Origin of the sequence: Chitinophaga pinensis (assembly GCF_007896845.1) — a bacterium.
In the GTDB taxonomy this organism is placed as follows: Bacteria; Bacteroidota; Bacteroidia; order Chitinophagales; family Chitinophagaceae; genus Chitinophaga; species Chitinophaga pinensis_C.
On sequence record NZ_VOHS01000035.1, the window covers coordinates 1 to 56,737 of the forward strand.

Sequence of the window (56,737 nt, forward strand, 5' to 3'; positions counted from 1 at the left end):
TGAATCCATAATCTCGCCTTACTTCTCCATACTGACCAGGTCTTACGCGAAGGCTTCGGGTACTGGTGATCGCTTTAACGATATCAAAATGTCAGCAATTTCACGTAATTGATTCCGGCTATTAACTGCAACTTCAATTAACAGGCGCATATTGATCATAATTGAAACGTAACTGAAGATTTTGTAAAAAGCGAAATTTCTTTTTGAATAATGTAAATAGGATTCGAAGAGGATATTAACGTCAGCAAACTACCACTTAAGGAAGCTGAAACCCAGCGTGCCCGGCTATCTACAAATTCAAAGCTAAGTATAAGTGCGATAAGATTAAAAGGACGATTGGTGTAACTGGTGCCTTCAGGGCTATTTACTATCGTTTGAATATGCTCTAAAAAGTTTTGAAATGCCACAGTAGAAATGATTTCAAAAGTAACCGTCTTGTTAAATTGACAAAATTCCACGGCACTTAACCCATACCTGTCGAAGAACTTCCTTTTCAAATCACCATTGAAGGTTACATAAAAAGATATCTTTACAAGATCAATATTGGCATCAAAATGAATTGTTCTGCTTTCATTTCTGCTTCGCCGTTTAGTAAAAAATTCAGCACTGTTTCTTCGTAAACGGTCCTTTTGAAATTCCTGTATCGTTTTCGGCTCCGTCGTTTCAACTTCTCGTTCATTACCGGGTGTATAACCGCGTTGACGATTGAAAGACGGGTTATTTTGCCATTGGTTAGTAAGAAATACAAATCTATTATCAGGCATTGGGAACTGATATTAATTTACAAGTTGAGGTAACAATAAATTCTAAAAGACTTGTAAAGTAAATATTTCCCATCGAATAAAGACACAAAAGTTTGTAGAAAAATATATTCTAAAACGCCCGTATTCATTGATCTAATTACGTTATCCTACTGATAATAAAAGTCACATCATAATCAACCATCAATCTCCTTCTCTCCACTCATCCACTCTCCACTCTCCCCCCAATACACATGCATATACGACGCCACTACATTCCCCTTCCTATACACCGCCATATCCACCTCCTTCCCCCTCGCATTAAACACCTTCCCTATCCGCTCCAATCCCTCCGTCTCCTCATTAACAGAATAATGAAACTCATGTCCTCTAAACTGCTTCTCTCCCATCTCTACTACTCTATACCCTAACGACAATTTCGCACCTTTCATCGTTGTCTTCAGCCCTAAAAACCTACCATCGGATACTCCACACCATCCTTATCCGCAATACTCTCCCCGAGGTACATCATGCCACCACATTCAGCAATCACTTTCCCTCCCTTTTCACAAAACGCACGTACAGACGCGCGCATCCCCTCATTAGCCGACAACTGCTGCAAATACAATTCCGGATATCCACCAGCAAGGTAAAGTATCTCAGCGGCAGGCATCACCGGATCATGTAAGGGACTAAAGAAGCTAAGCTCTCCCGCATTACGCAGTACCTCCAGATTCTCCAGATAAGTAAAGTTAAACGCTTCATCACGCGCTACTGCTATCGGCAATCCTCCTTTAAGGACAGGAATAAAAGGCGTATAAACAGGTGACGGTCTCTGCGTCATTTCCAGTATCAGGTCCACGTCAACGGTGCGACTGATATGTGCTGCGGCGGCCTCTATGATACCTTCATAATCATTCTCCGAAGATATCGCCAGTCCCAGATGCCGGGATGGTATTTTGATATGCTCATTCGCCGGTACATACCCCAGTGGTGCAACGCCTAAGTCGGCACAGGCATCTTTCAGGAATTGATAATGACTTTCTGTATTCACAAAGTTGAAAATGACGCCTGCGATCTTCACCCCGGGATGAAAATGCATAAAACCATAAATCAGCGGTGCCACTGAATAAGCCATTGCTTTGGCATTGACCACCAATATCACTGGCAGGTCCAGCAACATAGCAATTTCCGCACTACTGCCTTTCATGCGGTCAGCACCGTCAAAAAGTCCCATCACACCTTCTGTGATGACGACATCTGCTGACGCGGCATATTTCCCATACACCTGCTTCAGATGCATTTCGCTCATCATGAATGTATCGAGATTTACACTGGTATTATGGGCTGCGAGAGAATGATGTTTAGTATCAATGTAATCGGGACCGCACTTGAACGGCTGCACGCTCAGTCCCCGTTTGTGTAAGAGACGTAATAGGCCCAGCGTAATGGTTGTTTTCCCTGAATTACTGCTGGGGGCTGCAATTAAAAACTGAGGCTTCATTCGGCCAAAGATAGTACATTCGTGCTCTTATGCAGCGACTAAAGTCCATCATGTTTGCCGGCACTGCATCTGATGTCGGTAAAAGTTTAATCAATACGGGTTTCTGCCGCATCTTCAGACAGGATGGCTATCATCCTGCGCCATTCAAGGCACAGAACATGTCCCTCAACAGCTATGCCACACCGGACGGTTTTGAGATCGGTCGTGCGCAGGCCGTACAGGCAGAAGCCTGTGGTATTCCCTGTAGTACAGACATGAATCCTGTGCTGCTGAAGCCTACAAGTGATAAGGCTTCACAGGTAGTACTGCTGGGTAAACCGGTGGGCAGTCAGTCGGCCTATGATTATTTTATGGGCAATAATAAACAGGAGCTGTTCACTGCATCCAAAGCGGCTTACGACAGGCTCCGGGGACAGCATAATCCCGTTGTGATGGAAGGCGCAGGCAGTATCAGCGAACTCAATCTCAAACACCGGGATATCACCAATATGCGCATGGCCCTGCATGCCAACGCAGACGTTTATCTGGTGGCAGACATCGACCGGGGTGGCGTATTCGCCAGTGTATATGGTACGATTGCCTTGCTCACACCGGAGGAAAAACAACTGATCAAAGGTATTATTATCAATAAATTCAGAGGAGACGCCCGTCTCTTCGAGAGCGGCAGAACGATGATAGAAGAGCTCTGCGGCGTGCCCGTCGTAGGAGTAGTGCCCTATCGGAAGGATATTTATATTGAGGAAGAAGACTCCGTCGGACTGGAACATAAACACAACAAACTGGCCAGCGGCAAGGTGAATGTAGCCGTGGTGCTGCTGAACCGTATTTCCAACTTTACCGACTTTAATGTGCTGGAAAGAGATGAACGTGTACACCTCTTCTATAGTAATAATCCTGCGGACATAGAAAAAGCCGACATTATTATCATTCCCGGCAGTAAAAATACCATTGCTGACCTGATCGATATCAAAAACAACGGCGTTGCCAAAGCCATCGTACAGGCTCATAAGCATAATAAAACCGTCATTGGGATCTGCGGCGGCTACCAGATGATGGGAACAGTCGTAGAAGATCCACACCACGTGGAAGGGCTGATTGAATCAATGCCCGGATTAGGCATTCTGCCGGTAACAACCATACTGACCGAACACAAGATCACCGAACAATGCCGGTTTTACTATAAAGAACAACCAACGGCCTGTGAGGGTTATGAGATTCATATGGGGCTTACTACTTCCAATGGAGATGCACGCCCGTTGAATAATACCCTCGCAGGACACACCGATGGATATCGGCTGACCGACAATTGCTGGGGCACCTACATACACGGTATTCTGGACAATGCCACTGTGGTGGATGACCTGCTGAAAGATCATACCACGCAGTCATCAGCTGCCCCTTTTGATTACCTCGCCTTTAAAGAAGAACAATACGATAAACTGGCGCAGCACCTGCGCGAACACATCGACATAGCATATATTTACGGACAATTAAAGACGCAGTCATGATCAACGGGCACGGAGACGACAGATACCTGTTCAATTACCCTGTTAAAGCCGATTTTAGTTCAAATGTCTATTACGAAGGTTTTGCCGGCGGATTGCGGCAACACCTGACCGATTGTCTCTATAAACTGAACAACTATCCGGAAGCCAATGCACAACGCCTGCAACAGGCATTGGCTGACTGGCACCAACTAACTGCAGAACAGGTACTTGTTACCAACGGTGCAACCGAAGCGTTTTATCTGGTAGCCCATGCATTCCGTAGAAAATCAGTTACTATCGCTATCCCGGCCTTTGCAGAATATGAAGACGCATCTCAGGCGAATGATCTCAGCATCAGCTATATCCATTACGACGAACTGCATGCCGATACCCGCTTTATAGCAGATCTCGTTTTCTTTGGCAATCCGAATAATCCTACCGGCGCCGTATTACAACCCGCAACCATTCGGACATTACTGACGGCACATCCACAGACGATATTCATGATTGATGAAGCCTATGTGGATTTCACGGAAGAAGTGATCTCCATGGTCGGTGATATCAATCAGTTATCCAATCTTATTATTATAAAATCACTGACCAAGACGTATTCCATCCCGGGCCTGCGACTGGGTTATATCCTCAGTAATGCGGATATCATTCACCAGATACTGGCGTCAAAAATGCCTTGGTCAGTAAATGCACTGGCTATCGAAGCCGGACTCTATATCGCACAACACAGAGAGACACTGGCCTTGCCAATCGCCCGGCTGCGGAAAGACACACTGGAACTGATGACCACCGTAAGAAATATAGAAGGAATACAGATCAGGGATACCCATACCAATTTCTTTCTTTCCCGGACTAAGACTGGTACTGCGGCTGACTTAAAACGATACTTACTACAAAACGAAGGACTGCTGATCAGGGATGCGGCTAATTTTAAAAGCCTTACCCCGCAACACTTCAGAGTGGCCACACAAAGACCTGAAGAAAATCAGTTACTTATAAAAGGTATACAGGCATGGATCAACAGTATCTCCTGATCATTGTCCCATTACTGGCCGGCTACCTGCTGGACCTGCTACTGGGAGATCCACGCTGGCTGCCACACCCGATAAGATTATTCGGTAACCTGATCAGCTTTGGTACCAAAATGCTGAATCAGGGGAATGGCCATTTCCTTAAGGGAATGATTATGAGCATATTATTGTGCGCCATTTGCTGGTTGTGCTTTGCAGGTACACAGTATTGGTTACTGCGAATACAGACGCCTGTCTTTTACTATCTGTTCAGCTCCATTTTCGTCTTCTTCGCATTAGCCAATAAAAGCCTTTTACAGGAAGGCAGAGAAGTTTTCGACACACTGGCTACTCAGGGGCTGGATGCCGGCAGAAAACGCCTTTCCTGGATCGTAGGGCGTGAAACGAAAAGCCTCAGCGAGAACCAGATCAGAACAGCCGTCTTTGAAACCCTCTCTGAAAATCTGAGTGACGGCGTCATCGCTCCCCTGTTCTATTATGCTATCGGTGGTTTACCCGCTATGATGACCTATAAGATGATCAATACCCTTGATTCCATGATCGGGTATAAAAAGGAGGAATATTTCTGGTTCGGGAAATTTGCCGCCAGACTGGACGATGTAGCCAATTTCATTCCGGCCCGCATAACAGCCCTCCTCATGGTACTGATTGCCTTTAGTAAACGGGGATTGACCTATATCTTCAGATATGGCCGCCAACATGCCAGTCCGAACTCCGGTTACCCGGAAGCAGCCCTTGCAGGCATCATGTATTGCCGCTTTGGAGGGCCCAATACCTACCACGGACAATTAGTCGTGAAACCCTACATCGGCGAACATGCCCGGGATATCCGGCATGAAGAACTGCGCAAAGTGATGTATATCAACCACGCCGTGACATTCCTGACGGTATTGCTCATTGCCGGAGCTTACATTATATATGCCGTAACTACCTGATTGACTGCACGCTGTTCTACTCTACTGCTAAAAAGAGCAAATAATTACCTACATTTGGGCCAGTTTTTGGTTTTCGTCCGGCCCAAAGCCGGCTGAAATTAAAAGGGAATTTGGTGAAAACCCAAAACAGTTCCCGCTGCTGTAAGTTCTGTAACAGCTTTTAACCAGTGCCACTGTCATAGTCCCCTATCGGATGGGAAGGCGTTAAGAGTAGAACGAGTCAGAAGACCTGCCAACAAACTATGTTTATCCAACACTTCGGGAAAAAAGTCATGGGAGAACGTAATACACGTATGCCGTCCGGTATACATGATTCCTGTTTTCTTTCTTTTACTGAGGTCTTGTTTAATCATTAACGGGTAATTAATGTATTAATCAAAAGTAACCAGTCGTATGGCAATTAAAGATCTGACTAAAGTTCAGAAGATCCTTTTTATCTGTAATGGAGGCACCTGTAATAAAAATAATGCTGCTGACGAAAACACTGTGCAGTTAAGAACACACCTCACGGAGCATGACCTCAATGACGAAATTCACACCGTTCGTACCAAATGCCTCGGGCAGTGTACCTGGGGGCCGATGATCTTTATGCATCCGGAAGGCCTCTGGTATAAAAACGTTAATCTGGATACTACCCGCGAAATCGTGACGCAACACCTCATGAAAAATGAACTGGTGCTGGAAAATGTGCATTTTCCGGAAGCGGAGCTGGTAGATTCAAAACCGCTGACGCTTAAAAGCCATCAGCCAAACGAATAAAACCCCAGCAGATGAACATCTTACAACAAGATCTGACCGGATTTATCGTCCTGGCCGTACTTGGTTTACGTCATGGGCTGGACCCCGATCATATTACAGTGATCGACGGATATACCTACCGCCTGCATCTCCATAAAAGTATCTGGACCAGATGGGTAGGTACCCTCTTTACTTTCGGACATGGTATCATGGTCACCGCTATTGCCCTCTTTCTCTGTATCCTGAAGAATAACTTTCAGATGCCGGCAATGCTGGACATCGTGGTAGAATGGTTATCTTCTGTGATGCTGCTGTTCATGGGTATTTCCAACCTCATCAATCTGAGCCGCAAAGACGGTACACAGGTAAGCGGATTCCGGAAACGCCTCGTTCCCAAAGCTTTTAGTAACAGCCTGAATCCATTCACAGTGATCATCACCGGTATCATATTCGGGTTCATCTTCGATACCTCTTCCCAGATCGCCGCATTCGGATACGCCGTATCCGTCTCCAATCAATGGATCTATGCCATCATGGGCGGTGTCGTATTCTCACTCGGACTGATCATCACCGGTACCTGCGATTCCCTGTTGCTGAGCAAGTTACTCAAGACCTTCGATCGGAAAAAGATCCAGAGTCATCGTTTTAAACTGAATGTGCTGATCACGATCATGTGTTTTGCCATTCCTTTGTATAAAATTGCAAGCGCATGGAACGAGTCGCTGGAACTAAATGATTTCCAGAATAATATTGTCGGACTCGTTTTTATTAGTATCATTATATCTTTATACGTGGAGCTGTACCTGCGGCACCGATACGCCAGACAGGAAATAGCCAATGAGGCGGATCCACGTTAAGGATCAAATATTATATGAGTAAAGCACCGACAAATACCATCAGCATATTAGGCTGTGGCTGGCTGGGTCTTCCGCTGGCAATCCATCTTGTAAAAGAAGGGTGTGCCGTGAAAGGGTCCGTCACCTCGGAAGATAAAATGGACGAACTGGCACAACAACAGATCCAACCTTATCAGGTCATGATCACTGAAGCCGGTATTGAAAGTAATGACATCGCGGGATTCCTGGAAAGTGAAATACTGATCATTAATTTTCCTCCTTCCCGCCGGGAAGACGTCGTGCTCTATCATCAGGCACAGATGGCACACCTCGTGAAAGCGATAGAGACAAGTCCGGTACAGAAAGTGTTGTTCATCAGTTCTACTTCCGTTTACCCTGATGTAAACGGAGAAGTCTTTGAACATGAAACCGCCACACCTTCCAAAGGCAGCGGTAAAGCCTTACTGGCTGTTGAAAAAATGCTGCGTACCAATCTCCGTTTTATGACAACAGTGGTACGTTTTGCAGGACTGATCGGCTACGATCGTATGCCCGGCCGCTTTCTGGCCGGTAAGAAGAATGTAGAGAATGGTGATGCGCCGATCAACGTTATCCACCAGGACGATTGTATCGGTATCATCACAGGTATTATCCGTCTGCAGGCATGGGGTGATGTATTCAACGCCTGTGCAGATGAACATCCGACACGCAGGGAATATTATACAAAGGCCGCCGCTATCGCCGGACTGGAACTACCTACATTCGCTGCTACTGCCGATCCTCATTTCAAAATAATCAACGCAGACAAGATCAAACAAAGACTGGATTATTCATTCAAGTACCCTGATCCTGTTCAATTATTACAAACCGGCATATGAAAGGGATATTAATCTGTGGTCATGGCAGCCGCGATCCGGAAGGAGTCGAAGGCTTTAAAGCACTGGTGGCATTATTGCGCAAACGCTATCCTGACAGGATGGTGGATTATGGTTTCCTTGAATTCTCCCACCCCGTATATGCGGCAGCAGTCGAGCGGATGTATGTGGCGGGCATACGGGAGATCATTGCCATTCCGGCTATTCTCTTTGCCGGTGGTCATGCCAAAAATGATATTCCTTTTGAAATGAATACCCTGCAGTCCCAATATCCGGACCTGCGTATCAAACTGGGTAGACATATCGGTATTACACCTTCCATCCTTCAACTGGCAGGAAAACTTGTAGCACAGGCAGAAGCGGCACATCCGCCGCTGGACAGACAGGACGCTTGTCTGCTGCTCGTAGGAAGAGGGACCTCAGATCCTGATGCCAACTCAGACGTGGCCAAAATGACCCGTATGCTGGGAGAAGGACTGGGCTTCGGGTTCTCCACCACTGCTTTTATCGGAGTGACACAACCACTGCTGAAAGATCATTTACCGATTATAAATCATCTGCCATATAAGAGAATTGTCGCATTACCTGTGTTCTTATTCACCGGCGTATTGCTCAAAAAGATCTATGCTCAGCTGGAAGAATTCGCCGCAACAACAGATAAACAAATCATCGCCACCAGATCATTTGAGTGCGACGAACTGCTGTTGCAAACCATAGATGAACGCATCCGCGAAGTACAGGAAGGTAGTCCGGATATGAACTGTCAGTTGTGCAAATACCGCACACAGATCATCGGTTTCGAAGAAGAAGTCGGCAAAGAACAAGTCGGCCACCATCTGGCTGTAAAAGGCATCTTATTCGAAGAAGAAGAAAAACCCGGTGAAAAGAAAACCGTTCTGACAACCGTTAAAAAGATACTCGGCATCTGATACATGAATAGTAAAGGAAAGATATATGGCGTATCATTAGGTCCCGGCGATCCGTTATTGATCACCGTTAAAGGCCTGCAGACACTACAACAGGCAGACAAGATCTACTATCCGGGTTCTCTCCTCGCGGATGGCAGTACCAGCAGTTATTCGTTGCAGATATTGCAGCATTATCAGCTGGACGCAGATAAACTACAGGGCATGTTCCTGAAAATGTCAGACGACCGCGAAGCAGCTGAACAGACATATGCAGCCACTTTTCAGCAAATGCTGGCTGATTACGAAGCAGGTTTACAGGTCGCATTTGTCAGTGAAGGAGATATTTCCTTCTACAGTACTTTCGCCTATCTGCTGAAACATATTCAGCAACACCAGCTGGAACTGGAGATTATTGCCGGCGTACCCTCCTTTATATTAGGCGCCGCACAACACCAGTCATCACTGGCGATCCTCAATGAGAAAATTGCTATCCTGCCAAGAATGAAAGACAGAGATACGCTCTCCCGTTATCTGGAAGAGTTTGAGACCGTTGTGCTCATTAAAGTCAGAAGCGTCCTGCAGGATATCCGTAACCTGATCCAACAAATGGGTATCCAGATCGTCTACTGCGAAAGATTGGGCACCACACAGCAATACATCACTACAAACATAAACGACCTGGAAAACAGGGAGATCCCCTATTTTTCATTACTCATTTTAAAAAGAATATGAAGTTAAGCGTAGTTGGCATAGGCCCCGGCGGTAAAGACTATATCCTGCCTGTTGCACAACAGGTACTGGCCACGGCTGATATCGCCATCGGGTACAGTTACTATTTTCAGTTTGTAGCGCACCTGCTGCCCGCACACTGCGAATGTATCGGGAAAGACCTGACAGAAGAGGAAGCCCGCGCCGAACTGGCCGTGAACCGTTGTGAACCAGGTAAACATGTGGTGGTGATCAGTTCCGGAGATGCAGGTATTTATGCCATGGCCTCACTGGTCTATCAATATGCCAGCACCCGCACCGACAAACCCATCGATTTACAGACCATCCCAGGTATAAGTGCGTTTATCGCTTCAGCCGGCAGACTGGGAGCCCCGCTGGGACACGATTTCTGTTGCATTTCCCTGTCTGATCTGATGACGCCATGGCCCGTAATAGAGAAAAGGATACAGGCAGCTGCTATTGGCGACTTCGTAACTTCCTTATATAATCCAAGAAGTAAAAAACGTTTCTGGCAACTGGCCCGCTTCAGGGAATTGTTCCTTTTACATAGAGATCCGGCAACACCTGTGGCGATCATCCGTCAGGTGACCAGACCGGATGAGACCATTACCATCACTACATTGAGTGATATGGATGTGGAATCTGTAGATATGTTTTCATTGGTGATGATCGGCAACTCGCAGACTTACCAGTTCAACAATCACCTCGTAACACCGAGAGGTTATATGGCCAGAAAGCCAGCCTCCGGACAGGAAATACAGGATGAAAGCTTCCGCCAGATCGCTGCACAGCTGAAACGCGAAGATGTCAGCGAAGCAGACAGATGGGCGATCATGCGTTGTATCCATACGACGGCTGACTTCGAATACGAAGAGCTATATTTATCTAATAACGACGCCATCGCACAATGGCATGATTATCTGCGCACAGGCGGTACTATCGTGACAGACGTGACCATGGTACAATCAGGTATCACCAAAGAATTCATCAAAAAATATAATGCCAATGTTTACTGTTATCTCAATGATGAAGCGGTATTACCATTGGCAGAAAAAGAAGGACTGACCCGTAGTCAGGCAGGTATGCGTATCGCGATTGAAAAACATCCGGATGCGCTCTTTGTCGTGGGTAATGCACCTACTGCCCTGTTTGAACTCTGCGATCAGTTACAGGAACGTAAGTTCTCCCCTGCCGGTATCATCGGTGCCCCGGTAGGCTTTGTCAATGTGATAGAATCAAAACTGAAGCTGCAGGCAATGAAAACGGTGCCCTACGTGATCATCCGCGGAAGAAAAGGCGGTAGCAATGTAGCTGCCAGCATCGTCAATGCAGCATTCACCGTAAAAGACAGGTAGTGGAATATATCGTTATCGGCATATCAAACAATCCTGACTATCTCCTGCCGCAAGCAGCAATGGAGATAGTACCGCATTACCGCGTGTTCTCCGGTGGTAAACGACATTATGAACTGATACAAAAACACCTGCCCGCGGATCACCAATGGATAGACATCCGTAGTGATATGCCGGCACTGTTTGAACAGTATAAAACATATGAAGAGGATATTGTGATCTTCGCCTCAGGAGATCCTTTATTCTACGGATTTGCCGCTACCATACAAAAGTATCATCCGGAGGCTGACCTGCAGGTATCGCCTTATTTCAACAGCATACAACTGCTTTGTCACCGGTTGAACTTTGCCTATTCCCATGTGGTGAATACGTCCGTACACGGCCGTTCCTGGGAAGAACTGGATCAGGCCCTGATCAGACAACATCAAAGCATTGGCATACTCACCGATCAGGTGAAAACACCCGCCGCCATAGCCGCAAGGATGGTGGAATACGGGTACGATAACTATGTGATGTATATCGGGGAAAACCTCGAAGGCACCGGACAAAAGATCGTATTCGGCGAGCATATGAAAGACATGAGGGATTATGAGGCACATACGCTAAACTGCGTGCTGCTGAATAAAAAACACCACCGGTCTTTATCTGCCGGCATACCCGATCACAGTTTTGAAGGACTGGAAGGCCGGCCGAATATGATCACCAAAATGCCTATCAGAATGGTGAGTCTGGCACAGCTGGACCTCTCTTCCCGGCATACCTGCTGGGATATCGGCTTTTGTACAGGATCGGTATCCATAGAAGCCCGCAGACAGTACCCACACCTGCAGATTGTTGCCTTTGAAAAGCGGCCCGAATGTGATGCCCTGTTTGAGGCCAATACACGGAAGCATGGTACACCCGGCATAAGGAAGGTCATGGGCGACATCTTTGAACAGGACCTTGCTGCTTTGCCGAAGCCTGATGCCGTTTTTATCGGTGGACATGGCAACCGGCTGGAAGCATTGATCACAGAACTGGACAACTATCTGCCATCAAAAGCGAAGCTCGTTATCAATGCAGTGAAAGAAGACAGCAAAACGCAGTTTATCGCAGCAGCCAGACAACTAAACTATACATTATCTGAACCGATGGTGATTACCGTGGATGCCCACAATCCGATCACTATCCTGACAGCAGAAAAGCAATAAAATGAGTAAGACAGTCATCATCGCCAGTACCGACAGAGGTGTTGCATTGGGCAACAGGATCCGGACAGAGTTTCCGAAATCCCTGCTGGTGAGCACCCGCCCACATGAGCAAGCCACACAGATAGAAAGTATCGCGGCCTTTCTGGAAAATAACTTCAGCGCCTTTGATACGTTGATCTTTGTTGGTGCACTGGGCATCTGTGTACGAAGCATTGCCCCTTATTTACAGGACAAAAACAGCGATCCTGCCGTCATCAATATGGATGACAACGGGCGTTTTGTACAGGCAGTAGTATCCGGACATGTCGGCGGTGCAAATGACATTACCCGCAAAGTAGCAGCCGCTATCGGTGCACAAGCTGTCATAACGACCAGCAGTGATCTGCAGGAGCTCTGGGCACTGGATACACTGGCGAAGGAATTTGGCTGGAAAGCTACGGCTACGCCGGATATGAACAGCGTCATTTCATTGTTTGTCAACAATAAAAGAACCGCTTTACTACTTGACATAAAAGATAAAGGCACTGCTTATCTGGAGAAAAGTCTGCCGATATTTACAGATGTATATTATGATTTTCAACAGATAGATCTGAGTCAATATGAGCTGCTGATTGCGGTGACTTACAAAGTGTACACGATCAACATACCGGTGTTACATTTCCATGCACCTGTTTTACATGTTGGCATGGGCTGTTCCCGCGATATTGAAACGGAGCAACTGGAAGCATCTGTGTATGCGCAACTGACACAACAACAACTGGCACCGGCGGCCATAAAAAGCATTGGTTCCATCGATGTAAAACACGATGAAACGGCCTTTATTGCTTTAGCGGAGAAATTGCAGGTACCCTTTGTTACCTATACAGCAGCAGCACTGAATACACAGCAGGTGGCGAATCCATCTGAGGTGGTGATGTCTAAACTGGGCGTGCACAGCGTATCAGAAGCATCTGCCATGCTATTGTCCGGTAATCAGGAATTACTGCTGGAAAAACAAAAGATCACCGTGCCTTCCGGCAAGAAACATACTATTGCCGTTGCTCTGGATAGTCAGGTTATCCGTAAAGCGGTGGTAGCTATTGTGGGTGCAGGTCCGGGCGATGCGGAACTGATCAGTCTTAAAGGAAAACAGCTGGTAGAAACCGCTGATCTGATATTATATGCCGGTAGCCTTATACCGGAAGAGATCACGCATTATGCGAAGAAAGAGGCCATTGTCAGAAATTCCGCCAGCATGACGCTGGAAGAACAGATAGGACTGATGGAAGAGCATTATACAAAAGGCCACCTGATCGTGCGTTTACAGTCAGGTGATCCGAGTATTTATGGTGCGATACAGGAACAGATGACCATCTTCGATGAGAAGGGTATGGACTATTATATTGTACCGGGTATTTCTTCCTTTCAGGCGGCGGCTGCCAGTCTGAAGTCAGAATTTACCATCCCTGAAGTTGTACAGAGTATCATCCTGACCAGAGGTGCGGGCAAAACACCTTTGCCGGAGCATGAGAAGCTGAACGAGATGGCGAAACACAAAGCCACTATGTGCATCTTCCTGAGTGCGACTATTGCGAAATCAGTACAGGAACAGTTGCTGGAACACTACGAACCGGAAACATCCGTGGCAGTATTGTATCGGGTAAGCTGGAAAGACGAAGAGATCTACACCGGGCAACTGAAAGACCTTGCACAGATTGTACGGGAGAATAAACTGACGCTTACCACACTGGTGATTGTAGGTGTGGCTATTGGCGCCAGAAAGAACCGTTCTCATTTATACAGCCCTGAATGGAAGCATACGTTCAGGACCGGAAAAGCATTAAAAGCAAAGTAATGATATTGGTTTTTGGTGGAACAACAGAAGGCAAAAAAGTAGCGGGCATACTCGAACAGCATGCGCGACACTATTACTATTCCACCAAAACGGCGATAGATTTCAAGGGAGGTACATATGGGCAATACCGGCATGGTGCAATGACAACGGAAGATCTGCAGGCCTTCTGCGTTACACAGGGCGTTAAAGCCATTGTACATGCCAGTCACCCGTTTGCCACCGTACTTCATGAAACGATCCATACAGGTGCACAGGCACTCTCGCTACCTGTATTTCGTTTTGAACGCAGTTATCCTGAAAAGCAGGAACATCCGCTGATCATATATGTAGATGCTTATCAGGCGGCAACGGACTGGCTGGAACAGCATCCCGTAAAACGGTTGCTGGCACTCACCGGCGTACAGACCATTACTGCTTTAGAAAATTACTGGCGGCAGCATGCTACTATCTTCCGGATATTACCCCGGGAAAGTTCGCTGGCATTAGCCAAAGCTGCGGGATTTCCGGAGCAGGATCTTATCATGGAAATGCCGGGGGATGATCTGCAACAGGAATCTGCTCTGATACAACAATACCAGATCGGGGCGATCCTGACAAAAGAAAGCGGGAATCCGGGTTTCTTTCTACCAAGATCAGGGCCGCCCTTGAAAATGATATACCCATACTGATCGTCCGGCGGCCTGCTTTGCCGGCATCGTTTATTCCGGTAACGGACGAAGCATCACTGATCGGACACTTAAATCGTTTAGGGGTATGAGTCTGCAGGAGATACCAGCCGGCCCGTTAAGACAGGGTTACACCACCGGGGCATGTGCAACCGCATGTACCCGTGCGGCACTGTTAGCACTGATCAGGCAGGAGCCGGTATCCGAAGTGGAAATCACTCTGCCCCTTGGAGAGAAGGTAACATTTACTATCAGTTCCTGCACTTTTACCAGTGAACAGGCCACCTGTACAACGGTGAAAGACGCGGGGATGATCCTGATGTGACGAATGGTGCCACCATCGGTGTAACAGTCTCCTTCAACGATACGATGGAAGTGAAGTTCTTCCGGGGAGAAGGTGTAGGTATTGTTACTCTGCCCGGACTGGCGATCGGGGTCGGCGAACCGGCGATTAATCCGGTACCCCGGAAGATGATGACAGATGTTGCCTTATTCCTGACACATCGCTATAAGCTCACTAAAGGGGTCAATATCGAGGTTTTTGTCGTGGATGGGGTGAATATAGCCCAAAAGACCCTGAACAGCCGTATTGGCATCTTAGACGGCATTTCCATACTGGGTACTACGGTATTGTCAGACCCTTCAGTGCGTCTGCCTATATTGCCAGTATTACACAGGGAATTGATGTGGCATTGGCCAATAACTGTCTGGAGATCGTAATCAATTCCGGGGGCCGCTCGGAGAACATCCTGCGGAAACGTTTTGGGCACCTGCCGGAATTCGCCTTTATACAATACGGCAACTGGATAGGTGAAACGCTGGAGAAGATCCGCAGTGTACCGCTGGAAAAGGTGACCATGGGTATTATGCTGGGAAAGGCAGCCAAGCTGGCACAAGGGGAGCTTGATACACACAGCGGGAAGTCCACCTGGGATAAACAGTTTATTCATGGACTGGCAAAGGAATGCGGGTACAGCGATGAGCAATGCGCTCCTATCCTCGAACTGAATATGGCCCGGCGCCTGACGGAGATATTTCCGTTCACAGAACAGGAACCCTTCTTCCGGACATTGGCAGCACGTTGCTACGCCGTGTGCAAACCACTGGTGCCCAAGGTTGATTTACAAATATTACTGATTGACGCAAACGATACTATTCTAAGGTTTTAATATGATTGGATATCTTTTTACAGACTCTTTATTATTAGGCATACAGCATTCTTTTGAACCCGACCATATGGCGGCGGTCTCCGTGCTGGCATCTGAAAAAGCCAATAATAAGATCAGTCTTTCAAAGCTGATATGGCGCTCTTCACAATGGGCTTTAGGACATTCCGTTACGCTGATACTGTTCAGCTGCTTTGCTCTGTTATTGAAATCTGCCTTACCGCTGGACCTTTCCGGCTATGCGGAAATGATAGTTGGTCCGGTGATGATATGGCTGGGTATTTCTGCCATCCGTAGAAACCACCAACTCAAACAGATGATGGCCACGCACAAAACCTTCTCAGAACACGAACACATCAACAATGCGCTGCATATTCACGGTAAACAGGGACAGGAGATTGCCATGAACCCATTAAGCCGTTCTTTCTGGGTAGGGATGCTGCATGGACTTGCGGGTACAGGCGGCGCCTGCGCAGTAGCGCTGATCATGGCTTCCCGTGATACCACTACAGCCATCGGCATCATAGTACTGCAAAGTATCGGGATCGTAGCCGCTATGACCACCTATAGTTGTGTACTGGCATTCTCGGTATCCAGATTTATCGAGAGGAACCAGCTGGCATTTAAATCACTCAACGCAGTTGTAGGGCTGTTTTCTATTGGTGTCGGCTGCCTATGGATCTATAACAGTTTTGCATAAATAGCTACCACATGCAATCATTTCCTTTTACAGCGATATACGCACAGGACGATTTTAAACTGGCCCTCATACTCTGTATGATAGAACCGGGTCTGGGTGGAGTACTGGCACTTGGCGACAAAGGCACCGGTAAGACGACGACCGTCAGAGGACTCAGTCACCTGATGCAACGCAGTCTGCCCGACTTCCCTTTCGTGAATCTGCCGATAGGCGCTACAGAAGACAGGGTGCTCGGAACTGTCCAGCTGGATACCCTGATCAATGAAAAGAAGATCGCTATTCAGGCAGGTCTGCTGGCTATGGCCAACCACGGTATCCTGTATATTGATGAAGTCAATCTTTTGAATGACTACCTGATGGACATCCTGCTGGATGCTGCTGCCAGTGGCAGCTATCATCTGGAAAGAGATGCTGTGTCCCGTTGGTTTGAAAGTAAGTTTTGTCTGGTGGGTACAATGAACCCGGAAGAAGGCGAACTGCGTCCTCAACTACTGGACCGCTTCGGATTGAGTGTTACCGTACACACGCCCATGAACAGGACCGACCGGATGCAGATTGTCAATCGCAGGCTGCAATTCGATACCGACATACCAGCTTTTCTTGCCCAATATGAAACACAGGAGCAGGCGCTGGCAGAAAGGATTGTCGCCGCAAAGGAACAGGTAAAACAAGTAACATACGACGAAACCATACAGGTCACGATCGCAGACACCTGTATCGAACATAAGGTGGAAGGCCTGCGGGCTGACATCCTCTTGCTGAAAGCAGCAAGGGCATACGCCGCCTTCCATCAACGGAAGTCCGTCACTACAGAAGACGTACATAAAGTGATGCCCTTTGTACTCTCTCATCGTTCAAAAAACTATTCCTCATCGCAAAATCCTCAGCAGCAAAGAGAACAGCAGTCTCCCAGGGATGAAAAGGAGGGCGACTCGATAAGGATAAAAATGAACTGAGTAAACCGGATAGTCCGCTACAGGAATATCTGCTACAGGCAGCCGCAACGAACAACTATGTACAGCTGAAGGCGCCGCCTGTGAGTACCCGTAAAGGCACTACTGTACAAAAGGACAACAGTAAAACAAGCTTTTCAAAAAAGCCTTCTTTTGTTCATCCTGCAGAGAAATCGCAACACTGGCGACCCTCCGGCATTATCTGCTACACGACAAGGTAGAGATACAGTATAAGCGGGAACAGGCAAAAAGGGAACTATACGTTTGTTTTCTGCTGGATTCCAGTGGTTCAATGATGAAAGACAAACAAATTGCTTTTATCAAAGGACTCGTAGCAGCAACAATCGACCGGTATAAAACCCGGCGTATAAAATATGCAGCAGTAGCTCTGCACAATGGAACAGCCCAATTATTATCAGCTCCTACCCTGCACGCAGATGAATTGCTACAGGCTATCGGGACGCTAAAAACAGGCGGTAAGACCAATATGCAATCCGGCTTTGCCCTGCTACATCAACTGATGAAAACGAATACGCAGCAGAAAGCCAGTCTGTACATCTTTACTGATGGTAAGATCAATGCAGGAAATACAGACAGCCCATTTGAAGAAGCTGTCAGGTATTACAAACAGTTCCTGTCATCCTTCAAAGAGACGACCGTCGTGGATAATGAGCGGGGTTTTGTGAAATTGGGTAAGGCGGGGGTACTGGCAGAAGCGATAAATGCGAAGCTGGTAAAAGTGGAGACTAATTTTTAATTGTTAATTCTTAATTGCATTCGTGATACACTACATCTCCGGCGGACAACGTTCCGGCAAAAGCGCCTACGCTACTCAACAGGCACTGGATATGTCGGACAATCCGGTATATCTCGCGACTTCACGTATCTGGGATCAGGACCATCAGGCCCGTATCCAATTGCATAAGAACAGCCGTGACACCCGCTGGGACAATATTGAAGAAGAAAAGTATGTCAGCAGGTTACAGTTGGAAGGCAGGACAGTTGTGTTTGATTGTGTAACCTTATGGCTGACCAACTTCTTCGTGGATAACCATTACGAAATAGATGCGGCGTTGGAAGAAGCAAAACAGGAATTTGAGCTGTTCATACAACAGGATTTCAACCTGATCATCATTTCCAATGAGATAGGCATGGGCGTACATGCCAGTACCGACGCCAGCAGAAAGTTTGCCGATCTGCAGGGTTGGATGAACCAATATATTGCCCAGAAGGCAGATAAGGCGACCCTGATGGTATCCGGATTACCACTGACACTCAAATAACACAAGTAACCAGTTTAACAGATATGACTACATTCCATATTGCCCCCCTCAACGACGATATTACGGCGGCACTGCAACACAAGATCGATAACAAGACAAAACCGATCGGTTCATTAGGACAGCTGGAAAAACTGGCTTTACAGATAGGCCGGATACAGCATACACAAACGCCTTCTTTGAATAAACCCACCATCGTTGTTTTTGCCGGCGATCACGGAGTGGCACACGAGGGCGTGAGTCCTTTTCCACAAGAAGTAACCTATCAGATGGTTTTCAATTTCCTGCAGGGAGGAGCAGCCATCAATGTGTTTACAAAACAGAATGGTATTGCGATTAAGGTGGTGGATGCAGGTGTCAATTTTGACTTCAGTCAGCATCCCGGACTGGTACATGCCAAAGTAGCGATGGGTACGAAAAGCTTTCTCCATGAAGCAGCGATGACGCCTGCGCAATGTGAAACAGCGATTGAAAGAGGTGCTGCCATTGTGAAAGAGCTACACGAACAGGGCTGTAATGTGATCGGATTCGGGGAGATGGGTATAGCAAATACCTCGGCAGCCGCAGTCATTATGAGTCTGTTGTGTAATATTCCTCTGGAGCAATGTATCGGCCGAGGTACCGGACTGGATGACGAAGGACTGATCCGGAAAAAAGTGATCCTCGCAGAATCCATGATCCGTCATAACAAGATTGAAAAAACACCCCTTAGCGTACTCAGTACATTCGGTGGGTTTGAAATAGCAATGATGTGTGGCGCCATGTTACAGGCGGCGGCATCAGGTATGCTGATACTGGTGGATGGTTTTATTACCACATCGGCGTTACTGGTTGCTTCCAGAATAAATGAGCGTGTACTGGACTACAGTCTGTTCACGCATCAGTCAGATGAGCAGGGGCACAGCCTGATGCTGGCGCATCTGAAAGCCGTACCTTTACTGAGTCTGAGTATGCGACTGGGAGAAGGTACAGGTGCCGCCGTTGCCTACCCTGTTATACAGGCGGCTGTGAGCTTCCTGAACGAAATGGCCAGCTTTGAATCGGCCGGTGTGTCCAACAAAGCATAACTATGAAAAAAGAGGTCCGCATATTCCTGACTGCATTAATGTTCTTCACCCGTATACCGGTGCCTGCTCATATAGACCATAACACAGCTGATCTGAATAAGTCAAGCCGTTACTTTCCTATGGTAGGCATACTGGTAGGACTGATCGGGGCAGTTGTCTTTGCCGGCGCCAATGCGCTGTTCAAAGATATCTTTACCGCCGTTATACTTTCAGTAATAGCAACGCTGTTGACGACAGGCGCTTTTCATGAAGACGGACTGGCAGATGTAGCAGATGGCTTTGGTGGCGGCTGGACCAAACAGAGGATTCTGGAGATCATGAAAGATTCCCGTGTAGGGGCCTTTGGGGTAATCGCTATCATCATGATCTTGTTATTGAAGATCTGTCTGCTGGCTAAACTGGCATTGGTGATGATCAACACACAGCTTTTACCATTTTGTCTGTTGTATATAGCCGCACATACATTCAGTCGTACGATGCCGGTATACCTCCTACGCTTTATGGCTTATTCGCGCGAAGATGACAGCAGCTCCAAAAGCAAGCCGCTAGCAACGAAGATCAGCTGGCCGGGGTTCATACTGGCTAATATCACCGGACTTGTTCCTCTACTGCTACTGATCATCTGCTTCCATCATTCATGGTTGCTCCTGCTGGTCATTGTACCTTGCGCACTGCTGACGGCCTACCTGTCCCGTTATTTCAACAAGTGGATCAACGGATATACAGGCGATTGTCTCGGCGCCACCCAACAACTCAATGAAGTCATTTTTACATGGGCATATTGGCAATATGGAATTATATCTGATCAGACATATCAAACCCGATTATCCTGAAGGACAGACCTACGGACAGACCGACGTTCCGCTACCGGCGGACTATGCCCTCACGCATGCCGGCATCATTCAACAATTGCCAGATTATGATGTGTTGTATAGTAGTCCGCTGACCAGATGTAAACTGCTGGCTACCGCCATCCATCCCGATCATCTGACAGATGCACGGCTGATGGAATTGAACTTCGGCAACTGGGAAGGTAGGAAATGGGATGAGATAGATCGTAAGGAATTGGATCCATGGATGGAGAACTGTAATTATATCACTACAGCTCCACCTGAGGGAGAATCACTCATGACATTAGTGAATCGCTTTGCTGATTTTATCAATGAACTGAAGCAGACGCCTTACAAGCGTGCATTATTGATCACACATGCAGGTGTTATTCGCGCAGCGATGTATCTGTTTAATGATGTACCATTGAATCAGGTGATGATGCAGAAAGTCGAATATGGTGGAACGTATAGCTTCACCGTGTGAAGTAATTAAGAATTGTTAAGAAATCGCGTTTCTATCAGACAATCTGTCGTTATCATTAGTGCCAGTAATTGATCAGAATAAGTCTTAAAGAATTGCATTATACCCTCAACATACAATAATCATATGGAATTCCTGATTATTAACTTCTAATTCCTAATTGAATGAAGATATATACCAAGAAAGGCGACCGTGGCACCACTGCCCTATTCGGCGGCAGCCGCGTAGATAAAGACGATGTCCGCGTCAACTGTTACGGCACCTTAGACGAAGTGAATTCCACTATCGGATTGTTACGAGCCAAACTGGGGCCAGAGCATGAATGGCAACCGAAGCTGCATAAGATCCAGAAAGACATGATGGATATGATGTCACATCTGGCCAGACCGTCTGATTGTAAAAAGGAAAACCCGAATCCTAAACCGGAAGACGGTGCTGAGTTCTGCGAACAGTGGATTGACGAACTGGAAGCAGCCATGACGAGTAAATCAGACTATTTCCTCCTGCCCGGTGGTAATGAGATATCTGCATTGTGTCATGTGGTGCGAACACAGATGCGCAGAGGAGAAAGATTGCTGGTCACCCTGATGAAAGCGGATCATGTAGATGAATATATCTCTGCTTATATCAACAGGCTCTCAGACCTGTTCTTTATACTCGCACGTGCAGAAATGGATAAAGCGGGCGTGGCAGAAGAAAAATGGCAGCTGTTTCTTTACAAAAGAAAGAAACAGCCGGAATAAGTTATTCATGATCGACAAATAGTTGCTGCAGGCGTTCCAGCGTTTCTTGTCCGGGTTCTTTCCACATACCCCGCTGGATCGCTTCCAGCATACGCTCTGTCATATCTCTCAATGCCCACGGATTGACCTGCTCTATAAACTGGCGATTCTCTTCATTGAACAGGTATTCTTTTGTGATGCCCTCGTACATAAAGTCATCCACCAGATCAGTGGTTGCATCGTAGGCAAACAGGTAGTCCATTGTAGCTGCCATTTCAAAGGCGCCTTTATAGCCATGACGTTTTACACCCTCGATCCATTTCGGATTGATGACACGGGAACGGTATACTTTCAGCAGTTCCTCTTTGAGTGATTTTACCTTTGGATTCTCCGGACGCGCATGATCGCCAAAATAGATGGATGGCTGCTCCCCTTTCACGGATTGTACCGCATTGGCCATGCCTCCCTGAAACTGGTAATAGTCATCGGAATCAAGGATATCGTGCTCCCGGTTATCCTGATTGTGCATCACAATCTGGATATCTGACAGCCGCTTCTCAAATACTTCATGTGCGGACTCTCCGATACGATCAGCCCCATAGGCATAGCCACTCCAGTTGATATATACTTTCGCAAGATCTTCTTTTGATTGCCAGTTCTTTTCATCAATCACGGCCTGCAAACCTGCGCCATAAGCACCGGGTTTAGAGCCAAAGACCCTGAACAGCGCACGTTTATGCGCCTTCTCTTCATGCAGTCCTTTGGATTGCCATTCCTGTTTTTCTTTCAGGAAGCGTTTACGGATAGGATTCTGCTCAGCTGGTTCATCGAGCAATGCCATTTTCTCTACCGCAGCATTAAACAGGGAGATCACATCCGGAAATGCGTCACGGAAAAAACCGGAGATACGCAGCATTACATCCACACGTGGGCGTCTCAGCAGAATTAAAGGAATGATCTCAAAATCACTCACTCTTCTATTAGCAGTCTGCCATACTGGTTTGACCCCCATCAGTGCGAGTGCCTGCGCAATATCATCTCCTCCTGTACGCATGGTGGAAGTCCCCCATACGGATAGGCCGATACTTTCAGGATAGTCTCCATGCTCCTGCATATAACGGTCAATGATCAGGTTTGCGCTTTTTACACCGAGGTTATAAGCGGTCTGTGTAGGAATAGCACGTACATCGACGGAGTAGAAGTTTCTGCCGGTAGGCAGTACATCCAGTCTGCCACGCGTAGGCGCACCGGAGCTGCCGGATGGTACATACAATCCGTTCATACCCTGAAGAAGATTGAAAATCTCTTCCGTGGTGCTGCGCACTTTTGGAAAAGTATCTTCAGCGACGAATGTACAGAGCTCTTTTGTATGAGTGAAGGAGTTATCGATATCAATATTATTTTGAAGAGCTGTTATGATCTTTTTGGCCTGTACTTCCAGTACCTCGATCACGTCGCCATTGATCCGGCAGGAAGCAAACAGGTCATGTTGACCGGCTGTCACAAAAGCAGATTGATAGTCGCAATTCAGCGGATCGAATGACAAACTGAGATCTTTTGCGATCGCCTGTGTAATACCCAGTCTACCGGATACCGGTACCCGATGCAGTGCAACAAGCAGGTCCGTCAGCTGATCCCCTTCAGGCACTTTACCCAGAATATGCAGACCGTCTCTTATCTGTGCTTCTTTTAATTCACAGAGATAACCATCCAGTTTGACCAGCAGTTCGTCGATATCTTTCACAGAACCTTGTAAATCTGCTTCCAGATTCGCTTCCTTCACCAGCTGCTTTATCTGTGTTTTGATAACCGCGGTCCTTTTCGGGTCTACACTATATGCATCGTAGTATTCATCTATCAGGTGTTCCAGTTTGGTCAGTACGCCATAGCTTTCCGCTCTTGTCATCGGCGGAATCAGATGATCAATAATGATAGCGTGGTTCCTTCTTTTCGCTTGTGTGCCCTCACCGGGGTCATTGATGATAAAGGATAAAAATGTGGGATGGGATTTAACAGTACGGCAGGAAAACAGGTTTCTCTGCTTAAGGCGACACTCTTACCCGGCAGCCATTCGAGGTTACCATGTTTCCCCACGTGCACAACAGCATCGGCGGCGAAAACATGATTGACCCAGAAGTAATACGCGAGGTAGCCATATGTTGGCGGCAGATCCGGAGAGTGATAGATCGCTTTGATATCCTGATTATAACCACGGGCGGGTTGTATACTGACGAAGGTATTACCTAAAAGGAAGCCGGGGATGATGAACTCCTGCTGGTTGAAGTGCGGAGAATCTTCCGGACGGCCCCATTGATCATTGATCTTGTTTCTTAAAGCAGGCGCCAGTGCGTTATAATGCTGATAGAACTGTTCAAGAGAGAGACTTACCTGATAAGGCCTGTGCAGTGTGGTGTCTGTATCATTGGTAATATAGTGGGTGATCAGTGTGATCAGCTCACTACTATCGGCAGGAACAAAAGTACCTAATGTATAGTCCTGTGTCTTCATAGCCTGCAGGATCTCAATGATACTGGCAGGCGTATCCAGTCCCACTCCATTTGCCAGCCGGCTATCCTTATTGGGATAGTTCGGCATAATGAGTGCAATGCGTTTGTTCCTGTTTTCTTTGTAGCGGATATTTACCCAGCTATGGGCAAAGTCCACGACAAAAGCACAGCCTTCTTCATGGGTGGTGTACTTCAGAATATCAGAATCGGTCAGTTCATCGCGGCCAAGAGAAGACTTAAAAGAAACGGCAGTGGTGATGATACGTCCGTCTATTTCCGGCAGGGCAATATTCATTGCTACGTCTGTAGGCGTGAGGCCGAAAAGGTTTTCTTCCCAGACTTCTTTTGTACAGGAAGCGAAGATTGCCTGAATAACAGGCACGTTCATTTTACGGAAAATAAACTGTTCGTCGCTGGTATCCAGCAGGGACTTGATAGAAAAGCTGGTGGTATTGATGACTACATCGATGGTACAGTTCGTCTGATGTTGCAGCAGGTCAAACAGTTCATCACAGATGGACTGATCCCGCAGGTTGCTGACAAACGCTATGACAGGATTGATCTGCTTTTCTTTCAGACGATTTGCCAGATGGTATACCGGTTCGAGATTATCTGCCAGATAGTGCGTCTGATAAACGAGGATCACCGCATTACCTTTTTCCTGTGTAGATATGGTATGCGCTTGCCCTTCGGGAATAATGCCCTTTGCCATATCAAAAAGAAAGAGCTCAGGCAGGCGTTTAGGAGCGTCGAAGGCATATTCCCTGTTGAAGAAGGTATGGAAGATATAGCGGAGGCAGTGTATATGGTTCTGCTTACCTCCGGCACAAAGATATTTCCAGATGGTATCGGCAATATGTACATCGACGGTGGAACTGTTGAGCAGTTCCACGTCAGGTACATCATATCCCGGGAGGAAGAGAACGGGGATCTTTTTCAGTTCACAGGCAATGCTGACTGCTTCGAACAGGTACGGGTAATAGTTCCTGCCCCCCAGCAGCCGGCAAATCACCAGCTTTGCATTACTGATGACCTCCTCTACATATTTGTCAATAGTCAGTTCCTGTTTCAGGTATACCAGATTGGCAATACGCAGGGAAGGTAAAGGCTGTTCCTGACCTGCCGTCAGGTACAGTTTCCTGTAAGCATTGTTCAGCGAGTGTATTTCTGTGTCAGCGGCTGACAGGAAAACGATATCACCCGGTTGCTGTTGTATATGGAAGACCCCTTCGCCGTTAGGGTTCCATCCTCCCGGAATAGTTGGAATAAGATGCATGCAGGAATTAGCTGACTACAGTCAGTTTTTCATTGATAATAGTCGCGAGGTCTTTATCGTGTAATTCATCACCGATGATTACCAGACTGGTTTTACGGGTTTCACTGTCTTTCCATTTACGGTCGAAATAATGATCGAAACGGTTAGATACGCCCTGCAATACCATACGCATAGGTTTGCCCGGTACATCGATAAAACCTTTGATACGGTAGATCTCATATTCTTCGATCAGTTCCTTCAGGGCTTCAACCAGTGCTTCCGGTGTGTGTGGTGCAGTAATATCTACTACTACGGAGTCGATATCATCATCATGGTGATGGTCCAGACCGTTAGCGTGGTCTTCTTCATGGTGAGAGTGACGGCTGTCGAGGTCATTTTCTGCGGCAGCGTTTACGCCCAGCAGGATATCTGCAGAGAGTACACCGTTAGCGGCAGCAACCATCTTTACATCCGGACGCACTTTACCGGCGATGATGGCTTTTACTTCTTCATACTGTGCGTCTTCTACCAGATCCTTTTTGGTCATTACCACGAGGTCAGCACAAGAGAGCTGATCTTCAAAGAGCTCTTCGATAGGCGTCTCATGATCCAAAGAATCATCAGCGAGGCGCTGTGCCTGTACACGTTCTCTGTCACAGATCTCACCGGTTGCCTGTCCGACAACATCTACCACTGTTACCACCGCATCTACTGTGATCTGTGGTTTCAGCTCCGGCCAGTTAAATGCATGCAGTAAAGGCTTCGGTAATGCCAGACCTGATGTTTCAATGATAATATGATCGATAGTATCTTTACGTTCCATCAATTGCAACATAACAGGCAGGAATTCTTCCTGTACGGTACAGCAAAGACAGCCATTATTCAGCTCCAGTACATCATCTTCGTTGGAGCAGCAGGACTTCAGGATTTCTCCGTCAATACCCATTTCGCCGAATTCGTTGACAATAACCGCCAGTCTGCGGCCATTTGCATTTTGTATGAGGTTACGTATGAGGGTTGTCTTACCAGAACCGAGGAAACCAGTAATGATAGTAACCGGAATTTTTGAAGCCATAATTAGTATCGTTTAAAGAGCGTGCAAAATACATATTATTTAGCAGACATACTACGATCACACTCATTTACAGAAGACTTAAAATTGCACAGGTCCCGGCGTATCCGTAACAGTTATGACTTATAAGCACACATCACGCAAATGCATACATACAAGTCATTCAACATATGCTTCATTTTCTAACTGCGTTATCCGTATGCTAACAGCTTGTTCTGAATTTTGATTTTGGCAGCTAAGAAAAAAGTCTTTACCTTTCAAATGACCTCGAAAGGACCAAATTAATATAGGGAAGCAAACAAAATAACTATTACAAAATTTACAGAACAACGAATGTGATACCTCAATACCGCAGGTGAAAACTTCTATTTACTTATTCCACACCAACACACAATTACTTCAAAACACCACTGCTCATGCAACGTAATTTTGAACGTTACCTCGGCCCTGTGTTCGAAAGGGCTCAACTCAACAAAATCAGAACGGAAGCACTGAAATCGGTTAATTTCGACGGCATTCAGTCGATGGACTATTCTCAATTTGAAACCAGTGAAGTTCCTATTAAGATCCCGCCGGAATTCAACGGCAAAGATTATGTTACCTTTCTGCTTTGTATCGATGCAGAAATTGAACATGGTCTGATGCTGCAATACCTGTATGCGGCTTACAGTCTTGGTGGTCCGCAGATACCGGAAAAATACCGGCAGCAGATCAAAGAGGCACAGGAAGTGATCCTCGGCATCGCCAAAGAAGAAATGGGGCACTTCGTTTCCGTACAGAATGTGCTTAAACTGATCGGTGCGCCGCTACATTTTGAAAGACAGGATTATCCATGGGATACCCCCTTCTACCCTTTCCCTTTTAAACTGGAACCACTGACCCTTGGCTCACTGGCAAAGTACGTCTACGCAGAAGCGCCACAAAGCTGGCTGGATAAAAATGACGAGCTGGCACAGGAGATCAAGCAATGGGTATTTGCGGAAGTACCACATCCTAATACGGTGGGCGCTTTATTCGAAGTATTACTTAAACTGATCAACGATCCACAAGTCATCTCTGATGAAGCTTTCCAGGCGGAAACCTTTCCATTCCAGGCTAAATTCGATGAATGGGGTCGTGGTTATAAGAAAGGCGAGCGTGGTAATGCGGATGGCAGCGGTCCTGCGGGTTCTCCTGATGTGCTGGTGATGCCACTGGCCAGCAGAGATGATGCGTTTAAAGCACTCAGCGAAATTGCAGAACAGGGCGAGGCTACCATCGATGAAAATCCGGCTCCTTCACACTTTGAGCGCTTTCTGGATGTGTATGTTAAGTTGCGTCAGATCATGAATGACAACGCCTCTACCTTTACACTTTCAAGGAATGTGGCGATCAATCCGGAAATCCCTGCCGACAGCGGCGATTATCCAAGTGATGATCCTAACAGCTCTCCTTCAGAAGGTCAGATCTATCAACCCGATCCCCAGTATAACGAACTGGATCTTATCACCAATCCTGAAGCGCAGACATGGGGACACCTGTTTAACTTACGCTATCGCATGTTGCTGAACTTCCTTACGCATAGTTTCCTGCTGGACGATGGCTTTAATAATGTAGGCGCTATTTCACCACGTGGTATGATCATCAATTCCACTTTTGGTGAAATGTATAACCTGCGGGGTATCGCCAGTGTAATGGTACAGTTGCCACTCTCCACTGATCCGGGCGAAAAGAAGTTTGCCGGTCCGCCGTTCCTCGTGCCTTACACACTCACCCTTCCAATGGGAGAACACAACAGGTGGCGTACACATAAAGACCTCATTGAAGCTTCTCAACCACTGATCGCTAAACTGCTGCATCAGTCAGCTGATTATAATCATCGTTATCTCAATTCATTAAGAGAAGCCGATATGCGACTCCTGCAGGTAATAGATGAACTTACAGCAACCACTGTTTAACTAACCAGCAAAAAAATTGTCATGTCAATCTTAGCATTACGTATACTTCCTCCTATCGCTATAGGAAGACTGGGTGCGTCCCAGATACCCGTAGCCGCTTATGAACTGGTCAATCCGGCATACAAACCGCTCGATTTCAGATTGATTGTTCCGGCGCCTACCCTCACTATTGATCAGACCACCAATCAGATCAAAGATGACGACACTCCTCCACCGGTGATCATTTTCAAAGAGGGCGATTCTACCCAAAACACAGATGTAACAATACGCCCGGTTGCTCCATTCCTCGAATTATTTGCCATCACCAGTGACGATCCTGCAACGCTCGTCCCTGTGACGCAACAGCTACTGGAAAAGCATGGTTATAAGCTGGAAAATATCAGCTGGTCTGTGAATCTCGGTAACCTGAAAGTATTCCGCCGTACAGGTAATGTGGCTGATAAGATCATTGCGAAAATTGATAACATCACCGACAATGTGCCACATACCTTAGAAGGCCATTGTGACAATTTCATAAAAGACAAATGGCTCAATTTAGGCACCGCACAATATGTAAAACCTTCTGTAAAATATCCCGGACTGCGTTTCCGCTTTACACCGGGTCCAGGTAAAGTGTATGGTGCTTCAACCTCCCGTATTGAAGACGAAAACAAACCTGCTGTAGCCGATCCTATCATTAACAATGAAGATCTGGTATTGTATAAATCCGATGGTGGCTGGCTGGGATATGCAGAAGGTTCTGACTTCAATCCGACATATACTATGCCTGCACAGATCTTCGCAGGGTATGACAAAGACAATGGGGATCATGTCAGCTGGGGTTATCTTGACGATGAGTGTGACGGAGAAGTGACTGCCACCTTACAGGCTACCGGTACCACGATCAGTGCTACCGCACATATCGTGGCAGGCCCTCCTGCATACGCACCCGATATCCTGCCTATCCGTGCAGTATCAGATGAAATAGAACAGATCTTCAGCGGTATTGATCCTGATGCAGAAGTACCGATCGAAGAAGCGGAAGACATCGTACGTCGCGCCTTTGAATCCATCACACTGATGAACACTGCCGTGATGAACGGCAATCCTATCAATGGTCGTGAGAATGTAGCGAGTACGATGGTCAGACAGGATACCAATGATTTCGGCAGACTCTATGAGCCAATCATGGCGAGTTCTATTGTAGATAACCTTGCACTGCGTACACTGCATGAAAGGGTGTTTAACGGACTCAGTACCGGTGCTGCCGCCTGGTTTGCATCTGCCTTGCGTAAACCTGATCAGATCGGAGATCTCTCCAATGCTGAACGTAGTAAAATGCCGGGTATGATGCGTGGCGCCGATGGAAGAGGCCTTACGCTCACACATCGTATGATCAATACAGTTATTAAGGCCGCCTCGGATGCCATGTTTCAGACCGGTCAGGGTTCTCCGGGACAGCCTGCACCTCCGCAACCGGGTGATCCGATTGCAGCTGCAGATCTGCATGCACAATTGTTCTATCGTGGCGCAGGTAATCCTTATAGCGTACTGGCGAGAGCTGCGATATCCAACTGCTTCCCGGACTGGAGTTCGACTTCCGCAACCTCTGGCGTCATACTTTCGATGGACTCACCCTCAGCGAAAATGACAACTATGTACTGGAAGATAATAGCGGGCATAATCTGACCGGTCACAGACTGATCGGGATTAATGGTCAGCCGACAATGGTGCGCGGCGAAGGTCCTGTATTCCCCGGCGGACCGAACGTACATCTGAAAACGGAAGACAATCCGAATGGCGCTGCTTTTATGGAATGGTCCAATCTGATTGCCGGATTAAAACTGGGTCAGACCGCAGAGCTGCAATTTACCACAGACAAAGCGACTTTGCCGGTGCTTGTAACTGCAGAAGACCTGAAGACCACCACCTATCCGAAGCTGACGTTTAATGTAAACAGCTATCTGGCGAAAGATGCCGCTAATAATAAGACGGCAGCCCTGAACCCGGCGATTGTCAGTCCGGGTGAACTCACACACGGTCTCTGTGCACCATGGCAGAATGATTACAGGGAATGCGCCTGTTATTACTGGGCTGCCAGCAGACCAGACTATGTAAATGTACAACCGGGTGAGAACGGATTGAGTAAAGGAGATATGTGGCTGTCCAAACGACGGACAGGCACTTATATTCCTGACAACCGTACCGATTCCCGTCTCTACTCTTACGATGATCTGTTCCTCAACTGGCAGGGAGAACTGAACTTCATTATCGATGGAAAGGATGCACTGGCCAGTAACCCACTGGGATCACTCCCACAGGTTCCTTCGCAGGTTAATACAAATGGAAAATCATCAAAATCTTCCAGATCAGGCGATCAGGTACATTCCAATCCTTCACTAATCGACGAATAATGAATCCTGTAGCGACACATACAAGTACTAATTCACTGGCAACAATTGCCAGTGAATTAGCTTCCCGTATACAACAGCGTACACCACCACGTTCCCCGCAAATCCATCTTGTTCCGACGGCGGGTAATACACAACTGTTTGTTGCCAATGGCAGCAGGATGTATACCGTCTCTGATACGATCGCAGATCGTTTTCAACAATTGCTGGCAACAGGAGATGAAGCCGCTATTACAACAGAGCTGATCGCCCTCGGACTGGACACGCCTGTATTGATCAATGATACTCCTTTGGAAAGCCCTAAATTATATGCACTGTCACTGGCAATCGCGCAAAAATGTAATATGGGTTGCGCCTATTGTTATGCTGATCAGGGTGATTTCGGCGGACCAACAAAAAACATGTCACTTGATACGGCAAAACAGTCCGTAGATCTTCTGCTGAAAGACTGTACACCCGGTAGTAAAGTACAGGTAACTTTCCTCGGCGGTGAACCTTTGATCAACCGCAACGCCCTGAGAGAAGCAACCGCATATGCATTTGAACAGGGCCGTCAGAAAGGTATACAGGTCAATTTCTCACTTACTTCCAATGGTACCCTGCTGAGAGCTGATGATGCCGGTTTCTTTGAACAGTATGGCTTTGCGGTTACTATCAGTCTGGATGGTATCGGTGAGCAGCACGACCGGTTACGACCTATGAAAGGAGGTGCCGGCACCTATGCGAAGATCATCGAAAATATCCAACCCTTACTTGCGCTGCAGCGTAAAATGCAGGTCTCTGCCAGAGTTACCGTAACACCGCTGAATATGGACATTGCAAAGACCTTACAGGAGTTTGTTGACATGGGTTTTCATAGTGTCGGTTTCTCCCCTTTGTTGCGTTCCAGCAATGGTAAAGGCGAGATGTCTCCTGAAGACCTTCAACAAATGTTACAGGGTATGATTGAATGCGGACTATTATTGAACAACATGTTATCTCCGGCAAACGCTTTCCGTTCCTGAACATGGTCAATGCCCTGAAGGAAATTGCCAAAGGCACCCACCGCCCCTATCCATGTGGTGCCGGCGCCGGATATATGGGCGTCTCTGCTGACGGCGCATTATCTGCCTGCCATCGCTTTGTAAATGAACCCGCAGGCCATATGGGAGATCTGGTTAACGGAATAAATCCTACCTTACAGAACGGCTGGTTATCCTCCAGACATGTACATCAACAGGAGCCCTGTCATCAGTGCTGGGCAAGGTATCTTTGCGGTGGCGGCTGTCATCATGAAGTACTGGAAAAAGGACGTACTGCCTGCGATTATATCCGTGGCTGGCTGCATTATACCATGCAGGCACACGAACGGATCTCCAGACTGGTACCTGATTGGTACAGATAGTTATAACACCCCATATATGACCCCGGAACAAACATTTGACGTGCTTATTATCGGCGCCGGTCCTGCAGGTACCTGTGCCGCCTTACGCCTTCTTTCTCTCGGATATAACGTAGCATTGGCAGAAAGCGAATCCTTTCCCCGTCCGCAGATCGGCGAATCACTATCTCCGGGCGTCCGGAACATCTTTGACTATCTGCAGGCAGGTGATCTGCTCAATACAGACACTTATCTGCATCAACTGAATGCACAGGTGATCTGGGATACGCCTACCCCTCAGATCATCAGCACAGCGCAACGCGGATCAGGCGTAATGGCAGACAGAGCACAGCTGGATCAGGATCTGCTTCAACTGGCAATAAACCGGGGTCTGCAACTTTATCAACCTGCCCGTTTGAATCCTGTAAAAGAACAGCAGAGAAATGGACAGCGCATCTCAGAACGGACACGGGCATCATCAGTATCAGTTCCCGCTTTATACTGGATGCCCGCGGCCGTCGCGGTAATCATATGCAGGACAGGGTACTGACAGCGCCACAGACGATCGCTCTGTGGGCGGAGTTACCCGGACAATCCATGCCTGTGGATACACTGATCGAAGCAAGACCCGAAGCATGGATATGGGGTTCTCCTACACCGGGCGGACAATTCAGAACGATCATCTTTACAGATCCTGATACGATCAGACAGCAGCCGCTGACGAAGGTGTTCGACAGTTTATTATCCGGAACAAGCCTGTTTGCTGCGGTCGTGGGTATGCCCCGCTCCGACATACAGACCTGCAGCGTGTTTACTTACGCGCATGTTAACCCTTGGAAAGACAATTACCTCCGCCTCGGAGAAGCCGCCTTTTCACTTGACCCACTTTCTTCAACCGGCGTAGAAAAAGCCATGCGCTTTTCCCTGCAGGCGGTAATCGCGATCAATACTATTTTGAAGACCGGTCAGGCAGATATGGCACAGACCTTTTATGAAAACAAAATGATCGAATCCATTGCCAGTCACACCCATTGGACCAGCGGTTACTATGCGCAGGCCTGGCCCGGACAACAACATTCTTTCTGGCATAAACGGTCCCTGCCTTATATTGATCCTGCCGGACAACCGACCTCGTTCTATAACAGACTAAAAACAAGTTCATCCCTCCCCGGCTCCCGGTCCGCAAAGACGGATCAATGTACAGGAGGAATTACCCCGCTTATGGCATGAACCGGTACAGTTATCGCCTTCGCTCATATTTGAGGAGGTGCCCTGCGTGATCGATGATATCTTACAACTCCGCACAGCGATCCGTCATCCCAATCTCGACCGGGAAATTGCGTATGTGGAGGAGGTTGAACTTTCTCCTTTGCTTTTAAAGGCCAATAAAAGCACTACTTTTGGCGCCATTGTGGAAGAGTGGGCCCAACTACTGCCTTTTGAACAGGCGGTCCGTATTGCCTTCTTTTTATGGGATAAAGACATTCTTTGCGAAATATCATAGCAGAAAACGTCCGGAAGCGAACATTTCCTTTATCAAAAGCGAACAACGAGTAAGGCCAACCTATCCTCAACACATTGTTTATCAGATACTCTGGCGTAATGGCACCTGCTTTGCAGCGGGACGACATACCCGTATTTAAACCAATCGCATGTTCAGGAACTACGTTATTATCGCCTTCAGGAATCTGAAACGCAATTTCAATTATGCAGCGCTGAATGTTATAGGGCTGACCTTGAGTATTGCCGCCTGCCTGATCATTTTCCTCGTTACCAAAATGAATTGACATACGACCTGCATCACCACAAGGCTGAAAGAACCTATCGTGTCACATTACACGCACTGGATTATAATCCCAGCGTATCGCTGGCCGTCGCTCCCGCTATGCGGACCTCCTTTCCCGAACTGGAAACAGTGGCGCAATATCTTCCGCGTACAGACGCCTTTGTAAAAGTGGGTGAAACCCGCTACAAGGAAAAAGAGTTCGCTTACGGTGACCAATATATGCCGGAGGTCTTTGACTACGTATGGCTGAGAGGATCCGCTAAAACAGCGCTCTCTGAACCTAACACCGTTGTGCTGACGGAAAGTCTGGCCCGTAAATATTTCGGGACACAGGATCCTATGGGACAGGTACTGCGTCTGAATAACCATTTCGACCTGAAAGTAACAGGTGTCATTAAAGACCTTCCTTCCAATACCAGTCAGGTATTCCGGTTCCTGATATCTTTTGCCACTATTCAAAAGGAAATGGGCAGGGCAATGGAAGAGTTCTATGCCATCGCTGGCGGAGAAACCTTCATCGTTACGCCACCCGGTTTCGATATCAGCAAACTACAAAGCCGCATGAAGCCTTTTGTAAAAGACCATTGGGGCGCGGAAATTGCCGCCGGTGCCGAACTGCCATTACAACCCTTAAAGGATATTCATTTTGACCAACGATATATTCAGAGTACGACCGCTTCCCGCCAGACTTACATGGCGCTGATCGCCATCGCTGTATTTATTATCGTGACAGCCTGTATCAATTTCATTAATCTGGCTACTGCACAGGCTGTGAAACGTGCCAAAGAAACAGGGGTCAGAAAAGTATTGGGCGCCAATCGCGCTCAGCTGATCAGACAGTTTCTGGGTGAAACAGCTATATTGGTTTTCGCTACCATATTTGCAGGACTGATTGCCGCCTACCTTGCTTTGCCTCCGGTCGCAACTGCCATGGATGTAAACATCGGCATCCAGCAGTTAAATCAGCCGATAGTCTATCTCCTGCTGCTGGCATTGGGAGTGGTTATCGTGCTGCTGGCCGGTCTTTATCCTGCTTTTGTACAATCCTCTTTTCAGCCTGCATTAACTATGAAAGGAGCAGGCAAACAAAGTTCCGGCGGACTGAGTCTCCGTAAGTCCCTCGTATTTGTACAGTTTCTGGTATCACAGGTGCTGATCGTCGGTACATTGGTCGTGGCTAAACAGATGGACTTTTTTAAAAATCAGGACCTGGGATTTGATAAAGAGGCGGTTGTCACCATCCCTCTGATGAACAGAGAAACCCAACAGGTACTGGCACAACAACTTAAAGCGATCAGGGGGGTAAAAGAAATCAGTTTCTCTTCTGCAGCGCCCTCCTACAACAATAACTTTGCGCCATTCAGTTGCCCTGAAAAAGGTGTTTCCAAAGAAGATGTGACAGAGGTAAGGTTTATAGACGATCATTATCTGCAATTCTTCAATATCAAACTGCTTGCGGGCACCAATGTTTCCAGTCTGAAGGACAAGGATTCACTCAGACAGGTAGTTGTGAATGAGACCCTGATCCATAAACTGGGCATTAAAACACCGGAAGAGGCCATTGGTATGAACATTCAATTTGCGGGTGATAAAGTGACTATAAACGGTGTCGTTCAGGATTTCCAGAGTGAGTCCAAGCATAAGGAAAGAAGATCCTGTGTCCTGATCGGATTTCCGCGGGGCTTTAATGTGGTAAGTGCAAGACTGTATCCGAAAGGCATGCACGCTACACTGACACAAATAGAAAAAACATGGTCTGTCTTATATCCGGATGGGATGTTTGATTACGAATTCCTCGATGATCATATTGCCGCCTTATACAAGCAGGAACAGAAAGTATTTAACGCTTATCAGATCTTCTCTATACTGGCGATTATTATCGGTTGTCTGGGACTCTATGGGCTGGTTGCATTTGCAGCGGTACAGAGAAATAAGGAAGTAGGTATCAGAAAGATCCTCGGGGCGTCTGGTACCGATATTGTAACACTATTGGGTAAAGAGTTTATTATACTGATTGCCGTCGCCTTTCTGGTAGCCACACCATTCTCCTATTTCCTGATGCATAACTGGCTGGGAAACTTTGCTTATCACATCTCGTTGCAACCGGGTATATTCTTCATTGCGCTCAGCTGTTCTGTTGCGATTGCTGCATTGACAATCGCACATCAATCGCTCAAAGCAGCCGTTGCCAATCCGCTTAAAAGCATCAAAACGGAATAAATAAAAGGGGATGTATCAAAAATAAAAGAACGTCTTCAGAACAGCTTAAATGATCATCCGATTCCATCAGATACCCGAATAAAAAGGCTGCTCAAAAGTATTGAGCAGCCTCGATATAATGGGTCGCCCCAATATATGAGCGACCCATTAGTCAGGGTATTAATTAATAGTGTAATTAGTCTAAAGCCAGGGTAATTCGCATTAATTCTTCTCTGCCAATTCTTTGACTTTCTCCAATGCCTTCGGCCATGTGTTCACAAAATACTCCTTGTGGCTTTCTGCGATATCCATATCAACTACGAGTTCTGTATGACCATCTACATTCTTTAAAGTATAATTTTCATGTGCACCGGCCCATTGTTTTACTTCGGGACTGTCAAAATCTTCCTTGCCTTCCTTTACATAGCCAAGGTGCTCGATGGACATATACTCATTAGGAATGTTTTCTGCGATAGAGGAAACCATGCCACAATTCTCAGCATCCAGAAACAGTACCTTACTACCTTTTTTCCAGTCAGTTTTAGCCCATGATCCCGGTGCAAATACGGATGTCCATTCCCTGTAAGAAGCGTCGTCCCACAATACCTGCCACACCTTTTCGCGTGGACCATTGATCATGATCCTGAATTCCTGTTTTTCCATAATACGTGTTTTTAAGTGTTCTGAAACTTATGAATAATGGAAGCTTTGTTCGCTGTAACAAAGATGGAATTCTTTTAAATCCGGGAAGCGGTGTGCTTACGACATTCTTGCGGGGCAGAACGGCCAGCTATTTCGTCTGTACTACTTTCTGGATCGTACCGTCACTATTGTAAAACAGCTTATCAACGCAGATAGATCTTAACCAGTCATGATGTGACAACGCACTATTATGATAGAAAGCATACCATTGTCCTTTGTATTCTACAATAGACCCATGATTGGTGTAACTATCAGTCGGATCCATGTAGATGCCACGGTACGTCCACGGCCCCAGCGGACTATCACTGGTTGCATACCGCATCTGGTTGTGCTTGCCATCTTTGTCGTTATTATCTGAATAAGACAGGTAATACACGCCATCACGTTTGTGTACCCAGGTAGCCTCATGAAAATCCACCAGCCCTTCCATCGGCTGCATTGTGCCGTCTATTTCCAACATATTATCCATCAGCTTGCCGCCTTTGCAGACACCGCCTCCACCGTAGTAGAAATATGCCAGTCCGTCGTCATCAATAAACACACATGGGTCGATCATTGGCTCCAGATCAGGAAGAAAACCCTGTACCTTAAACCCTTCTGCCGGGCTGTTGCTGGTCGCCACACCTATTTTCCAGGTCTTATTCCATTCATCTCCACTGGGATGCGGAAAATAGAAATAATAGGTTCCTTTTCTGAATACGCAATCAGGCGCCCACATAAAACCACCCTCTTTTCTGCCCCAGGGTACCTGACTGGCACGCAGGATCTCGCCATGATCTTTCCAGTTAACCATATCATCCGTAGAAAAAACATGGTACTGGTCCATCAGATCGCATCCACGTGGTGGTGCAATGTCATGAGAAGCATACACGTATAATCTGCCATCTGACCATACATGCGCCGAAGGATCTGCAGTGTATATATCTGTGATAAACGGGTTCTTTTGTGCACTGGATGAAAGCGCCGACAATGCCAGACATGCGAAGGAGAAAGAACGGATGATCATCCCCTTCATCTGACTGATCTTCAATTGCTGCATACCTATTACTTTTGATTTACTGTTATGGAACTGTTATTGTTATAATTTGTGAATAGTTAAATTGCTTATAGCTATCATCCACACGCGCGCCGAGTCGGGCATAAAATGTTCTGCCGGATTTCAGATTAGGTACTCTGATCTCATACGTTTTGGCAGCAATTTCGCCTGACCAGCTGGCATTGATATCTACTTTATTCGGGTCAGTATACTGACTGATCGTAGCGCCACTACCTACATAGTCGCTGATGTTTACAAACGGTTTGATATCCAGTAAACGGGGTAATCCCGCTTCTTTCGGCGCCGACAGTTTACAGCGCATGATTAACGTGGTACCCTGTAGCTCGTGTTCAAACTGTGTGATACGAAGATACGGCGTCAGTGTAAAATCCTGCGTTGTGGTTCCATTGATGTCAATTTCTATTCCTTCTACCGGCCAGAAAGCACCGTTTGCCGGTGTCACTCTGTAATGACCACTGAACAGTTTTGTATCTTCAAAGGTACCGTCACTTTTTGACGGTATGAATTGTGGTGTGGGTGTTGCACTCCAGCTCAGCTCTTCCAGTTTCACCTGTACACCACCTGTTTCTGTCAGAAAATTCTCTTTGGAATCATTGTCCAGCAACCTGCCTTTAAATGCGGCATTGGGACCCTCATAATTGTCTTCCTTCGAGCAGGAAGACATTAACGTGGCGGACAGTAAGATAAATAATCCTGCTATAATCTTGCGCATGGTACTCAGTTTTTAATTAATGGTTAGGATTGTTGGGGAACAAATTGGGATTCTTACCCAGTTCTCCACCGGGAATCGGCTCGTAATAGAACTTCTTTTCAAAGTTGTAAGAACGCTGGAATGGCTCCATTTCACGCAGGAAAATGTACTTCTTCTCATCTGCCACATAATAGGGCATCAGTGCATGATATTTGGTATTATCCAGCATTCTGTCAGCGATACGCCATCTTCTCAGGTCCCACCAGTATTGTTTTTCAAACGCCAGTTCTTTACAACGCTCATTCCTGACAGTATCTATACCAGGATCTGCCGTTAGCTGCGGTGCGCCGGCTCTGTCTCTCAGATCATTTATCACCGTCCTCGCATCAGCTGCGTTATTGAGTTCTACCGCTGCTTCTGCCCTGTTCAGGAGGACTTCCGCGTAGCGCATATCAATCCAGCTTTGTGTACTCATATACAATCCGCAGGCTGACTGTGCACGGTTGTAGTCGATATATTTCCTTACATAGAAACCGGTACGGGTCAGGTTATCATCATCTGTACTGATACCGGTAAAACCAATAATGCGCATGCCATCATACAGGGTTTCCGTTTTACCTGCGAGATGTCTGAACTGGCGGTTGGGTGGATTCTGTCCCACTTCATCTGCAGCAGTACCCTGAAAACGCTCATATATCCCCCTCTGCATATCGAATTGTTTGCCTCTCAGCGAAGCACCCGGGAAATAAACGGTTGCCAGCAATCTTGGTTCTACTCCCTGCATCAGCTGCGCCGTATTATCAAAACGACGGGGCGTACCATCTGCATTTACTACCGGTAGCTGTCCGTTAAAACGCTCTATCAGTTCGAGTGTAGGATATGCACGGGAAAGACCATCCGCCGTCATAAAACGGCAGGTCATAGTAGCGTCCCAGCTATGAGCAGTATTGCTGGTCAGGGAATAATCCCGTACAAGAATATTCTCAGTGCTTTCCTTGTCAAGAAAGAGGTCTACATAGTTCTGTTCTTTATCGGTCTTTTTGCGATAAAGGCTGTAATGTCCTTCCAGCAGCTTCGCAGCATCCCATGCCCGCTGAAAGAATCCCTGTGCTGCAGACAAAGGAATACCTACATACCCCAGCGTCCTCGCTTCTCCCTCGACAAAGTTGGCTGCTCCATACTTTGCGATCGTACCCGCATATAACATGGCCCTTGATTTCAGTGCAGCCGCTACATAACGGTTCGCACGACCTCGCTGACTGGTCTCCGGCATCTTCTTATACGCACTGTCCAGATCATCTGCAACAAAGTTCCAGACATCCACTTCCTTATCACGGTGTACCTGCAACTCTTCCAGACTCTGCTCAGGATAATGCTGTACTTTTCTGATGATGGGAATGCCACCGTATCTTTTCACCAAAGCAAAATAGAAGTAGGCACGGCAGAAATACGCTTCCCCTAACCATGCGTCTATTTGTTCTTTGAAAAACCGGTGCCATACACCGGCAGATTCTCTATGAAATAATTCACGGTACGGATATCACCGTAAGGCCAATAACCGAATCCGCCTGCACCATCATAAGTGCTGCCATATGGACCTACCATTTCACCACAAAGTGCGCCGGGATGATAGAACTGTTCCCATCCACGGTTAAATCCGGAATTCGCCTGCTGATAGAAAAAATCTTCAATAGGCAGCGCTTTGTAAATCGTTGCCATATAAGCGGCCACACCGGCTTCCGTGCCAAAAACGTCCTTATCCTGAATCACATTCAGGGGTTCTACGTTCAGGTCATGACAGGCAGGTTGTATCAGGAGGGTAAATATTGTGATGATGCTTAAATATATCTTGCTCTTCATGTGGTTTCAGTTTAGAAAGTAATGCTGGCTCCTACGCTGAACGTTCTGTTCATAGGATATTTATAACCGCCCTGGGAGTAGTTCCAGTCCGCTCCGCTGGCAACAGTACCCGGGTGCTCAGGATCACTGTTCTGTAATCCTGTGAATGTGGCCAGATTATAACTGTTGATATACGCACGCAGGTTTGTGATACCTACACGACTGAGCAGCTTTTTTGGAATTGTATAACCAAACTCCAGACTTTTTATCCTCATATAGGTAGCATCCTGTACTGCTTTGGTACCTTCCGCTGACGGTGATCCCATGGCAGGATATTTACCTGAGACCCATTCAGTATTCGGATCAAAAACATCTGCTCCCGGATCGGCAGTATGCCATCTGTCGAGGAACGGCGTCAGTGCACTACGGCCATACATCAGTGGTTCTGCCATCTGCTCTGCATATTGTACATAGAAATCAGTAGCGCCCTGCAGGAGCATATTAAAGTCAAATCCTTTCCATGCCGCACCAAGGGTGATACCAAAGTTGAACAATGGAATATCTCTGGTGGCAATGGGTGATTCATCCTTTCCGTCGATCACGCCATCATTGTTCCAATCGATGTAGTAATAATCGCCCGGTACAATTCCCTGATTACCGCCACCTGCATTGACATTATGATTATAGATCTGATCGTAGGAGGTAAATTGTCCGCCATACTGCTTACCCCACCAGATGTTTGTATAACGATCTGCCTGAGAATTCTTCCAGTTCTCATAAGAGTTACCCGCCTTCGTCTGCTGTACCGTACGCATCATTGTACGTGTAGATGCCGCATTTGCGGTAATATTATAACTGAAATCGCCCAATGTATTACGGTGTGTCAGTACGATTTCATACCCTCTGGTTCTGTCGCTGTTCAGGTTTTCCTGTGGTAAATTAGTACCCACAGTACCCGGCAATGTAGTCGTTCTGGTAGCCAATAAACCCGATCTGTTACGGATGAAATAATCCACCGAACCACCCAGCAATCCTTTCAACAGATCAAACTCCACACCGAGGTTCAGAGTTTTTGCCGTATACCATGTCAGATCAGGATTCACTACGCCTCGGGAAACCATCCCATTTACATAATTACCGCCAAAGAAATATCCCGGTGAAGGATAATTATACCCGGAGATGTATTGGAAGCCTGTCGCACTGTCATCTCCTGTTTTACCATAGGAAGCGCGGAGCTTCAGGTTATTCAGTATTGTCGGTGAAAGGATCGACTGTATAAACCGCTCTTCACTCAGTCTCCATCCCACTGATACTGCCGGAAAGAAACCCCATTGTGCACCCGGTTTGAACTTACTGGAACCGCCATAACGGAAACTGAAGTCAAACAGGTATTTGCTTTTGAAATCGTAGTTCAGTTTTCCCACTAGTCCTTTATTCACCGTCTCCCATAATCCGTTTCCATCCATATTACCTAACTGGTTGGTCTCATTACCTGCAAACAGGTAAGGCAATCCCAGTGAAAACTCCCTTTGTGCATAGAAGTTATCCGCGGTAGCATGGTTTTCTTCGTACAATAACAGTCCCGTTACATTATGTCTGGCGGCAAACTGACGGGTATAATTCAATGACAGCTGATACAATGAAGCGGTGTTATTACCATAAGTACGGTTCACCGTTGAAGGAGAATTAACCAGTGTCGGAATGTATTTGTCATTCTGGCGGTCATATTCATACAGGTTATAGGATTTTCTGACCATGGTATTGTCCACGATATTAAAACCGTAGTTATACATACCACGCGCCATCAGCCCCTGAATACCCGGTATATCATATTCCAGCGCCAGCTGTCCCTGAAAGTTCTTATTCTTAAAAGCCTGTGATCCTACAATATCAGCATTCGTCATCACTACCGGATTGGCATTATCCGGCTCCAGATGCGGATAAAGCGGATTGTTATTTGCGTAGATCTGGTCGGTTGGCAATTGGTTCCACGTATACTTGAACATTTCCCATACGCCCCTGCCACCCGGCTGATTCTTCGTATCTGTATAACCGGATAACAGCAATTGCGCACGCATCCTGTCATTGATCTTCGCGTTGATATTAGAACGGAAGTTCCAACGGTCATAATTCATATCATTGGTACGGAACAGACCATCCTGATTGAAATATCCGAGGTTGAAGAAATAGTTGGCCCTGTCATTTCCCCCGTTCACACTAAGGGTATGCTGTGTCTCAGGTGCAAATTCCCGCATGGTCGCCCCTACCCAATCTGATGAGTTTAAAGTACCGTTTTTATACAATTCCATATCTGCATCTGAGAAAGAAGGCGGCATCTGGTTATAGAAGTTGTTGCCGAAATCGCGTTTCTGCTTTTCGTTCTTCAGCATCATATACTGCAAAGCATCCACCCCTTGCGGTACATTCAGGAACTGCTGCCAGCTCTGATTCACTGCATACGTGATATCAAACTTCCCATTCGGATTACGGGAACCTTTCTTACTGGTCACCACGATCACCCCGTTTGCTGCCTGTACACCATAAATAGCCGCCGAGGCATCCTTCAGGATAGAAATACTCTCTATCTCATTCGGGTCCATTCTAGCCAGGTCACCGCCACCTCTGGGCACCCCGTCGATCACTACCAGTGGATTTCCCATCCCCCTGATATCAAAAACGTTGTCATAAGCCCCCGGCTCACTACTTTTTTGTACAACCCTGAGTCCGGGCAGTTTACCTGTCATCATGTTGATGACGTTTTCATTTTTGGTGGTAACCAGCTCACTGGCTTTGATCACCGAAACAGCACCTGTCACGGTCGCTTTCTTTTGGGTACTATATCCCGTGACAATCACCTGATTCAGGCCGGCAGTCGTCGCTGGCAACCGTATCAACAGATTACCGGAGCCGGTATAAGGGACTCTTATCTCCCGGTAACCTACAAGGCGGACATAGAGCGACAGTGTCTGTCCTTCCGGCGCTTTAACGGAAAAGCGCCCGTCTTTCCCTGAAATAGCCCCGGATTGCGTTCCGGCAATACCGATAGTCACCCCCTCCAGTACATTTCCGCTGGCGGAGTCAATTACCTGTCCGCTGATCGTTTTTGTCAATGCTGCCCCTTCGTTGTCTCGTTTTTGTGCTGTGGTTTGTCCCGGTCGGGATAAAATAATGGCGCCGATGAATAATAGCTGGAAGAACAGGATGTTTCCGCCCTTGCTTTTCATAACATGGACGCATGCGTCATACGTGGATCTTTTCATATTTGCGGCTTTGCTTTTGTCCTTTTAACAAGGAGGTCTGTAGAATTTTGGTTTCATAACTGGATTAAAGAGTTGTATGCTGATTCACTCATGACATAGATTCTTCTATTAGCGATCAAGGTGTAAGAAACTATCCGGGAGGTTAAAAAAGGTTTAACAAAAGGGTTAATGAGGGGATTAATGGCGGATTTTTTTTCAGATTTCTGAAAATTTTGTGACGGTTTAAGGGTGTGGGATACGCTTTATAGTTGGTTTAAGGTGTGGATTGGTGCGGATTGGTGTTGGGGTACGGCGTGCGGTTTCAGGATGGACCCCGGGCTGTGTTCTTTGATGCGGTATGGCTATGGGACGGTTGGGGTGTATTGGGCATTGGGGTACGGCGTGCGGTTTCAGGAGGGACCCCGGGCTGTGTTCTTTGAAGCGTTCTGGCTATGGGACGGTGGGGGTGTATTGGGCGTTGGGGAATGATTGAACATTTGGGGGGCTGTCAGCAACGCTTCAAACAACGAAGGCCCTTGGTCTCCTCCTGAAACCTGCTGCTGATCATGCCCTTCTATTAAGATGGAAGGTTTAAAAATTTCAGCCTGTTTGTATATGGTTTAAAGGCGTTTATTCCGGCTTATTTTGAGTTATGTAAACGATATCTCTAATTGTTCGTTGTCTTGAATCGGATCCTGAATCGGGTCTTAAATCGGGTTTAAATGCGCTTTTCAATTGTTTGCTTAAATCAAGTAAGTGAGCTGACACAAACGTTTTGCTGTGACTATTGGAGTGCTAATACGTTAATAATGTGTACATAATAACTATTTGCCTTAGTCAATAAGGTTGGTGCTTTTTCAAATTTTGTGTTCTTACTGTTTATCTCCTTAGTAGCCTGCTTCTATCTATAGTCAGACTATACTCATCTTACGCTAATGCTACGTTTAGAACGTAGCATTAGCGTAAGATGAGTATAGTCTGACTACGGAATAACAGAAGTAAATTGACTGAATACAAAATTAGTCTGATTGTATGCTTTCAGATAGCGGCGGTTTCAGGCAGGAGACGCTGGCCTTAGCTATCTGAAGTAGCCGATGCCTTACACCAAAGTTTAATAGCAGCCCAATGCCAACCAACTCACAGAAGCCCAATACGTAGTACCCTTCAGATAGCGTCAGCCAGTGGCCCCGCCTGAAACCAAAGCAGCAGCCCCCGGCTATCAGGACTCACGCCTTTATCACATCATTGAAAGTTTTATAAAACTCCTCTCCATAGATATCCCGATAGTCCTTGACGAACTTCTCATAAGTATTATTGGCCAGAGAATACCGCCGTAACATCACCAGACTTTTACACTTGAACTCCAGCGCCTCCTCATTTAAACGATCAAAAAAGAAGACCGCATTAGCCACCCGGATCACAAATTCAGGATCTTCAGACTCCTGCTTGAGATACGCCAAACTTATGTCAATAACCGCATTACTCACTTCCGCCTTGACATCATCCAACCAGTCGTATTCCGTCTTTGCAAGAAATGCACCTGATTCGACCACTTTCAGTAAAGATGTCATTAAAGACCGGTCAACAACTCCATGTGTCTTCGTCAGATGTACAAACTGCTCATAATCAAGAGAAAATTGTGCTTCATTGAACTGAAACTGCCAATACACCGATTTTTTATTGATCATGCAATTGCCAATCTTCTCGAGGATACTTTTCAGCTTTGCAAGGTTAACGGAACGGTTATTTTTAGCGTCTTTAGCTGATTTTCCAGTCCAAAGTATCTCGGTCAGTTCGTCCGAGGTGATACCCTGTCCGGTTCTGACAGTATAGATCAGGATGAGTAAAAGTAACTCCTTCATCAATGGAGTGAACAGGCCCGTCAGTTCGGTACCATCTTCGCTGAAAGCCTGAAACGGCCCAAACAGGCGGATAGACGAGCGGGCTGGCATCACTGCCTGAGACGGAATTGGTAAAGCTTCTTCAGATGGAACAGACTCCGCAGGTGGCAAGGGATCGGCTTCATCATCTATAACCGATAATGGTTCGGGCATGACGTCAACGAGGTCATTATCAGGTGTCTCTTCGGCTGTTGTAACAGCCGGAGTTAATGCAGCTGAATTACTTACGGTAATGGGTGGCGTAAGTAACTTAATTCGTTTTCTGCGGTACAACCACAGGACAAGTATACAGACGACCAGCAACAGTCCGATGAACAGCAACCATTTATAAAGAAATCCTTTTTGCGGTACAACTGCTGATGTTTCTATCGCCGGGTCTAATGGTGGAAAATCGATCGTATAGACTTTCACACTGGTCTCCCGCTGATGTAATTCCTGATCGGCATACAGCAGGGTGACTGCCACTAATTTACCGGCACCGGGAGCATAATAGAGATCAGCAAAAGACTGTACATCATAAAAAGAGTAAGGGATGGGCGTACCTGTCAGTTTATAGACCGGCTTGTCCAATGAGCCCTGCATCAGCTGCAATCTGGAATTGAAACTATCCTTGGGGAATACGAGTCCGTAGTATTGACGTCTTTTAGCGTCTATCACCAGACTGTTGGCAAATGTGAACCTGCCATACACAGAATCCATATTGAAACGCTTTGTAAATGTCTTCGAGCGGATGTCGAAGGCAAACAAATCATAGTACGCACCCGGATCCAGCATCTGATCGCCGGTCATACTGCCGTAGCCACCCACAATAAAAGCCGTATCACCGGTAATGTTGAGACCGAGTCCCGCCAGATAGCGGGGCGGAAAGAAATGCCCTCCTACAGATAGTGTATCCCAATGTCCATTACGTAGCTGATAACGTTGCACCTGATTCTTGTACTTCAGCTGACCATATCCACCGACAATATATAACGCGGTATCCAGAGGGGAAATGAACTTGTTGGCATGCCAGTATTCAGTCAGGATTGTATCCGGAAAGGTTTTATTCCATTGCGATGTGGAAGGATCATACGTAGCCAGTTTCCGGTGATCAATGTAGAAGTTATAAAAGCGATTGGTCAGTGTATCATAAATACCCTGACAACCAATCAGTATGTTTTCCTGTTTAGCACTCTTTGCTGTACGGGGATGCTGATTCTGCCGGAGATCATAGGTAACGACAGAGTCAATACCGGCAATTAATAATTGTTCATTCCTGCTGTCAAAACCGGTTACTGCATTACCGTTGAGTTGAAAAGCACCGATCATTTTCCAGTACTGATGACCCGGTTTCAGCCATACACCATTCTTGACACGGGCAGGCTCACGGGCACTGATATCGTAACAAAGGGTATCGGAGACCTCTTCCAGAGGCCAGTGATTGTGCAGGCGTTCATTGTCAAAGATCCGGATGTCCTTGAGACGCATGGGAGGAATATCACGGGTATGAAAACGTTCATCGTCATTGGCGCCGTAGAGGAAACGGAAACAATTACCTTTAAATGCAAAAGCAGTACTGCCGGCCTGACGATCGTTCAGGGAAAGCGATATCTGCTGTTTATTCAGGTCCAGTGTGATGGCCAGCCTGTTCCAGTCATTGTACAGTCTGTACGCATCTGCCGCAAAGGAGATGTTGAAGAATTTTTGTCCGGAGATAACCCGGAAAAGAGATGCCCGCTGATCATAGATCAGGTCAATATTCTGGTTTTCGTTAACAATACGAAGGATGTAACCAAAATAAATATGATTATAGGAAACAAAGTTCAGATCAAACTCCAGCCTTACTACGCCTGATAAACATATGGGCCTGCCACTACCAATTTCAAAGGATGTCCTTTTCTCGGCAACCGCTTCATGTCCGTTGAATGCCAGCCCATAGGATAAATAAGATTGTGCCCGTCCTATAGTACTAAAAATGAGTAACAAAAATATAGTAAGGAAAGATCGATACATACTTAAACAAAAAAACGATATTAAGTTGTATTGAGCAATCCCTGAACGCTTTTTTTTATTTGGTCCACTGGTTAGTAGACCACCAGAACAGCACCTTTCTCCTGAACAGGTTGCCCCAGAATATCAATTCCCTGCAACAACCACACATAAGCGCCGGTGTCTACTTTTTGCCCCGGAAGGTACCATCCCATCCTGCGCTGACATCTTTTGCGGTAAATACACAATTACCCCAACGATCCATTACGGTAAACAGACTATAGGATGCTACTCCTATTCCTTTGGGTCTGAAAATATCATTATGTCCATCGCCATTCGGGGAGAAGGCGGTAGGTGCGTATACTTTTACAGCGTCGATGATATCTACTTTAAAATAGGTCGTCGGACTTACACATTCACCGAACTGGTAGTTAATACCGAAACTGGTGCTACCGGTAATATCTTTTACGCTGAACTCTCCTGTTGTATTTGTTTCTGACCATTCTGTACCCGGACGGAACAGGTTATAATTACCCTGATGCAGATTGGTTACTTTGATATCGGCAGTCATGCCTTTCATGATCACCACATCTTTTACAGTGGGAGCCAGCAACAGGATGTCCACGGCATTCACCGGAAACGGATTACTGTAGACTACACAGCCGTAGGCATCGGTTACACGCAGTGTATAATCATACCCTCCGGGTAACGACTGTGCCTGCAGTGAGGTGGATATAACTGTGCTATCGGGATTGAGCCATGCATAAGACAAAGGTTCCTTTCCATTCACACCCAGACCGGCAATTGCACCAGATGTCATACTACAAACGTCATCAATAATGGACAGGTAAGTCGCATCTATACGGGGTAAATTTGGTGTTTTCAGGATAATCGTGGCTACCAGCTGCTCACATTGTTCAATGTCTTTCACGTATAGTCTGTAGATACCGTCTCCTGCATTTGTCAGGTCTTTTACGGTACTCACTTCCATATCGTTCATATCCAGCCAGCGGTAAGTGGCGGGTGTACCACCTGCAAGGATCATTCCGGTGACGCTACCATTATTCAGGTTACAAACCGGATTCCGGGTGTTTAAATCCGAAACAGTGATCAGATCAGGTTCATGCTGCGGTACATCGAAATCGGTGGTGACATTACAACCGTAGGCATTCGTGATCTCCAGCCGATAATTACCCGGTGCAAGATTCACCAGATCAAGACCAGTGCCAATCACATTGCCCGTGTCATCCAACCAACGCGTAATCTCTGCATTGGTAACCTGCAGACCTGTGATACTACCATCATTCACCGTACAGGATGCCTCTCTGATAGTAGCGGTATTACGGTCAATCAGGATCTCTCCCGGTGCGGTGATCACAAATGGTTGTGAGGGTCCTGCCGCCGGACAGCCAGATTGATCAGAAAAAGCAAGTGTATAGGTACCCGCAGGAATGTCAATCAACTGATCTGTAGTGCCTACGGTTTGTCCGGTAGCATTGGTCCAGACGTAGGTGATCGTGCCGGTACCATTTACTTTTAATCCGGTGATACTACCTGTCGGCTGACTACAAGCTGCGTTCTGCAACTGCACGGTGCTCAGATCGAGCACCGGTGCGTTGACAGCTCTTATTTCAAATGGTCCGCCGGTTGCGGTACAACCATTAATCGTGTCTGTAATGGTGATATAATAGTTGCCGGGGGCAAGGTTATTAATAGCAGGGCCGTTACCGACACTCACTGCCGGTGTATTGGCGTTGTACCAGTTGTATCTGAGATTAATACCCTGATACTGTATACCTGTAATACTGCCGTTATTCACGCCACATCTTGCAGGAATGAGTGTCATGGTGCCTGTCTGGATAACAGGGCTTATGTCTTTCACCTCGAAGAAGGGAGAATATTCGATACACTCCGGTTTGTTACATCCGGCGCCATACATCACCAGCCGGTATTTACCTGCGGGAACGTTCAGCAGAGATGTATCTGTACCTACAGTATTCCCGTTTTCATCTTCCCAATGAAAAGGCGTTGCATTGTATAAAATCTTATTGATAATACGTCCTGTACTCTCTCCACAGGCGGTATGTATAATGTTATCAGCAATATCGTCACTCCACACGGGATTACTATAATCCGATGTTGCGCCTGTTGCATCAGTGGCAGAGAAAATCACGCCATCACGACCCTTCAGTGCATAGGTCCATTTACCATCTGCACCGGCAAGGAATGTTTCAATATAATTACGGCCATCGCATTTACGTCCGTTACCGCACCTGTAAGGCACAAAGGCTTCCATTTTTGCGTTCGGAGTAGCAACGCCGGTGATAGTCGTCGCGTTGCAGGTCAGCACACGTACAAATGGCTTTGCTTTACCATCCGCAGGGTTCCAGTTCGACAACTGAATGCTATTGGCTGGTCCGGTAACGATTGAGGTGTTATTATTACAGAACATCTCATTCTGTGATATTGTAGCCTGATATGTGGAGACCACTACTACCGGCACGTCATAACAACCGGCAATGATGTTTTTATCTAATAGTGTACCACCAATTACGCCCTTCTGACAATCCATCAGGCGGATGCCGGAGGAACGTTGTCCGAGTACAGATACACCTGTAATTTCTGTTCCTATTTTGTTACGCTGAACCCTGAAAATTGCATTACGTAAACCATACAATCCCAGTCCGTATACACTCTGTCCTGCAATCAGGTTATCTGCCACCGTCACTATTCCATTGGTGTTACCGGAAATACCGATATACTCATCCCTGAAAAGATTGGATGCCGTAGCAGCAGTACCACTGACATCTGTACCGATTTTATTAAAAGTAGCCACTACATCTCCTGCATCCGCAGAAAAGCTGACACCATAAGTAGTACCGGCAATAATATTTCCAAGATCGGCTCTGGTACCGCCGAATGTGACACCATTGAGGTGGGTCACCAATACGGGCTGATAACAGGAATACGCGTCGGTAGCAATCACCCCGTCTTCGCGCATACCAATGATATTATTCTGTATTGTAAGATTACTGATCACCTTCGGATCTGTGTTCGGAGCTACGCCATAAATACCAAATTTAAACCCATAGATCACATTACCTTTACCGTTCCCGCCGATAATAATATTTGAACAGGTACCACTGATCTGAATACCATAGCTTTCGCCGGCTACACCAGCTGTTGCGATCACCAGACCATAAATTTCTACGTCAGAGGCATTGTCTATTCTCAGACCATAAAATGCAGCCAGATCATTATTACGCAGTAGCTGCACCCGCGCAGTACTGACACCATATACGGTGGAAGCCTGTGTGGAGGCATCTACTACAATGTTGCTGCTCAGCGCAGGAAGGTCACTGTTAATGACAATAACAGGCCTTGACGGTGCATTCACCGAAATATTAAAATAGATATAATCTTTCTCAGTTGTACCATTGCTGTTAGCTTTGGTAATTGCATCTCTTAGTGATCCGGGGCCGCTGTCCGCCTGCGTAGTGACAGTAAATATAGCTGCGCTGGCAGAGGAAAAAACACAAAAGAAAGATATGGTAATAAGCAGGAGTTTAACACCTGTAGGTTTCATATTTAATCAGTATTCGGGATATTTTGGCAGTTGATTTATGCTACCGGGCTGAAAAATACACATATTTATCAAGAATATAATATAAATCGGACAATTATTGTAAAGATTCTTGCAGCCAGACGGGCATTTCCGGACACAAGGACTTAACTATCATATGCTTGGGCAAACAGGAAATTTTGGCAGAAAATATTGGTCAACGAGCCTGTTTAAATAAAATAGCCGGATACAGAAGTATCCGGCCTGCTTTAACCACAGCGGGGATGAAATAAACTATTCCACCACCAGCTTCTTTGTGTCAATCTTTATATCAGAGATTGTCTTTACAAAATAAATACCCGATACAAGGTTGTCTGTAGCCAGCTGGATACGCTGCTCTCCTGCCGGAATCTGCTGACGGATGGTCTTCACCAGCACACCGTTTGCATTGTATATGGCAATCAATGCATTGACAGATGCCGGCAGACTATAATACAGCGTGGCCTGTTCTCTGGCCGGATTCGGATAGATACGCAGACCTGCTTTTACCACAGTTATCTTCGTTGTCTGCGGTGCTGCCTGTGCCAATCTTGCTGCAGATGTGGTCCCCCATCTGAACGTTTCCCAGCCACCAATAGTAGTACGGTTCCAGTTCATCGGTTGTGTACCATTTTCAGAACACATATACAATCCTTTCAGGCTTTGTAACGCAACGGTATTGCTGCTCAGGTTAATCCAGTTAAAACGGGTCGTGCTATCCAGCGTAGCACCTGTACAGAATACCGGGTTACCTGCTTTTACATACAGTCCGTTATTACCTTTGAGTGCAACCGTATTATTGCCTCCGTCTACTACTTCAAATTTCTCCCATGGACCTAATCCGGTACGGTTACAGTTCATCGCCTGTGTACCATTCTCTGAACATACCAGCAGAGTATCATGATACAGATAGATAATGCTGCCTACCGGTGCCGGAGAAGGATTTGTCACCGTTGTATCCTGTGCATCTTCAATGATGATATCATCAAAATATGCGGTAAAGGTGCCTGTCTGTGCCGCATTGTCGTAAGCAATACTGATACCGGTGATCTCATCTCCGATCAATTCCCCCTTCCCTATCTGGCAGGTAAATTTCGACCAGCTGCCGACAGTACCTCTTGTTACATTCGGATGCATCACGGCGCCATTATTGTCTTTATATGCACTCAGATTACGCAGTACTTTACCTGATCTGAATGTCAGATCAACTGATGTATTAAGTCCCTGTGTGTTAACGGTATATTTCCAGAAGCTCAGCTGCATATTGGCTTTCACGGCAATTTTTGTCTCTGCGATCTTGTAATAATAACTGGAAGTGCCATTCGCAGTACCATTGATTTTCACCGTGTACACACCACTTCTTGAAAACGCCGGTGTATTCTCAATCGCCACACTGGTGTTACTTACCCCTGCCGATGACAACAGGGCATTCTTATAAAAACATGCATCAACAGGCGATATTATATTTTGTGGTACCTCATTGATGATACAACTAGCCACTCTGCTTTCAAAACTGTTCCTGTAATAGACAGGTCCCAGTGAGTACGGGATGGGTACATCTGCCGGTGTGCCTGTACTTGTCAGCAAACGGGCTGCCTGTCCTGCCAGTCGCAGATAAAAGTCGGACGACGTCCATATACCATCCATCGATAAGGTTCCGAAGTACTGGTCGGTAGGAATATCGAAATAATCGACGGCTGAACTGATAATATTGGTGGATTCCTCAAACTCATCCAGCATAGCGAAGTACATAGATTTCACACCGACACTTTTAATATTGCGGGCCTGTTTCCACAGAAATTTTCCGCCCAGTCTGCGGGTATCATTAGGATAGCCGTGTACATGTTGTGACCACGCACTGCCCGGAAATATCACCGGATAGAAACCCATACCATTCTGATCACAATATTGCTTGTCAGGGATCAGGGATTCAGTACGGAAATTGTCTGCACCGGTTGTATCGTTATACACGCCTACTGTCCACGGTGAGATCATATTGTATGCCTTATATACATCTTCGAAATCGGTGCGGGATCCGCCATTGCGCAAACGCCAGTCTCTTGGTACACCTGCAATCACATAACAACCACGGTCTTTGAAGAACTGCGCGAGTTCCAGTGCCTGTAGTCTGTCAACCAGAATCGTGGAATATCCCAGTCCCCATAACTCAACGACCGGTTTTCCGTTGACTGTTGCATAAGCACCTGATTTTGTCAGTTCATAGATCTGTTCCATCTGGTATACCCAGTCGCGTTTAATACCCTCTACAAGATCAATTGAGTTAACTTCTCCATTATTCTGATCGGGCATACAGTACATTACATAAAACAACCTGCCGTTTGCTTCACAGGCATTTTTGATATTAACGTAGTAATCGTCTGTTGAAGTATATTTTATATTTCTGCCGACAGGTGCATTGCGTTGTATAGCAACACCATCAAACCCTGTGCGTTGCAGCAATGCCATCTGTACATCTATCACCCCTTTGTCTGTAGAATTATACAGTTTCGCAGGTTTACCATTTCCAAGATTGGCAAAATTGGTGGCATACATCGGAATGTTGGGATTATTCTCATAATCGGCGAGATTCGGGAATGTTTCCGTGTTGTGATTTCCTCTGCCTGCGGCAGGGACTTTATCATAAGACCAATGACTCCAGTCCTCCGGCTTAGGACCTGCTTCATGCCATAACTGGTAGCCGGCAAAAGATTTACCTACGAATTCCGAACCGGGATTGTTTGGTCTGGCAGGGATAGGTTCTGCAGATGGATTCAGTGACCCGACATAGAACGTAATGTCTTTGATATAGGTATCTTCTGATCCATAACCCAGACGGATATCACCACCGTAGCCCATGCTACCGTCCAGTCCTGCATCCTCCAGAAATACCAGACGGGTGATCCATTTACCGGTATTGGATTTCTTAAAATCGGCGCCACCCCAGTTACTGCCGGCACGGGTATAATTCAGCCATACGAAGTTCATACTGTTGTCGTAATAAGTAATCGACAGAATGACCTTTTTTGCGGTAGAGGGGACGGCTGCGCGGTCAGCACGGACATACATAAATTTTCCGGCAGGGATCTTTCTGCAGGGCACACCATCGACGGTTGCGATCTCTGTGTAGCCTTCACCTGCGGCATTTGTTTCCAGCCCCAGTGTAAGGCTGCCGGATTGTATAGGATTTGTGTATCTGATCCACGCGGATGCTGCCGGCAGGGTAATGTTACCTGCTTTTAATATGCACACCGATAGCAGGCATGCAAAGAGTAATAGAGAGTGTTTCATATATAGCTTTTAAGTGGGAAAAGACAGCAGACGTGAAGCGTTGACGGGTTTCATAGCAGCAATAGCTGACTGTCAACAGTACGGGTCAAGGGCACAGGTTTTCATTTCAGGTTTTTAAAGATGGTTCCGGAGGTAAATATACAATTCTAAAATAAAGAAGTGTTACTTCCTGTCAGGACATATTTCCTAATGCTGTATTTCTCTCAGATTTCAGATAAGCAATATAAGCCGGCAATGTATCTAAGGTAGGAAAATCCGACGCAGGCATACCTTCCGGTAGCTCTCTTACAATGTAGACATTGATATTTTCTGCGAATGATTTTTCTCCGAGAAGGCTTTGCAGCAAAATAAAAACTGCATCATCCAGATTCTCATTCTGCTTCAGATATTCATAGTCATCAATATGTACAACCACGTCAAGTTTTGCAGGATATTCCGGGTCTTCTACTGCGGAAAACCACATGTTTTCTGCGGATAATTCCAGGTCTGCATATTCTATGCGGGCACTTTCGGGATCAGCCTGTATCAGGGCGGTAAATTTCCAGCGTTCGAGTTCGGGGGCTTGTGTAACCAGATATTCTGCGTCATCAAAAAAAGCTTCATCACAATTGGCGGTGATGACCAGTTCGCCGCCATTCCATTCGTCAACACGCATTTCAAAAAACAAACTGGTACAATAAAGGTGGAGTTTCTCTGTCAGCTCATCAAACAGGACCACAATTTCATCCTGTTCCATTTCTCTGAAAAAGCGGAAATCGTCGTTTCTCTCTGTGAACCATTTCCAGAACTTGGCAGCGTCATTACTTCTAAGCATATTTCTCATTTTATAGCTACGGGTAGCCGGGGGTAACAATCTGTTTACTACCCGCAATTTAATTGTTTTTGTTATACGCGCCTTCTTCGTTTATCATGGTTATTCATTTTAGCGGACAGGTGTCCTGTAGATTACCTTTCATAAGGGTGACATGTTCTTTTTAAAAAGGCGCATGCAGCAGCTCATTCTATGCAGACCATGAGACGTGCCTGCACCCCTCATGGTCTGCATAGGTGAACAAATAATTATATCTTTATCCTGTATACAGTATAGGGAGAAGTACGTTTGTCAACGCCATTGTTGTATTCAGGCTGTTTCTGTATCTGCGAACAGCTGATGTAAAGATAACCGTCTGCAATAGAATAGCTATCCGGCCAGATCAATCTGTCATCTTTGACCAGTGTTGTCATCCGCAGCGCTGTATCCAGTTTAACGATCCGATATCCCTGCAGATCTCCCATATAGAGATTCCCTTTTTCGTCGAAGATCATTCCATCATTGTTGTGAAATGACCCAGATCTTCTACCTGAGCTGCCAGGTCTGTTTCCGTCATGTTCCAATTACGCAGATGTTCCGTTTTAATACGGTATAGTTTATCATCGGATAAGGGTTTATAATACAACCAGTTCCCATCAGGTGTTAACGCAATGCCATCAGAATTAAATTTTGCGGGCCTGCCATCTTTCATTAATTCCCGGCCGTCAATAATGACTTATAAGATGGATCCGAAATGGTTGAATAATGGCCTGCAAACACGGCGCATTTGTCCGTCACAAGATTTACCACGATGATACCTCCGCCCTTCGATTCAGTAAGATAGGCATATTGTCGCTCCACGTCAACACGACGTCATTGACGTAGGAAGTATCTGCCAGAATAGCAGTAAAAATAAGTACGGGCGATTGTATTTGACTGCTTATCCATTTTAACGAGCTTAGCACCATTTCCCTGAATCGTTTGCAATCGGGTGCTGCGGGATCGAGAATCCAGAGGGTGCCGGCCTTATCAAAATAAACAATTGTACACACACCCATTTATTCAGGCCGGGAAGACCATGATTCCATTCATTGGTTGATACATCGGGATAAGGTGTTTT

The 56,737-nt window shown here is 46.5% G+C and carries 44 protein-coding genes, 3 pseudogenes and 1 riboswitch; of the genes and pseudogenes, 31 read left to right on the plus strand and 16 right to left on the minus strand.

Features of this window, described 5'->3' with window-relative positions; all coding sequences use genetic code 11:
- Window positions 1–155: 155 nt before the first annotated feature.
- Together FEF09_RS23410 and FEF09_RS23415 are read right to left on the minus strand one after the other, a co-directional pair.
- Window positions 156–764 carry a hypothetical protein gene (locus tag FEF09_RS23410; RefSeq protein ID WP_146307355.1) on the minus strand — a complete coding sequence of 203 codons (609 nt, stop codon included), beginning with the start codon at window positions 762–764 and terminating at the stop codon, window positions 156–158.
- Window positions 765–937: 173 nt separating this feature from the next.
- Window positions 938–2,244 (minus strand): annotated as a pseudogene (locus FEF09_RS23415) (cobyrinate a,c-diamide synthase).
- Window positions 2,245–2,273: 29 nt separating this feature from the next.
- On the opposite strand from FEF09_RS23415, the gene FEF09_RS23420 reads away from it, so the two are divergent.
- From FEF09_RS23420 to FEF09_RS23520, 21 genes and pseudogenes are all read left to right on the plus strand, one after another.
- A complete protein-coding gene (locus FEF09_RS23420) occupies window positions 2,274–3,752 on the plus strand; it encodes a cobyric acid synthase (protein WP_186774484.1) in 1,479 nt (492 codons plus the stop codon).
- Entirely contained in the window at window positions 3,749–4,777 is a 1,029-nt protein-coding gene (locus tag FEF09_RS23425; RefSeq protein WP_146307356.1) for a pyridoxal phosphate-dependent aminotransferase, read from the plus strand. The genes FEF09_RS23420 and FEF09_RS23425 overlap by 4 nt, the downstream gene beginning before the upstream one ends.
- Window positions 4,756–5,709: an adenosylcobinamide-phosphate synthase CbiB gene (gene cbiB, locus FEF09_RS23430; RefSeq protein WP_146307357.1), complete on the plus strand. Its 954-nt coding sequence runs from the start codon at window positions 4,756–4,758 to the stop codon at window positions 5,707–5,709. Before FEF09_RS23425 ends, cbiB begins: the two co-directional genes overlap by 22 nt.
- A 50-nt stretch (window positions 5,710–5,759) precedes the next feature.
- Window positions 5,760–5,961: riboswitch (cobalamin riboswitch) on the plus strand.
- Between the two features lie 141 nt (window positions 5,962–6,102).
- On the plus strand, window positions 6,103–6,468 hold the full coding sequence (locus FEF09_RS23435; RefSeq protein ID WP_146307358.1) for a (2Fe-2S) ferredoxin domain-containing protein: 366 nt from the start codon (window positions 6,103–6,105) through the stop codon (window positions 6,466–6,468).
- Window positions 6,469–6,479: 11 nt separating this feature from the next.
- Window positions 6,480–7,304, plus strand: coding sequence for an NAD+ synthetase (locus FEF09_RS23440; RefSeq protein ID WP_146307359.1), 825 nt, complete (start codon window positions 6,480–6,482; stop codon window positions 7,302–7,304).
- Window positions 7,305–7,318: 14 nt separating this feature from the next.
- A complete protein-coding gene (locus tag FEF09_RS23445; protein WP_146307360.1) occupies window positions 7,319–8,161 on the plus strand; it encodes an SDR family oxidoreductase in 843 nt (280 codons plus the stop codon).
- Window positions 8,158–9,087, plus strand: coding sequence for a sirohydrochlorin chelatase (locus FEF09_RS23450; RefSeq protein WP_146307361.1), 930 nt, complete (start codon window positions 8,158–8,160; stop codon window positions 9,085–9,087). Before FEF09_RS23445 ends, FEF09_RS23450 begins: the two co-directional genes overlap by 4 nt.
- Window positions 9,088–9,090: 3 nt before the next feature.
- The gene (gene cobI / locus FEF09_RS23455; RefSeq protein ID WP_146307362.1) at window positions 9,091–9,798 is read left to right on the plus strand and encodes a precorrin-2 C(20)-methyltransferase; all 708 of its coding nucleotides are present in this window, start codon (window positions 9,091–9,093) and stop codon (window positions 9,796–9,798) included.
- On the plus strand, window positions 9,795–11,150 hold the full coding sequence (gene cobJ / locus FEF09_RS23460; RefSeq protein ID WP_146307363.1) for a precorrin-3B C(17)-methyltransferase: 1,356 nt from the start codon (window positions 9,795–9,797) through the stop codon (window positions 11,148–11,150). Before cobI ends, cobJ begins: the two co-directional genes overlap by 4 nt.
- Entirely contained in the window at window positions 11,150–12,337 is a 1,188-nt protein-coding gene (gene cbiE / locus FEF09_RS23465) for a precorrin-6y C5,15-methyltransferase (decarboxylating) subunit CbiE (RefSeq protein ID WP_146307364.1), read from the plus strand. Before cobJ ends, cbiE begins: the two co-directional genes overlap by 1 nt.
- Before the next feature lies 1 nt (window position 12,338).
- The gene (cobM, locus tag FEF09_RS23470; RefSeq protein WP_146307365.1) at window positions 12,339–14,171 is read left to right on the plus strand and encodes a precorrin-4 C(11)-methyltransferase; all 1,833 of its coding nucleotides are present in this window, start codon (window positions 12,339–12,341) and stop codon (window positions 14,169–14,171) included.
- The gene (locus FEF09_RS23475; protein ID WP_222597087.1) at window positions 14,171–14,839 is read left to right on the plus strand and encodes a precorrin-6A/cobalt-precorrin-6A reductase; all 669 of its coding nucleotides are present in this window, start codon (window positions 14,171–14,173) and stop codon (window positions 14,837–14,839) included. Before cobM ends, FEF09_RS23475 begins: the two co-directional genes overlap by 1 nt.
- Window positions 14,840–14,924: 85 nt before the next feature.
- Window positions 14,925–16,005, plus strand: a pseudogene (locus FEF09_RS23480) (cobalt-precorrin-5B (C(1))-methyltransferase).
- Between the two features lie 67 nt (window positions 16,006–16,072).
- Complete coding sequence (locus tag FEF09_RS23485) at window positions 16,073–16,702, plus strand: hypothetical protein (RefSeq protein ID WP_261387703.1); 630 nt, start codon at window positions 16,073–16,075, stop codon at window positions 16,700–16,702.
- Between the two features lie 11 nt (window positions 16,703–16,713).
- Complete coding sequence (locus FEF09_RS23490) at window positions 16,714–17,658, plus strand: ATP-binding protein (RefSeq protein ID WP_146307367.1); 945 nt, start codon at window positions 16,714–16,716, stop codon at window positions 17,656–17,658.
- 178 nt (window positions 17,659–17,836) lie between these two features.
- Window positions 17,837–18,412, plus strand: coding sequence for a vWA domain-containing protein (locus tag FEF09_RS23495; RefSeq protein WP_261387708.1), 576 nt, complete (start codon window positions 17,837–17,839; stop codon window positions 18,410–18,412).
- Window positions 18,413–18,434: 22 nt separating this feature from the next.
- On the plus strand, window positions 18,435–18,938 hold the full coding sequence (locus FEF09_RS23500; protein ID WP_146307369.1) for a bifunctional adenosylcobinamide kinase/adenosylcobinamide-phosphate guanylyltransferase: 504 nt from the start codon (window positions 18,435–18,437) through the stop codon (window positions 18,936–18,938).
- Between the two features lie 23 nt (window positions 18,939–18,961).
- Window positions 18,962–20,002, plus strand: coding sequence for a nicotinate-nucleotide--dimethylbenzimidazole phosphoribosyltransferase (gene cobT / locus FEF09_RS23505; protein WP_146307370.1), 1,041 nt, complete (start codon window positions 18,962–18,964; stop codon window positions 20,000–20,002).
- 2 nt (window positions 20,003–20,004) lie between these two features.
- Complete coding sequence (locus FEF09_RS23510; protein WP_146307371.1) at window positions 20,005–20,835, plus strand: adenosylcobinamide-GDP ribazoletransferase; 831 nt, start codon at window positions 20,005–20,007, stop codon at window positions 20,833–20,835.
- Window positions 20,792–21,316: a histidine phosphatase family protein gene (locus tag FEF09_RS23515; protein WP_186774485.1), complete on the plus strand. Its 525-nt coding sequence runs from the start codon at window positions 20,792–20,794 to the stop codon at window positions 21,314–21,316. Before FEF09_RS23510 ends, FEF09_RS23515 begins: the two co-directional genes overlap by 44 nt.
- Window positions 21,317–21,477: 161 nt before the next feature.
- Window positions 21,478–22,056 (plus strand): cob(I)yrinic acid a,c-diamide adenosyltransferase, encoded by a 579-nt coding sequence (locus FEF09_RS23520; protein WP_089805707.1) that lies wholly within the window; start codon window positions 21,478–21,480, stop codon window positions 22,054–22,056.
- 1 nt (window position 22,057) lies between these two features.
- On the opposite strand, the pseudogene cobN reads toward FEF09_RS23520, so the two are convergent.
- Both cobN and cobW read right to left on the minus strand, forming a co-directional pair.
- Window positions 22,058–25,818, minus strand: a pseudogene (cobN, locus tag FEF09_RS34960) (cobaltochelatase subunit CobN).
- A 7-nt stretch (window positions 25,819–25,825) separates the two neighbouring features.
- A complete protein-coding gene (gene cobW / locus FEF09_RS23530; RefSeq protein WP_146307373.1) occupies window positions 25,826–26,872 on the minus strand; it encodes a cobalamin biosynthesis protein CobW in 1,047 nt (348 codons plus the stop codon).
- Window positions 26,873–27,285: 413 nt separating this feature from the next.
- Here cobW and FEF09_RS23535 point away from each other — a divergent pair, with 413 nt between their 5' ends.
- From FEF09_RS23535 to FEF09_RS23565, 10 genes are all read left to right on the plus strand, one after another.
- On the plus strand, window positions 27,286–28,806 hold the full coding sequence (locus FEF09_RS23535) for a ferritin-like domain-containing protein (protein ID WP_146307374.1): 1,521 nt from the start codon (window positions 27,286–27,288) through the stop codon (window positions 28,804–28,806).
- 21 nt (window positions 28,807–28,827) lie between these two features.
- Complete coding sequence (locus tag FEF09_RS23540; protein WP_222597088.1) at window positions 28,828–30,474, plus strand: hypothetical protein; 1,647 nt, start codon at window positions 28,828–28,830, stop codon at window positions 30,472–30,474.
- A gap of 38 nt (window positions 30,475–30,512) precedes the next feature.
- Window positions 30,513–31,199: a hypothetical protein gene (locus FEF09_RS31760; protein WP_222597089.1), complete on the plus strand. Its 687-nt coding sequence runs from the start codon at window positions 30,513–30,515 to the stop codon at window positions 31,197–31,199.
- Window positions 31,199–32,200 (plus strand): radical SAM protein, encoded by a 1,002-nt coding sequence (locus FEF09_RS23545; protein ID WP_222597090.1) that lies wholly within the window; start codon window positions 31,199–31,201, stop codon window positions 32,198–32,200. Before FEF09_RS31760 ends, FEF09_RS23545 begins: the two co-directional genes overlap by 1 nt.
- Window positions 32,146–32,580, plus strand: coding sequence for an SPASM domain-containing protein (locus FEF09_RS31765; protein ID WP_222597091.1), 435 nt, complete (start codon window positions 32,146–32,148; stop codon window positions 32,578–32,580). The genes FEF09_RS23545 and FEF09_RS31765 overlap by 55 nt, the downstream gene beginning before the upstream one ends.
- A gap of 16 nt (window positions 32,581–32,596) precedes the next feature.
- Window positions 32,597–33,106, plus strand: coding sequence for an NAD(P)/FAD-dependent oxidoreductase (locus FEF09_RS23550; protein WP_186774486.1), 510 nt, complete (start codon window positions 32,597–32,599; stop codon window positions 33,104–33,106).
- Window positions 33,088–33,786 carry an NAD(P)/FAD-dependent oxidoreductase gene (locus FEF09_RS23555; RefSeq protein ID WP_146307376.1) on the plus strand — a complete coding sequence of 233 codons (699 nt, stop codon included), beginning with the start codon at window positions 33,088–33,090 and terminating at the stop codon, window positions 33,784–33,786. Before FEF09_RS23550 ends, FEF09_RS23555 begins: the two co-directional genes overlap by 19 nt.
- 46 nt (window positions 33,787–33,832) lie before the next feature.
- Complete coding sequence (locus FEF09_RS23560) at window positions 33,833–34,060, plus strand: hypothetical protein (RefSeq protein WP_146307377.1); 228 nt, start codon at window positions 33,833–33,835, stop codon at window positions 34,058–34,060.
- A 148-nt stretch (window positions 34,061–34,208) separates the two neighbouring features.
- The gene (locus tag FEF09_RS33545) at window positions 34,209–34,343 is read left to right on the plus strand and encodes a hypothetical protein (RefSeq protein ID WP_261387705.1); all 135 of its coding nucleotides are present in this window, start codon (window positions 34,209–34,211) and stop codon (window positions 34,341–34,343) included.
- Window positions 34,340–36,562 (plus strand): FtsX-like permease family protein, encoded by a 2,223-nt coding sequence (locus tag FEF09_RS23565; protein ID WP_261387706.1) that lies wholly within the window; start codon window positions 34,340–34,342, stop codon window positions 36,560–36,562. The genes FEF09_RS33545 and FEF09_RS23565 overlap by 4 nt, the downstream gene beginning before the upstream one ends.
- Window positions 36,563–36,763: 201 nt before the next feature.
- On the opposite strand, the gene FEF09_RS23570 is transcribed toward FEF09_RS23565, so the two are convergent.
- The 12 genes from FEF09_RS23570 to FEF09_RS23620 form a co-directional block, all read right to left on the minus strand.
- The gene (locus FEF09_RS23570) at window positions 36,764–37,204 is read right to left on the minus strand and encodes an SRPBCC domain-containing protein (RefSeq protein WP_146307378.1); all 441 of its coding nucleotides are present in this window, start codon (window positions 37,202–37,204) and stop codon (window positions 36,764–36,766) included.
- Between the two features lie 127 nt (window positions 37,205–37,331).
- The gene (locus tag FEF09_RS23575; RefSeq protein WP_146307379.1) at window positions 37,332–38,282 is read right to left on the minus strand and encodes a family 43 glycosylhydrolase; all 951 of its coding nucleotides are present in this window, start codon (window positions 38,280–38,282) and stop codon (window positions 37,332–37,334) included.
- A gap of 22 nt (window positions 38,283–38,304) precedes the next feature.
- A complete protein-coding gene (locus tag FEF09_RS23580; protein ID WP_146307380.1) occupies window positions 38,305–39,012 on the minus strand; it encodes a DUF3823 domain-containing protein in 708 nt (235 codons plus the stop codon).
- 16 nt (window positions 39,013–39,028) lie between these two features.
- Window positions 39,029–40,465, minus strand: coding sequence for a RagB/SusD family nutrient uptake outer membrane protein (locus FEF09_RS23585; RefSeq protein WP_261387710.1), 1,437 nt, complete (start codon window positions 40,463–40,465; stop codon window positions 39,029–39,031).
- A complete protein-coding gene (locus tag FEF09_RS33550) occupies window positions 40,462–40,851 on the minus strand; it encodes a hypothetical protein (protein ID WP_261387707.1) in 390 nt (129 codons plus the stop codon). The genes FEF09_RS23585 and FEF09_RS33550 overlap by 4 nt, the downstream gene beginning before the upstream one ends.
- Before the next feature lie 11 nt (window positions 40,852–40,862).
- A complete protein-coding gene (locus FEF09_RS23590) occupies window positions 40,863–44,090 on the minus strand; it encodes a SusC/RagA family TonB-linked outer membrane protein (RefSeq protein WP_146307381.1) in 3,228 nt (1,075 codons plus the stop codon).
- 1,205 nt (window positions 44,091–45,295) lie between these two features.
- Window positions 45,296–47,935 (minus strand): hypothetical protein, encoded by a 2,640-nt coding sequence (locus FEF09_RS23595; RefSeq protein WP_146307382.1) that lies wholly within the window; start codon window positions 47,933–47,935, stop codon window positions 45,296–45,298.
- Between the two features lie 187 nt (window positions 47,936–48,122).
- Complete coding sequence (locus tag FEF09_RS23600; RefSeq protein ID WP_146307383.1) at window positions 48,123–51,524, minus strand: T9SS type B sorting domain-containing protein; 3,402 nt, start codon at window positions 51,522–51,524, stop codon at window positions 48,123–48,125.
- Between the two features lie 270 nt (window positions 51,525–51,794).
- Window positions 51,795–54,827: a T9SS type A sorting domain-containing protein gene (locus FEF09_RS23605; protein WP_146307384.1), complete on the minus strand. Its 3,033-nt coding sequence runs from the start codon at window positions 54,825–54,827 to the stop codon at window positions 51,795–51,797.
- A gap of 172 nt (window positions 54,828–54,999) precedes the next feature.
- Complete coding sequence (locus tag FEF09_RS23610) at window positions 55,000–55,641, minus strand: hypothetical protein (RefSeq protein WP_146307385.1); 642 nt, start codon at window positions 55,639–55,641, stop codon at window positions 55,000–55,002.
- A 245-nt stretch (window positions 55,642–55,886) separates the two neighbouring features.
- Window positions 55,887–56,132, minus strand: coding sequence for a hypothetical protein (locus tag FEF09_RS23615; protein WP_146307386.1), 246 nt, complete (start codon window positions 56,130–56,132; stop codon window positions 55,887–55,889).
- Window positions 56,129–56,329 carry an L-dopachrome tautomerase-related protein gene (locus tag FEF09_RS23620; protein WP_146307387.1) on the minus strand — a complete coding sequence of 67 codons (201 nt, stop codon included), beginning with the start codon at window positions 56,327–56,329 and terminating at the stop codon, window positions 56,129–56,131. Before FEF09_RS23620 ends, FEF09_RS23615 begins: the two co-directional genes overlap by 4 nt.
- Window positions 56,330–56,737: the final 408 nt, after the last annotated feature.

Bases quoted from the DNA above. Each gene is read 5' to 3' on its own strand.
- FEF09_RS23550 (WP_186774486.1), top strand. From the start codon at position 32,597: ATGACCCCGGAACAAACATTTGACGTGCTTATTATCGGCGCCGGTCCT.
- FEF09_RS23535 (WP_146307374.1), top strand. From the start codon at position 27,286: ATGCAACGTAATTTTGAACGTTACCTCGGCCCTGTGTTCGAAAGGGCT.
- FEF09_RS23610 (WP_146307385.1), bottom strand. From the start codon at position 55,641: ATGCTTAGAAGTAATGACGCTGCCAAGTTCTGGAAATGGTTCACAGAG.
- cobT (WP_146307370.1), top strand. From the start codon at position 18,962: ATGACTACATTCCATATTGCCCCCCTCAACGACGATATTACGGCGGCA.
- FEF09_RS23575 (WP_146307379.1), bottom strand. From the start codon at position 38,282: ATGCAGCAATTGAAGATCAGTCAGATGAAGGGGATGATCATCCGTTCT.
- FEF09_RS23615 (WP_146307386.1), bottom strand. From the start codon at position 56,132: ATGATCTTCGACGAAAAAGGGAATCTCTATATGGGAGATCTGCAGGGA.
- FEF09_RS23515 (WP_186774485.1), top strand. From the start codon at position 20,792: ATGGAATTATATCTGATCAGACATATCAAACCCGATTATCCTGAAGGA.
- cobM (WP_146307365.1), top strand. From the start codon at position 12,339: ATGAGTAAGACAGTCATCATCGCCAGTACCGACAGAGGTGTTGCATTG.
- FEF09_RS23570 (WP_146307378.1), bottom strand. From the start codon at position 37,204: ATGGAAAAACAGGAATTCAGGATCATGATCAATGGTCCACGCGAAAAG.
- cobI (WP_146307362.1), top strand. From the start codon at position 9,091: ATGAATAGTAAAGGAAAGATATATGGCGTATCATTAGGTCCCGGCGAT.
- FEF09_RS33550 (WP_261387707.1), bottom strand. From the start codon at position 40,851: ATGAAGAGCAAGATATATTTAAGCATCATCACAATATTTACCCTCCTG.
- cobW (WP_146307373.1), bottom strand. From the start codon at position 26,872: ATGGCTTCAAAAATTCCGGTTACTATCATTACTGGTTTCCTCGGTTCT.
- FEF09_RS23410 (WP_146307355.1), bottom strand. From the start codon at position 764: ATGCCTGATAATAGATTTGTATTTCTTACTAACCAATGGCAAAATAAC.
- FEF09_RS23600 (WP_146307383.1), bottom strand. From the start codon at position 51,524: ATGAAACCTACAGGTGTTAAACTCCTGCTTATTACCATATCTTTCTTT.
- FEF09_RS23605 (WP_146307384.1), bottom strand. From the start codon at position 54,827: ATGAAACACTCTCTATTACTCTTTGCATGCCTGCTATCGGTGTGCATA.
- FEF09_RS23520 (WP_089805707.1), top strand. From the start codon at position 21,478: ATGAAGATATATACCAAGAAAGGCGACCGTGGCACCACTGCCCTATTC.
- FEF09_RS23555 (WP_146307376.1), top strand. From the start codon at position 33,088: ATGCAGGACAGGGTACTGACAGCGCCACAGACGATCGCTCTGTGGGCG.
- cobJ (WP_146307363.1), top strand. From the start codon at position 9,795: ATGAAGTTAAGCGTAGTTGGCATAGGCCCCGGCGGTAAAGACTATATC.
- FEF09_RS23580 (WP_146307380.1), bottom strand. From the start codon at position 39,012: ATGCGCAAGATTATAGCAGGATTATTTATCTTACTGTCCGCCACGTTA.
- FEF09_RS23435 (WP_146307358.1), top strand. From the start codon at position 6,103: ATGGCAATTAAAGATCTGACTAAAGTTCAGAAGATCCTTTTTATCTGT.
- FEF09_RS23485 (WP_261387703.1), top strand. From the start codon at position 16,073: ATGGCGGCGGTCTCCGTGCTGGCATCTGAAAAAGCCAATAATAAGATC.
- FEF09_RS33545 (WP_261387705.1), top strand. From the start codon at position 34,209: ATGTTCAGGAACTACGTTATTATCGCCTTCAGGAATCTGAAACGCAAT.
- FEF09_RS23475 (WP_222597087.1), top strand. From the start codon at position 14,171: ATGATATTGGTTTTTGGTGGAACAACAGAAGGCAAAAAAGTAGCGGGC.
- FEF09_RS31765 (WP_222597091.1), top strand. From the start codon at position 32,146: ATGCGGACTATTATTGAACAACATGTTATCTCCGGCAAACGCTTTCCG.
- FEF09_RS23490 (WP_146307367.1), top strand. From the start codon at position 16,714: ATGCAATCATTTCCTTTTACAGCGATATACGCACAGGACGATTTTAAA.
- FEF09_RS23420 (WP_186774484.1), top strand. From the start codon at position 2,274: ATGCAGCGACTAAAGTCCATCATGTTTGCCGGCACTGCATCTGATGTC.
- cbiB (WP_146307357.1), top strand. From the start codon at position 4,756: ATGGATCAACAGTATCTCCTGATCATTGTCCCATTACTGGCCGGCTAC.
- FEF09_RS31760 (WP_222597089.1), top strand. From the start codon at position 30,513: ATGGTGCGCGGCGAAGGTCCTGTATTCCCCGGCGGACCGAACGTACAT.
- FEF09_RS23425 (WP_146307356.1), top strand. From the start codon at position 3,749: ATGATCAACGGGCACGGAGACGACAGATACCTGTTCAATTACCCTGTT.
- FEF09_RS23540 (WP_222597088.1), top strand. From the start codon at position 28,828: ATGTCAATCTTAGCATTACGTATACTTCCTCCTATCGCTATAGGAAGA.
- FEF09_RS23510 (WP_146307371.1), top strand. From the start codon at position 20,005: ATGAAAAAAGAGGTCCGCATATTCCTGACTGCATTAATGTTCTTCACC.
- FEF09_RS23450 (WP_146307361.1), top strand. From the start codon at position 8,158: ATGAAAGGGATATTAATCTGTGGTCATGGCAGCCGCGATCCGGAAGGA.
- FEF09_RS23545 (WP_222597090.1), top strand. From the start codon at position 31,199: ATGAATCCTGTAGCGACACATACAAGTACTAATTCACTGGCAACAATT.
- FEF09_RS23590 (WP_146307381.1), bottom strand. From the start codon at position 44,090: ATGAAAAGATCCACGTATGACGCATGCGTCCATGTTATGAAAAGCAAG.
- FEF09_RS23440 (WP_146307359.1), top strand. From the start codon at position 6,480: ATGAACATCTTACAACAAGATCTGACCGGATTTATCGTCCTGGCCGTA.
- FEF09_RS23445 (WP_146307360.1), top strand. From the start codon at position 7,319: ATGAGTAAAGCACCGACAAATACCATCAGCATATTAGGCTGTGGCTGG.
- FEF09_RS23620 (WP_146307387.1), bottom strand. From the start codon at position 56,329: ATGAAAGATGGCAGGCCCGCAAAATTTAATTCTGATGGCATTGCGTTA.